Genomic DNA, 57,671 nt, shown 5'->3' on the forward strand with positions numbered 1-57,671 from the left:
GGCCTGGATCGCGGAGAGGGTCTCGTTGAGGGTGGCGAGTTCCTTGTTGAGGTCGCCCTCGTTCTGCTCCTTGCGCAACTGGAGCTGGTACTCGTAGGTGTAGGCCTCCTTGGCCACCCGCACCATCTCGGGGGCGGCCAGGTCCATGCGGTACTCCTGGCTGGACGGCTCCGCGTGGGTGATGTTGGCGTTGGTCAGCCGCACCGCGGGGAGGAACTGCTGGTTGAGCTGGTCCAGCAGGCGGGCGGTGTTCTCGCCGACCAGGTCGTAGATCTCCGAGGCCTGCTGGTCGTAGATGAGGCTGCGGGTGGTCTCGCTGATGGCGTTGTTGAGCTTGTCCTGGAAGCCCTGCACCGCGCCGAGGGTGAAGACGAACTCCGTGGGGTCCTCGATGCGGAACTGGAGGAACAGGTCGACCGACGCCTTGACGCCGCTCTTGGTGGGGGCCTCGCGGATCGGGGCGTTGAAGGGGTACTCCCGTGTCGTGTTGACGATGTAGGAGACCCGCTTCCAGGGGTTGAGCAGGGTGATCCGGCCGGGGCCGACGATCTGCTCCAGTTTGCCGAACTTGCTGATCAGCGCGTGGCAGCCGTCGGGCACCATGACCATGCCCTGGCGCCACCACCCGAACACGCCGATGGCGAGGACCAGCAGCCAGTAGTGCGGCCCGAAGAAGATCATGGTGGCGCCGGGCAGCGCCCAGGTGACCGCCGTTCCCACCAGGCCGAGCAGGACGAGGAGGATCACGGGGATCATCGCGCGGGCGGTTCGTCCGCGCGGGATCACCATCGGACAGATGACGTGGACCGGCCCCTCAGGACCGGATTCGAACCTGCTCCGGTTGAGGGCCTCACCCGCGTTGGCCAGCGAGGTGCTCTGCTGTTCGATCAGGGTTCCCACGGAGGCCCCCTGGTCGCGTGCTGCCAGGAAGTCGCCCGGGTCGAGCCCGAACTGGTCCGCCGCCTGTCCGACGGCGTCACCGACCGCCTGGCGCGGATCACCTCCCTGGGCTATCGCGCTCGCGGCCCCGCGCACGGTCTGCGCAAAGGACATAGGCGAGGACTCCTTTCGCTCTCACTGAGGGTTGTGCATTCGGACGCGGTCCGCTCCCCCTCGGTTCCGTCGTCCCTGCCGGTGGTTCTGGCATCTTTCCACACGGTTGCGGACCTTCGGGTCGCGTGGAAACGGCCGTCCGGTATCGGAGGCCCCGCCTCGGCCCCGACCTGACGAAGCGGGTGGACGACCGCACCTCGGTCGTCCACCCGCTCTGTTCCTCCGTGAGGTCACGCCACCGAGGACTCTGTCCTCCGCGATGCGACCGCTGGCTTCACTCTCCTTCGATCCAGTACCTCTGGAGCCTGGCGACCGCCTCTTCCCCGCCCATTTCCGCGCTCTCGGCCTCGCCGGGTCCGACCTTGGTGACCAGCAGGTGGACGAGCTCGACGGGCAGCGTCTGGGACCGGGGTACCGGCTGGCCCCGGTCAGGAACAACGCCGCCTCGGACGCAGGCCCAGAACACCGGTTCGTCCACCTGCAACTGATCGCGGAGAACGTGAACCATATGCTTCTGCCGTAGTCGGTGCGGTCCACCGGGTGGCAGATCCGAGTTCTCAGAACCCGTCCATCTGCCAGGTTCAGTTCACAAGTGCCATGATGAGTGCCCGTCCGCCCACGGGCATCACGCACCCGCTGCCGTCCTTGCGTGCGACAGAAGCGGGCACGGTCCTCACGCGTGGGCCGAGGACGGGTCACCGGGGGTCTCCCACCAGCCAGCCGCGCAGTCGCCCGTCGTCGCTGAGGCTGATCAACCGCACCAGCCCCAGTTGCCGCGATGGTTCGGGGCGTCCAGCAGACGGTCCTGCCGGTCCTCGGCGTAAACCACCTGGGCACGAGTCGGAGTCGCAGCCGCGAGATAGCGCCGCAGACGCTCTCCGTCGACAACGGGAACGGGGGCGACCCGTGGTCGCCCCCGTGGGGTCCGGAGCGCGCGGGGCGCTCCGGGCCTAGCTGCAGCCGCTGGTGGAGCCGCAGCCCTCGCAGACGTAGCAACTGCCCGACGGCCGCATCTTGGTTCCGCAGCTCACACAGAGCGGGGCGTCGGTGCTGAAGCCCCGCCCGGCCTCGGCCGCCCCCGCCGCGCCTTGGGACTCGGGCTCCCTCCGGGCGGCCCGGGCCTCGGCCTCGGTCACCGGAGCGGACTGGGCGTAGGTGACCACCTCCGCCGCGACCTGGGCGGGGTCCTCACCGGCGGCCTGGGCGGCGCGCTCCTCGGCGGAGAGCACGCCCAGCGCCGCGCGCTCCTCGTAGGGCAGGTAGTCCAGGGCCAGGCGGCGGAAGATGTAGTCCACCACCGACTGGGCCATCCGGATGTCGGGGTCGTCGGTCATCCCGGCCGGCTCGAAGCGCATGTTGGTGAACTTCTCCACGTAGGTCTCCAGCGGCACCCCGTGCTGCAGGGCGATGGAGATCGCGATGGAGAAGGCGTCCATGATCCCGGCCAGGGTGGACCCCTGCTTGCCGAGCTTGAGGAACACCTCGCCCAGGCCGTCGTCGGGGTAGGAGCCCGCGGTGATGTAGCCCTCGGCGCCGCCGACGGTGAAGGACACCGTCTGGCTCGGGCGCCGCTTGGGCAGCCTGCGCCGCACCGGACGCCTGACCTCGACGGTCCTGGGCGCCTGCTCGGTCTTCTCCTCGGCCTCGTCCTTCTTCCCGGCGGTGGACAGCGGCTGGCCGACCTTGCAGTTGTCCCGGTAGACCGCCAGCGCCTTGAGGCCCTTCTTCCAGCCCTCGAAGTAGAGGCGCTCGAAGTCCTCGACCGTGGCCTCCTCGGGGACGTTGACGGTCTTGGACACCGCGCCCGACAGGAACGGCTGGACCGCCGCCATCATGTCCACGTGCCCCATGGGCCGGATGTAGCGCCTGCCCGTGGCGCAGTCGAAGACCTCGTAGTGTTCGGGCCTGAGGCCGGGGGCGTCGACCACGTGTCCGTGCTCGGCCACGTAGCCGACGATGGCCTCGATCTGCTCCTCGTGGTAGCCGAGGGTGCGCAGCGCCCGGGGGATGCCCTGGTTGACGATCTGCATGGACCCGCCGCCCACCAGCTTCTTGAGCTTCACCAGGGAGAAGTCCGGTTCGATGCCGGTGGTGTCGCAGTCGAGCATGAAGGAGATGGTGCCCGTCGGGGCGAGCAGGCTCGCCTGGGCGTTGCGCCAGCCGTTCTGCTCGCCGGTGCGGAGGCACTCCTGCCAGGCGCGGGTGGCGGCGGTGTGGATCGGCTGCTCCATCTCGCCGACGGTGCGCAGGTCGTCGTTGGCCGCGGCGTGCTTGCGCATGACGCGCTTGTGGGCCTCGGCGTTCTTGGCGTAGCCGTCGTAGGGGCCCACCACCCCGGCCAGTTCGGCGCTGCGCCGGTAGGCGACGCCGGTCATGAGGGAGGTGATGGCGGCGGCCACCGCGCGTCCGCCGTCGGAGTCGTAGGCGTGCCCGGTGGCCATGAGCAGCGCGCCCAGGTTGGTGTAGCCGATGCCGAGCTGGCGGAAGGCGCGGGTGGTCTCGCCGATCTTCTCGGTGGGGAAGTCGGCGAAGGTGATGGAGATGTCCATCGCCGTGATGACCAGCTCGGTGAGCCGCTCGAAGTCCTCGACCCGGAAGGAGCCGTCCTCGTCGAGGAACTTCATCAGGTTGATGGAGGCCAGGTTGCAGGAGGAGTTGTCCAGGTGGACGTACTCGGAGCAGGGGTTGCTGGCGCTGATGCGGCCGCTTTCGGGGGTGGTGTGCCAGTCGTTGATGGTGTCGTCGTACTGGACGCCCGGGTCGGCGCACTCCCAGGCGGCCCTGGCCATCTTGTGGAACAGCTCCTTGGCCCTGACCGTGGCGACGGTCTCTCCGGTGGTGCGGGCGACCAGGCCGAAGTCGGAGTCGCTCTCGACCGCGCGCATGAAGGAGTCGGAGACCCGCACGGAGTTGTTGGCGTTCTGGTACTGGACGCTGACGATGTCGGCGCCGCCCAGGTCCACGTCGAACCCGGCGTCGCGCAGGGCGCGGATCTTGCGCTCCTCACGCGCCTTGCACTCGATGAACTCCTCGATGTCGGGGTGGTCGACGTCGAGGACGACCATCTTGGCCGCGCGCCGGGTGGCGCCGCCGGACTTGATCGTTCCGGCGGAGGCGTCGGCGCCGCGCATGAAGGAGACCGGACCGGAGGCGGTTCCGCCGGAGGAGAGCAGCTCCTTGCTGGAGCGGATGTGGGAGAGGTTCACGCCCGCGCCGGAGCCGCCCTTGAAGATGATCCCCTCTTCCTTGTACCAGTCGAGGATCGACTCCATGGTGTCGTCCACGGAGAGGATGAAGCAGGCGGAGACCTGGGCCTTCGACGAGGTGCCGACGTTGAACCAGACCGGGGAGTTGAAGCTGAACATCTGGTGGACGAGGGCGTGCTTGAGCTCGTGGTCGAAGATCTCGGCGTCCTCGTCGGTGGCGAAGTAGCCGTGCTCGCGGCCGGTCGCGGTGTAGGTGTTGACGACGCGGTCGACGAGCTGCTTGAGGCTCCACTCGCGCTGCGGGGTGCCCAGCGCGCCGCGGAAGTACTTGCTGGCCACGATCTGGGTGGCGTTCATCGACCAGCTCTTGGGGAACTCGACCCCGTTCTGCTGGAAGTTGACCGAGCCGTCGCGCCAGTTCGTCATGACGACGTCGCGGCGTTCCCACTCGACGGTGTCGTAGGGGTGGACTCCGGGCGTGGTGAAGACGCGCCGGATCTTCAGTCCCCTGCGTGGTTTCCTGCCTTTGCGCGTGGCAGAGCCGCTCACCGTCTCGGTCATCTCGCTCTGTTCCCCCTCTGTGAAAGGTGTACCCGAATGGCGGTCGCCGTCCGGTCCGCCGTTGGCCGCGGCGGCGCCGCTCTGTGGTTCTGGGCCGGTGGGACGCCGTGACGGCGTCGGTGGGTCATCCCTGCGAGGTGGTGCGCTCGGCGCGCAACTCCGCGATCTCGTGTTCGAAGTCCTCCAGGGACTCGAAGCTGCGGTAGACGCTCGCGAAGCGCAGGTAGGCGACCTCGTCGAGTTCACGCAGCGGCCCCAGGATGGCCAGTCCGATCTCGTGGGAGGGGACTTCGGCGGCTCCGCGGCCGCGGATGGCCTCCTCGACGCGCTGCCCGAGAACCGCGAGGGCGTCCTCGCTGACGGGGCGCCCCTGGCAGGCGCGTCGGACTCCGGCGATGATCTTGCCGCGGGAGAACGGTTCGGTGACTCCCGACCGCTTGGCGACCATGAGCAGCACGGTCTCCTGGGTGGTGAACCGCTTCTCGCAGGCCGGGCAGGAGCGACGGCGCCGGATCGCCGCGCCTTCCTCGGCGGCGCGGCTGTCGATCACCCGGGTGTCCTGGTTCTGGCAGAAGGGGCAGCGCACCGTCGCTCATCCTTCCCAGGTCATCACCGGAAAAACACAAATTGTGGATGCTCTCACCCACACAGGCACCAGATGTAGTGGTGGTTAACCTACGGCTTCGGCGATCCCGCACGCAACTCGGGCGGGGGCCGCTCGGCGTGTCGCAGACAGGGAGCGGACGGGCCTCCGGCGGGTCGTGGTGGTGGTTCCGCCGGGCTGCTCCGCGGTGAGCTGCGGGAACGCTCAGGGGGAGGGAAGTACGAGTTCCTGGCCGGGTTCGAGCACCGGTCCGGAGAGTCCGTTGATCTCGACGATCTCGTCCACGGTCTTGCGCGGGTCCTCCGAGGGCCGCGCCCGCTCGGCGATCTCCCAGAGCGTGTCCCCCTCGTCGACGACGACGGTGGGGGGCTGCTCGGGCAGGTGGAAGAAGTTCTCGGTGGAGGCGTCGGCGCTGGAGGCGCCCAGGGTCACGGCGATCAGGGAGAGGAGGCCGACCCCCGCCACGGCGGCCGCTCCGAGGAGGGAGAACAGGACCACCCTGCCGCGTCTGGTCAGCCGGGGCGGGCCGCCGGGGGCGGGACGGGCGGCCCTGTCGCGGCCGGGGGAGCCCAGTTCGGGAAGGTCGTCCAGCGCCCGGGGCGCCGACGCGGGGGCGTCCCATTCGGGGATCTCGCGGGACCAGTCGTAGAGGTTCGCCCCGGAACCGGCACGGGTGCGCGCAGCGCCTCCCGTGGAGCGGCGGGAGGAACGGCCGACTGCGGGTGGCGTGGAGGTGGGCGGCAGAGCGGATTCGGACATGGTCTTCCCCTTCGGGCCTCCGTCCGCTAGAACTGGCGTTCGATTACTACCGCATTCCGGGAAATTTTTCAGCACCATCTCGAACGTTTGTTTGATATTGCTTTGTGCAGGGACTAACGTGGAGTGTGTTTCGCTCCGGTAGAGCGCCGGTGTCGGTCATGTCACACCGCCGCACTCGACACTCGGAACGAGCACCGATGTCACAGCCAGCCGACAGTCCACGACCGAGGACACCGACCGCCGAGGAGGCCGGACGTGCCGGAGGAGAACCACGGAGCGCAGAAACCTCGCGCGGAGGAGAAGTCTTCCGTCTCCGCACTCCGCCCAGTCCGCACGGAGCCCGATTCCGCTCAGACCTCCGCAAAGGAGGCGGACGCCGCTCCGACACTCACCGACCGCCAGCGAAGTGTCCTGAACGTCATCCACCGCTACGTGCGTGAGCGCGGATACCCGCCGTCCATCCGGGAGATCGGTGACGCGGTGGGACTGTCCAGCCCCTCAAGTGTCGCGCACCAGTTGAAGGTGTTGCAACGCAAGGGCTACCTCCACCGCGACCAGAATCGCCCAAGGGCCGTGGAAATTCGCATTCCGGGCCAATCCCCCGTGCGTTCCCAGAACGAACTCGGCGACGTGCCGGGCGCGGACTCCCCCGGCACGGTCGACATCCCGCTTCTGGGGCGCATCGCAGCAGGTGGTCCGATCCTGGCCGAGGAGTACGTCGAGGACGTCCTCAACCTGCCCCGCCAGCTTGTCGGCGAGGGAGCGCTGTTCATGCTCACCGTCGTGGGCGACTCGATGGTCGACGCCGCCATCACCGATGGTGACCTGGTGGTTGTCCGGCAGCAGCCCGACGCCAACAACGGTGACATCGTGGCCGCGCTGCTGGGCGACGAGGCCACGGTCAAGGTCTTCAAGCGTGACGGAGAACACGTCTGGCTGCTGCCCCGTAACAGCGCCTACGAGCCGATCAACGGCGATTCCGCGACCATCCTGGGCAAGGTCGTCACCGTGCTCCGCAAGGTATAACGACTTCGCTTCGGTTCGGTACGGTCCCGTGATCCGCACCGGAAACGGCGGCCTGAACCCCCGTCTCGTGGCGTCGCCGCCGGGAAGCCAGGAGCACGGCGAGGCCTTCCGGGAGTCCGGGGCGGGCCGCCACCGGTCGGCGGAACAGTGACCGGCGCGCGCAGCGCCCCGCCGCCGCGGACAGTCCGACAAAGAGCAATCCCGCACCACGGGTCCCGAGCCCGTGGTGCGGGATTGCTCTCACTGCGCGGGAGGAGACGCGGCCGGATCGGTCGCCTCGCGCGTCGGCCCGCTCCGCCGCCGACTTCCCTCGGGTGCGGCTCCCCGCAGCGGTGTCCCAACTCCGGTCCGGAACGCGGCCCCGGACCGGAGGAGGACTACCGGTAGTCGCCCTGCGCGATCACGTCCAGGGTGGCGCGGGCCAGGTTCTCGGCCTCCTCGATCGCCTTGGTCTCGGGCAGCGGCCTCCCTCCGCTCATCTCGTCGTAGCAGGAGGCGAGGGAGAGGTTCTCCAGGTAGGTGGCCACACATCCGACCTCGTTCTCGGTGTCGTACCAGGACACGGCGCCGTCCCCGAGCCCGGTGACCGTCTCCGTGGAGTAGTCGCCGGAGTACAGTTCCAGATCCCGGTCGGTGTCGTACCGAAGCGGGTCGTTGACCACGATCGTGAGGAGGTAGTAGTTGCCGTCACCGGAGGAGTTGGCGTTGGTCCAGGTGCAGTGGTAGCCCTCCCACCAGTCGTCGCCCTCGGTGTCGACGTCCTCGACCTTCAGGCTGTGTCCGGGGACGAGGCGGTCCAGTTCGTCGTGCTCGGCGACGGCGCACTCCGGGAGGGTGGTGAAGTCTCCCTGCGGGGCCGGTGTGGCCGACTCCTCCGGCTCCCGGCTCCCCTCGTCCTCGGGTTCCCGGGTCTGTCCGGCCACGGGGGACTGCCCGTCGCTGTTCTGCTCGTCGCCTCCCCGGAGGGCGAACACCACGATGAGCCCCGCCACCGCCAGGACCGCGGCGGCGCCCCCGATGACGCCGGCGATCAGGCAGCCGTTGGTCTTCCTCGGCGGGGGCGGATAGCCTCCCGCCCCGTACTGGGGGGTGAACTGCTGCTGACCGTAGGGGGGTTGCGGAGAACCGTACGGCTGACCGTACGGGGGCTGCGGGCCACCGGGGGGAGGCTGTTGGGTCATTGGGTTGTCCTCGCTGGATGAATCGGCGGATGATCCGCGTGGTTGACGGTGCGGGGCGGTCCGGTGTCCTCGCGGGGCGTCGGCCGCGCAGGGGCGGACTCAGTCCTGTTCGAGGGAGGCCACGATCTCGCGCGCCACGGTCAGGGCTCCCTCCACGGCCTCGTTCTCGGCGACCTCCCGGCTCGCGGCGAAGTCGGTGCTGGCCTCGTAGCAGGTGGAGACCATGAGGTTGGACAGCCGCACCGCCACGCACCCGTGCAGCGTCGTGGTGTCGTACCACTGGACGGCCTCGTCTCCCAGGTCCTCGACGGTGCGCACCGAGTTCCCCTCGGGTTCGCGCCCCAGGTCCGCCTGGGCCGAGGTCTCCCCGCTGAAGCCCGGACGGTTGCCGCTGCGGACGAACGCCACACTCACACTGGAGGGGAGTCCGGCGGACTCCTGCGTGGTGGTCCACCGGCACTGGTTGCCGTCCCACCAGTCGGCTCCTCCGGTGTCGATCGGGGCGTCGAGATCGACCTGGTATCCCTTGACGAGTCCGTCGAGGACCCCGCTGTCCTCGACCAGAGCACACTCGGGAGCGGCCGAGTACTCGCCCCCGGGGCCCCGCAGCCAGAGGAGGAATCCGATCCCGCCGCCTCCCAGAAGCAGCAGGACGAGCACCGCGCTGACCAGAACGGCCACGGCGCAACCGCGTCCGCTCCTGGGCGGTGCGTCCTGGGGGGCTGCGAACCCGCCGTAGGGCGGCTGGACCATGGGGTTCCCTTCGTCTGTCACCTGTCGGCGCGGTCACCGACGGCATCGAGCCAACGGCATCGAGCCAACGGTACTAGCCGGTTCGGACACCTTGTCCGGACAGGCGGACCGGCCACCGGACTGACACGGTCCAACAGATAAGAAGCCGCTCGCCGCCGCAAAGTTCGCACCAACCGCAAAGGCTCGTCCGCCACCGGCAGCCTTCCGGAGCCGGGAGCCGGGAGCCGGGTCAGAGGGTCGCGGCCAACTCCTCGGCGACCGCGACCGCTCCGGCGCGGGCCTCGTCCGCGGGCACGCCGCCGTAGCAGACCCGGACCGTGAGGTTGCCGTCCCGGAAGACCACCTCGACCGCGTCGCCGACGGATGCCGCCGGGCGTGTCAGGGCGTCCTCCCCCAGGGAGGCGACGGGAAGTACTCCTCGGCCCTCGCCGCCCGGTCCCAGGGCCTCCACCTCCGCCCGGGCCCGCTCCGCTCCGCTCACCCGGCCGTCGGCGTCGCCGAAGTGGGCGCGGAAGGAGACGGTGAGCGTCCGCGGTTCGGCATCGGGCACATCCACCGAGGACCAGACACACGACCGCGTGGCGGACAGGGGCAGCGGCCCGGCCGTGTCGGACTCCAGCACCGCACCCGGCACCGCCGTCCCGACCGCTTCGGCCGGTACCGACGCGCAGGCGGGGGGAACCGGGTGCGCGTCGGTGGACGCGGCTTCGACGGCGGGGCCGCGCGCGTCCCACAGCAGGCCGCCGACGACGGCCGCGGTGCTCACCACGGCGACTCCGCCCAGCGCGGCTGTCCCGCGCAGCAGTGCCCGCCGCCTCGTCTCGCCCATGTACGCCCAGTTCCTCTTCTGCCGTGTCGCGTGGGGTCCTGACGATACGTGTACGGGGCCGCCGCCGCGGCCCCGCCGACGCCGCGGTCGCCGACTAGGCGACCACGATGTTGACCAGTTTGGGTTCGCGCACGACGACCTTGCGGATCTCACGCCCCGCGGTGAAGTTCTGGACCTTCTCCGAGGCCAGGGCCAGCCGCTCCAGTTCCTCGGCGGAGATGTCGGGCGACACCTGCAGCTTGTCGCGGACCTTGCTGGCCACCTGGACCACGCAGGTGACGCTCTCCTGCACCAGCAGCGCGGGGTCGGGCGTGCGCCAGGTGCCCACGGTCACCGAACCGGAGTGGCCGAGCAGTTCCCAGCCCTCCTCGGCGACGTAGGGCGCGAACAGGCCCAGGGTGATCGCGATGACCTCGGCCGCCTCACGCACCGCCGGGTCCCCGGCGCCGGGTCCGGAGTCGATCGCCCGACGGGTGGCGGTGACCAGTTCCATGATGCGGGCGATGGCGACGTTGAACCGCTGGGCCTCGATCGCGTCGGTGACCTTCGCCAGGGTCTGGTGGGTCGTCCGGCGCAGTTCCAGGTCGCCGGCGGCCGGGTCGGTACCCGGTTCGGAGGCCGCCCCGGCCTGGGCCATCACCCGATAGGCGCGGTTGAGGAACTTCAGCGACGCTCCCGGGGAGACGTCGGCCCAGTCGATGTCCTCCTCGGGCGGACCGGCGAAGACCACGGTCAGCCGGACCGCGTCGACACCGTACCGGTCGATCTCCCTGCCCAGGTCCACCCCGTTGCCCAGCGACTTGGACATCGCCTTGCCCTGGTTGATGACCTGGCCCTGGTTGAGCAGCCGGACGAAGGGCTCCGTGAAGGAGAGCATGCCCATGTCGTGGAGCACCTTGGTGAAGAACCGGCTGTACAGCAGGTGCAGGATCGCGTGTTCGACACCGCCGACGTACTGGTCGATCGGCCCCCACTTCTCGACCCTCTCGACGTCGAAGGGGGCGGTGTCCAGGTTGGGCGAGCAGTAGCGCAGGTAGTACCAGGAGGAGTCGACGAAGGTGTCCATGGTGTCGGTGTCCCGCTTGGCGGGGCCGCCGCAGCGGGGGCAGGACACGTTGACCCAGTCGGTGGCCGCGGCCAGCGGGGAGATCCCCTTGGGGGCCAGGTCGGCGCCGCGCATGTTGTCGGGCAGCCGCACCGGCAGGTCCTCGTCGGGAACCGGAACCTCACCGCAGTCGGGGCAGTGGATGATCGGGATCGGGGTGCCCCAGAAGCGCTGCCGGGACAGCAGCCAGTCGCGCAGTCGGTAGTTGACGGCGGCCTTGCCGGTGCCGCGTTCGGCGAGGACCTCGATGATGCGCGGGATGGCCTCGCTCTTGCTCAGGCCGTCGAGCGGGCCGGAGTTGACGAGGACGCCCTCGCCCGGGGTGGCGACGCCGGTCTCGGCGGGGTCGGGCTCGCCGGTGTCGACCACGACCCGCACCGGCAGGTCGAAGGCGCGGGCGAAGTCCAGGTCGCGCTGGTCGTGCGCGGGTACCGCCATGATCGCGCCGTGCCCGTAGTCGGCCAGCACGTAGTCGGCGGCCCACACCGGGATGCGTTCGCCGTTGACCGGGTTGACCGCGTGGCGCCCCAGGAAGACGCCGGTCTTCTCGCGCTCGGTGGACTGGCGCTCGATGTCGCTCAGCTTGCTGACCTGGGCGCGGTAGGCCTCGAACGCCTCACGCCGCTCGGGCGCGCACAGCTCCTCCGCCAGCGGCGCGTCGGCGGCCACCACGAAGAAGGTCGCTCCGTACAGGGTGTCGGGGCGGGTGGTGAAGACGGTGACCGGCTCGTCGCGACCCTCGATCGCGAAGTCGACGTCGGCGCCCTCGGAACGGCCGATCCAGTTGCGCTGCATGGTCAGCACGCGCTCCGGCCAGCCGCCCTCGAGCTGCTTCATGTCGTCCAGCAGCCGCTGGGCGTAGTCGGTGATCTTGAAGTACCACTGGTTGAGCGCGCGGCGCTCGACCTCGGTGCCGCAGCGCTCGCACCTGCCCTGCACGACCTGTTCGTTGGCCAGCACGGTCTGGTCCTGGGGGCACCAGTTGACCAGGCCGTCCTTGCGGTAGGCCAGGCCGCGCTCGAAGAACCGGACGAAGAACCACTGGTTCCACCGGTAGTACTCGGGGTCGCTGGTGTGCAGCCTGCGGGACCAGTCCAGGGAGATGCCGTAGCGCCGGAAGGACTCGGCCTGGGTGTCGATGTTGGCGTAGGTCCACTCGGCGGGGTGGGAGTCGCGTTTGATGGCGGCGTTCTCGGCGGGCAGTCCGAAGGAGTCCCAGCCGATCGGGTGCAGGACGTTCTCGCCGCGCGCGAAGTGGTAGCGCGCGATGACGTCTCCGATCGCGAACGCCTCGGCGTGCCCCATGTGGAGGTCACCCGACGGGTAGGGGAACATGTCGAGCACATAGCGCCGCGGACGGGTGTCGGCCGGGTCCTCGCTGGCCGTGAAGGGGTTCTCCTTCGCCCACCGGGCCTGCCACTTCTCCTGCAGTGCCCGGGCGTCGTAGGAGTCGCTTGTCGTCTGCTCTCCGCTAACCGCTGTCATCGTTGGGTGGTTCCTCTACCGGTCATCGCCCTGGGAAGCAGGTTCCGATCTGGCGACCTGCTGTCGGTGGACCGGCCGCCCCCGAGATGTGGACGCACTTTCGGGCCCGCCGGTCCGGATGTCTGTCTCCCAAGGTTAGCGCGCGACGACGGGCCCGCGGCGCCACCCGTTTCCCGACGGGAGGGGCGAGGCGCCCCGGCAGGCGGGGCCGTCCCACGTAGCGGGGCGTCCGCGACGTCCGGATCCGGCACTTGACCCGCGCGGCCGCGCGGAAACCGACTACCGTGGGACCCATCCAGCGGAAACGCTCCGGCCTCGTGGACGCGCCGTTGTCGACCGTCACGGAAGTGATCCCCTCGGACGGTGTCGGTGCCGGGAGCACTTCGACGGGCGCAGCGGTCCGCGGAGGCTCGGCGCGCAGTCCGAAGGCGCGCACCGGTGGCTTCGCACCGGTGCGCGGCCGTCCCGTCCCTGTGGAGAGACCAAGCGAAATGACCCTGTCCCACCGCTTCCGCACCGCGCTCCGGACGCTTCTCGTCACCGTGACGGTCGTCGTCGCGGGCACGGCACTGGCCGCCTGTTCGGCCGAGAACGAGGAGTCCGGCGCCGAGACCGCCGCGGAGCAGAGCCACGCCCCCGTGCTGGGCGACTACGACGACCGCATCCAGTTGGTCGAGGGAACCCCCTACACCCTGACCGGCGAGGACGGCTCCTCCACCGTCCTGGAGGTCACCGGGCACAACGAGGAGGAGCCGAGCGTGGTCCTCGCCGTGACGCCGGAGGGCGGGGAGAGCGAGGAGAAGGTCCTGGCCCACGGTGACGTCGTCGAACTGGACGGAGACTCCTGGCGGGTCTCCGAGATGGGCTTCGGTGACTCGGTGCCCGGTTCGGTGACCCTGACCCGGGAGGAGTAACCGCTCCCGGGCTGGGAAGAGTGTTTCTGGTCCTGCCTCCGACGCATAAGTTACTGTTCAGTACAACAGTGGTGGACGACACTTTCTCGGAGGAGGCAGGATGCTCAACCTGTCGGTTCTGCTTGAGGACGGCGCGCGTAACCGGCCCGAACGCGACGCGATCGTCTTCGGTGACATGCGCCTGAACTACGCCGTGGTGGACATGATCGCCAACCAGGTGGCCAACCTGCTGGTGTCCCGCGGCGTCCGTCCCGGGGACAGGGTCGCGGTCGCCTGCCCCAACGTCCCCTACTTCCCGTTCGTCTACTTCGGCGCGCTCAAGGCGGGCGCCGTCGTCGTTCCGCTGAACGTCCTGCTGACCCCGCGGGAGATCGAGTACCACCTGCGCGACTCCGGGGCCAAGGCGCTGTTCGCCTTCACCGGCACCCCGGAGCTGCCGCTGGGCGAGCGCGCGTGGAAGGCGTTCCACGAGGTCGCCGAGTGCGAGGTCTACATCGACCTGCCCGCGACGGCGGGGGCCACCGAATCCGCGATCGAGGGCGCCGAGACCTTCTGGGCCGCCCTCAACGGCCAACCCGGCGAGTTCGAGTCGGTACGCACCGAGGCCGACGACACCGCGGTGATCATCTACACCAGCGGAACCACCGGCCGCCCCAAGGGCGCCCAGCTCACGCACAACAACCTGCTGCTCAACGCGGTCGTCTCCAGCGACCTGTTCGACCACTCGCCCGACGACCACGACGTGTTCCTGACGGTGCTGCCGCTGTTCCACATCTTCGGGCAGACCACGATGATGAACGCCGCCCTGTACCGGAACGCCACGATGGTGCTGATGCCCCGCTTCGACGGCGACGAGGCGCTCTCCCTGATGGAACAGGAGGGCGTGACGGTCTTCGCCGGGGTGCCCACCATGTACTGGGGGCTGCTCAACACCAGGAACGAGCACGACATCCCGGCGATCGCGGCGAAGCTGCACACCGCCGTCTCCGGCGGCGCGTCCCTGCCCTCCGAGGTCGCCCGGCAGGTCAAGGAGAGGTTCGGCATCGGGATCCTGGAGGGCTACGGCCTGTCCGAGACCTCCCCGGTGGTGTCCTTCAACAACCCCAAGCGCAAGGCCAAGCCGGGGTCGATCGGCCTGCCGGTCTGGGGCGTGGAGATGAAGCTCGTCGACGAGAACTTCACCACCGTCGGGGGCGAGGGCCCCGGGGAGATCGCGGTGCGCGGCCACTGCGTGATGAAGGGCTACCACAACCGTCCCGAGGTCAACGCCCAGGTGATCCGCGACGGCTGGTTCCGCACCGGCGACATCGCGCGGCGCGACGAGGAGGGCTTCTACTTCATCATCGACCGCTCCAAGGACATGATCATCCGCGGCGGCTACAACGTCTACCCGCGGGAGATCGAGGAGGTGCTGATGACGCACCCGCAGGTGAGCCTGGCCGCCGTCGTGGGCGTCCCGCACGACAGGCACGGCGAGGAGGTCAAGGCGTTCGTGATCCGCGCCCCGGAGGCCACGGTCACCGAGGAGGAGCTGATCGCCTGGTCCAGGGAGCGTCTGGCCGCCTACAAGTACCCGCGCCTGGTGGAGTTCCGCGACGAGCTGCCGATGACCGCCACCGGCAAGATCCTCAAGCGCGAACTGCGCTAGCGGTCCGGGGCGCACCCGGACCGGAGTGGAGCCCCGCCGGTCCGGGTGCGTTTGGCCGCGCACGGACCGGGCAGTGGCCGCCTCCGGTGACGACCGACCGTCTGGGGGCCCTGCCATGTCCGTGACCACACGGTCCACTCCGTACCGGGCACTCGCGGCGGGAGCCGCCTTCGCGGCCGCCGTGCTGGCCACCGCCGTGGTGGGCGGACTGGCCTCGGCGGGCTCCGCCTCGGTCTACACCGAACTGGACCTGCCCGTCTGGGCTCCGCCGAGCTGGCTGTTCACTCCCGTCTGGACGGTGCTGTACGTGCTCATCGCCGTGTCGGGGTGGCTGGTGTGGCGCGCCTCCGGGTGGCGCGGGGCCGCGGCGGCCCTGACGGTCTACGCCGTCCAACTGGTGCTGAACGCCCTGTGGCCCGTGCTGTTCTTCGGCGCCGGGCAGTACGGTCCGGCCTTCGCCGAGATCGTGCTGCTGTGGGTCTCGATCGTGGCGGTGGTCGCGCTGTTTCGCAGGCACAGCGTGACCGCGTCCCTCCTGCTGCTGCCCTATCTGGCCTGGGTGACCTACGCGGGCGCGCTGAACCTGGCGATCTGGACGGCCAACTGAGACCGCCGCCCGCTCAGGGCACCGGCCGCCACTGCTCGTCGCAGACCGTGCAGCGGAACTCGATCCGCTTCCCGCAGTTGCGGCAGTGCGGTCCGGGGCCGTACTCGTCGAGGTGCAGTGCGTGCCGGTCCTCGAAGGAGCGCACCTCCAGGCACACGTTGCAGCGGATCGGCACGTTCGTCGGACTCCTGGGCCAGGGATCGTCCGGTTCGATGGGGTGGTCGTCCGCCTGGATGTCCATAGCCAGCTCCCCCCGCTGCTGTCGCCCCGCTCCCACTCTAGGCCCCGGACGGGCGGCGCGGCGGTCCTCCCGGAAGACAGCCGGGAGGACCGCCGGACGCGGCCCGTCCGGGCCGGTGCCGGAAGTCCGCTAGTCGGGCAGCTCCGCGGCCAACCGCAGGGTGGGCAGCAGTTCGTCGGTCCCGTAGACGGCCGTTCCGATGGCCGCGGAGAACGCGGCGAACATGTGCATGAAGACCAGCGGGTCGCCCTGCGCCCTGACGCGGGCGGCCTCGTACTCGCCCACCGAGTAGGCCTCCCACGCGGAGACGACCGCGAACTCCATCTCGGGTTCCAGCAGGTCCGCGACCGTGCGGGCCACCGCCTCACGGGAGTCGGCGGGGCGCCACGGCACTCCCGTCTCCTGCACTCTGCGGGAGAGGAAGGCCGCGAACACCTTCAGCTCGGAGGCGATCCGCTCGCCCTCCTCGCCGGTGATCCCTTCGGCACGCTCCCGCACCAGCCGGCGGTCGGTGTGCGCGTACGCCTTGATGAGGTCAAGGGCGACGAGTTTGCTGTGCCGGGCGTCGTCTGTCGCAGCCATGTCCCCATCATGCCCGCTCCGGCGGGAGACATCCCGCCTCCGCCAACCGGATCAGGGCAGCGGCGGCTCGAAGTCGGGACGCAGCGGCATGCGCGCGTCGGTCCCGTCGAGCTTCACCCCCAGGATCTGGTGCAGTTGGACGACGTTGCGCTCGAAGCCCAGCACGCAGCCGGCCATGTACAGCCGCCACACCCGGGCGGTGCCCGCTCCCACCTCCCGGACCGCCGCGTCCCAGTTGCGGTCCAGATTGGCCGACCAGTCCCGCAGGGTCCGCGCGTAGTGCTCCCGCAGGTTCTCCTGGTGGCGGATCTCGAACCCGGCGTCGTTCATCGCCGACTGCAGCCAGCCGGGCCCCTCCAGTTCCCCGTCGGGGAAGACGTAGCGGTTGATGACCCCGCCCCGTGTGAACGGCGGCAGGTCGTTGCGGGGGCGGGTGATGCAGTGGTTGAGCAGCCTGCCCCCCGGGGTGAGCTTGGCGTACAGCGACGCGAAGTAGGCGGGGACGTTCTTCTTGCCGACGTGCTCGGTCAGGCCGATCGAGCTGATCGCGTCGTAGTGGCCGTCGGGGACGTCCCGGTAGTCCATGTGGCGCACCTCGGCCAGGTCGCCGAGTCCCTCCTGGGCGATCCGCTTCTGCGCCCACTCGGCCTGCTCCTTGGACAGGGTCACGCCCAGCGCCCTGACGCCGTGCTCGCGGGCGGCGTGCATGACCATGCCGCCCCACCCGCATCCCACGTCGAGCAGCCGCATGCCCGCGGTGAGGCCGAGCTTGCGCGAGACCAGCTCGTACTTGTGGAACTGGGCCTGCTCCAGGGCGGCGTCGGGGGTCGGGTAGACCGCGCAGGTGTAGGTCATCGACTCGCCCAGCACCAGTTCGTAGAAGGCGTTGGAGACATCGTAGTGGTGGTGGATGGCTTCGGCGTCGCGGCTCCTGGAGTGGCGGGTTCCCAGACCGGACAGCAGGGAGCGGCGCACCTCCTGCGGCGGCGGGGGCAGCCGGTTGACGAACTTGACCCAGCCGATGCTGCGGGCGATCCGCAGCATCTCCCCGGGGGACAGCGCGATCCGCTCGCTGAGCACCAGGTCGGCCATGGCCCTCAGGGCGGTGTACATGTCGCCCTCGACGTCGATGTGTCCCGCCACGTAGGCCCTGGTCAGTCCGAGCGCGCCGGGCGACTGGGCGAGATAGTTCAGCGCCGCGGGGGTGCGGACGACGAGGGCGACCTCACTGTCGGGGTCACCTGCGGTACTGCCGTCGTAGGCACGGAAACGGATGGGCGCGTCGGCCCCCACGACCCGTTCGAATATCTCCGCCAGCCGCATGCCTTTTCTCCTCTCACCTGTTGTCCACGCATTTGGCGTACAGATCGAGCAGTCGGTCGCCGGGGTCGTAGGCGGCCTTGAGCTTGCGGTAGGCCTCGCCGTTGTAGAGCCGCCAGAACTCGTCCTCGTCGTAGAAGGCATCGGAATAGAGCGACTTGTGTCCGCCCAACCGGGTCACCTCCTTTTCGATCGCCCGATTGTGGTACTTCTTCCCCCGGCCGGGCCGAACGGGAACCATTCCCCAGAAACCGAAGTTGACGTAGAGCCGGTCCGGTTCGAGGGGGTACAGCGGCCAGACCGGCGCCGCGGGATCGTCGGAGGCCGGCTCCTCCCGGAGCCGCAGCGGGCACATCCACACCGGTGACATGCCGATCTCGGTGTGGAAGAAGTCGAGGAACTCCGCTCCCCGCTCGACGTCGACCTCGACGTCCTGGATGACCGGCTCGCTGGGGAGCTGTCCCCGGTAGTAGGCCAGCAGCCGGCTGAAGTCGGTGCGCCGGTCCAGGGCGACGAGTCTGCGGTAGACGTCGGAGCGTTTGAGGGAGCGGGGCCACAGTCGGCGCACGAGGGGGTGCTGCACCCCGAACGCGCGTGAGCACCAGAACCAGTCGGTGTCCCACCTCCACAGGTAGTCGTGCACGGTCAGGTAGTCACCCGGCCCGGGGCCCGCGTAGCGGGGGATCGACCGGTAGTAGATGTCGGATCCGCCGTAGTCGCTGGTCCAGGGGGCGCGGTAGGTGAAGCTCGCCAGGGTGAGGTACAGCTCGTCGCGCGCGAAGGCGACCCCGTCGACGAAGTCGACCGCCTCGCCCTCGTGGGCGCGGTCCGCGCAGATCCGCGCCAGCGCCGCCATGGTCTGCTCCGCGTCGGTGAAGCGCAGGTGGCGGAGGTGGACGTAGGGGCGGACCGGTTCGAGCCGGATGCGCAGCCGCAGGGCGTAGCCGAGGGTGCCGTAGGAGTTGGGGAAGCCGTGGAACAGGTCGCGGTGCTCGTTGTCGCGCCGGGCCACCACGACGTCGCCCGCCCCGGTGAGGATCTCCATCTCCTCCACCGACTCGTGCGGCAGCCCGTTGCGGAAGGACGAGGACTCGATGCCCAGCCCGGTGACCGCGCCCCCCAGCGTGATGGTGCGCAGTTGCGGCACCACCAGCGGCATGAGTCCGTGCTCCAGAGTGACGGCGACCAGGTCCTCGTAGGTGGTCATTCCGCCGACCTCGGCGGTCCGGGTGTCGGGGTCGACGCTGATCACCGAGGTGAAGGCGCTGACGTCGAGTCGGGGGGCGTCACCGTGGTCGCGGAAGCGGAAGAGGTTGGAGGTCGGTTTGCCCAGACGCACCGGCGCGTCCGTCGGCAGGCGCGCGTAGTCGCGGCGCAGTTCGTACACCGCGTTCACGTGGTCGGCGAGGTTGGACACGGAAGGCTGACGAATCACTGTTCACCCACTTCTCACCCGCTTGCCGTCGCGGGAAACCGCGCGGTCTTCGCGTAACGGCCCGGCCCGGAGCGGCCGAGGCGCCGGCCTGGAGTCACCCTAGCCCCGCGTCACGCCGATCTCCGGGACCTTACGCGGAGTTTCCCGGTTTTGCGCATATCATCGGCTGGCGTGCGCATCGCATTAGTCGACTCGGGGATCGGTCTGCTCTCCACCGCCGCCGCGCTGCGGAGGGTCCGCCCCGACGCGGACCTGATCCTTTCCATGGACCCCGACCACATGCCGTGGGGGCCGCGCAGCGTGCCGGAGATCGTCGCCCGGGCGCTGGCGGGGGCGCGGGCGGCGCTCGGTGACCGCCCCGACGCCGTCGTGGTGGCCTGCAACACCGCCTCGGTACACGCGCTGGAGCCGCTGCGCGCCGAACTGGAGCCGCGCGTTCCGGTGATCGGCACGGTTCCCGCGGTCAAACCGGCGGCGGACCGGGGCGCCCCCTTCGCGATCTGGGCGACTCCGGCCACCACCGGAAGCCCCTACCAGCGCGGTCTGATCGACCGGTTCGCGCGCGGGGTCGCGGTGACCCCGGTGCCCTGCCCGGGGCTGGCCGACGCGGTGGAGCGCGCCGATCCGGTCGCGGTGCGCGAGGCGGTGACCCGCGCCGCCGCGCACACCCCGGCCGACGTGTCGGCGGTCGTGCTCGGCTGCACCCACTACGACCTGGTGGGCGAGTCCATCACGGACGCGCTGGGCGCGGAGGTGGCCCTGTTCACCGCCGCGGACGCGGTCGCCGCACAGGCTCTGCGGCGGCTGGGGGCGCAGCCCTGTCCCGACGCGCCCCGGACCGGAGAGCTGCGGGTCTACGCCAGCGGCCGTCCCGCGCGGCTGCCCGAGGCCGCGCTGGCCTACCGGGCCGGAGCGCTGCTGACCACGGAGGCCGTGGCGTGACCGCGCTGAATCTCGTGGTGATCTACACCGAGCGCCTGGAGGAGTGCCGCGCGTTCTACGCGGGGCTCGGGTTGGACCTGGTCGCCGAGCGGCACGGCTCCGGTCCCGCGCACTACGCCGCGGTCCTCGCCGACGGCGCCGTCGTCGAGCTCTACCCGTGCGGCGACCGCGCGGCGACCGGACGGCTCCGACTCGGCCTCACCGTCTCCGGCGCGCCGCCCGAACCGCGGACCCTCCGCGACCCCGACGGGCGCACCGTGGAGGTCAGGGGCGTCTAGCCCGGCGTCAGGCGCGCGCCGCCGCGTCGGACAGCGTCCGGACCAGTTCCCGCACTCCTTCGGTGTCTCCGTCGTGCAGCAGTGACTCCAGCAGTCCCAGAACCGCGTCGCGGTCGGTGGGCAGCGCGCGGACCCTGGCCCACTGGTCGCGGGCCGCGGCCCGGGCGAGGCCGAGGACGCGTCCGACCCGTCCCAGGTCGTTGAGCAGCACGGTGTCGCCGGGGTGCGCGTCCAGGGCCGCGACCAGCAGGTCCGCCCGCTGTTCGGGGTCGACGGCCGTTCCCCGGTCGCCCCACAGCCAGGCGGCCAGCCGCTGCGCCGGGACGGGCAGGGGCGGGCCGGGGAAGGCGCGGACACCGGTACGGACCTCGGCCAGGTCGGCCGTCAGTTCGTCGTCGCGGCGAAGGCGCACCGCGGCGCGCTGGGCCGCCTCCACCATGCCCGCCGCGGTCCAGCGGGCGCCGCGCCGCAGCGCGAGACGGGCCGCGCGCAGGGCCATCTCCAGGCAGGGGCGGTGGGAGCCGACCCGTTCCAGGTGGCGCGTCCACTCGGCGAGCGCCACACCGAGCCGCCAGTCGTTGGTCACCGCGCCCACCGCGTCGAGGTCCTCGACCGCCTCCACCCAGAGCGGACGCAGGAACGGGTGGGTCCCGGCCTCCTCGACCGGCGGCAGGGCGGCGGCCGCGCCGTCCGCCGGGCGCTGTCCGGTGCGCGCCAGCCAGGCGAGCAGTCGGGCGCGCTCGAAGGCGACGCGGCGCCGCACGTCCTCGCCGGCCGCTTCGGGACCGTACGGCGCCGTCTCCTCGCCGTCCAACCGGTCCAGCACGGCCAGTGCCTCGCCGTGGCGGTCCAGGCAGCGCAGTGCCCGCGCGTACGCGAGGGCGTGCCCGGGGTCGGACCGCACCGCCCAGTCCTGGGCGTCCAGGTACTCGACCGCCTCGTGGGGCCGTCCGGAGTCGGTGAGCAGGTCGGCGAAGGCCAGGACCGCCGAGGTGTGGGCGGGGGTCCCGGGGGCGGTGTGGTCCAGTGCCCCGGTCAGCAGCAGTTCGCGCTCCACGGCGTGCCCGGGGCCGTCGACGTTGGCGTGGCAGACGGCCGCGTTGACCGCGGGGCAGGCCCCGGGCGAGCAGCGTGTGTCGTCGGCGTGCGCGGTGTGCGCCAGCGTCTCGGCCTCGGGCAGTGCCGCCGTCCCCATCGCACCGTGGGTGACCCGGGCTGCGGTCCACCAGTGCCGCAGGTAGTCCGCGGCCCAGGGCGGCGCTCCGGGGGCGGTCGCGGCGCGCAGCGCGGCGGGCAGTTCGGCGGCGATGCGGTCGGCGTCTCCCCGCACGGCCAACTCCGGCATGCGCACCAGCGCCGCGGCCAGTCCCCCGTGTCCGTCGGCCCGTGTCTTCTCGGCGGTCTCCTCCGCCCACAGCCACAGCGTCATGCCGTGCTCCCCTCCCCCGGTCCAGCACAGAAAGTATCAGCGCGATCACGGATGCGCCCGACCGACACGGGAGGTCGTCCGGGGCGGGCCGGGACAGCGGCCTTGGGAACCGGGGAGTCCCGGAAACCTCTCTCTCCTCAACTTCTCGACATCGCCTTATAGACTCGACGGCACCGGAAGGCGGGGGGTTCGGGGGTCGCGCAGTGGCAGACACCGACGGGAGAAGTACGGTATGGGATGGCGGGACCGGTTCGGACTACGCAGGGCCCAACGCCGGGGCAGGAAGGCACGCTATGACCGCCCGGCCGAGGACTCCGACGTCAAGGCGCTGATCGAGTTCGCCAAGAGTCGAACGGGCGTCGAGTTCTACGTGGAACCCGAGACCTTCGCCACCGGAACCACCGCGGTGGCGGTGGCCCACGACGGGGAGTGGATCCGCCGTCGGGTCGGTTCGCCGGAGGTGCTGCGCAAGGTCGCGCACGACCTCGCCGCCCCCGCCTACGACGTGAACATCGTCGGGTACCCCAGGCGTATGCGGGAGTGGACCGCCCGCAACAAACGTCGGCTCTCCCTCGACGAATAATCCTCCACCTGTGTGAAACGGAGAGTGGCGCTGTCATGAGTGCCTCCGATCCCGGGCGTTTACGGCGCCGCCCGCTCCCCGAGGACACCACTCCCCTCGCCGCCCCCGCGAAGTCCCAGATGCCGCCGTGGCTGATGCGCGCGCTGCTGCTGGTGGTGTGGGTGGTGACGCTCGCGGCCCTGGCATGGTGGCTGTTCGTGCAGCTTCAGGGACTGTTGCTGCTGCTGTTGATCTCGCTGTTCCTGGCGCTGGCGCTGGAGCCCGCGGTGAACTGGCTGCACCGGCACCGCTGGCCGCGCGGGTTGGCCACCGGGGCGGTGATGCTGGTGGCCTTCGGGGTGCTGGTGCTGTTCCTGACGGTGCTGGGATCGATGCTCGTCGGCCAGGTCGTCGCCTTCGTCTCGGAACTGCCCCGGATGACGCGGTCGCTGCTGGGCTGGATCAACAGCACCTTCAACACCAACTTCTCCCCCACGACGCTGCTCAGCGAGTTGACGAGCGTCAGCGGACTGGCCGAGGAGTACGCCTCCGAGTTGGCGGGCAACGTGGTGGGAGCCGGGTCCACGGTGCTGACGCTGCTGTTCAACGGGCTGACGGTGGCGCTGTTCACCTTCTACCTGTGCGCCGACGGCCCCCGGTTCCGACGCACGATCTGCTCGGTGCTGCCGCCTCGCACGCAGCGGGAGGTGCTGCGCGCCTGGGAGATCGCCGTCGACAAGACGGGCGGCTACATCTACTCCCGCGCGCTGCTCGCACTGATCTGCGCCGTCGCCCACTACGTGCTGCTGGTCGCCCTGGACATCCCGTTCGCGTTCGCGCTGGCCCTGTGGATGGGGGTGCTGTCGCAGTTCATCCCCACGGTGGGCACCTACATCGGCGGGGCGCTGCCGGTGCTGGTGGCGCTCCTCAGCGGGCTGTGGCCCGCGGTGTGGGTCCTGGTGTTCATCACCGTCTACCAGCAGTTCGAGAACTACGTCCTCCAGCCGAGGATCACCGCGCGGACGCTGGACATGCACCCGGCCGTGGCCTTCGGCTCGGTGCTCGCGGGCGCCGCCATCCTGGGCGCGCCCGGGGCGCTGCTGGCGCTGCCCGCCGGAGCCAGTCTCCAGACCTTCCTCAGCTTCTACATCAGGCGCTACGAGGTGGCCGAGCACCCGTTACTGGACGGCGGGGAGCACGAGGTGGACGAGGTGGCCGACGACGGGCCCTCGCCCGCCGACCTGTCCGGCGCCACCCCGCAGGCCCCGGCGTCCGTTCCCGACAGTGAGCGGGCCGAGCAGGAATGACCACATCCCACCGGCGGCGAAACGGGCGGCAATCTACTCCGCCGCTGCGCCGCGTTTCAAGCCCAACAAACCGGCAATGGGGGCGAGAGGGAATTTTTGGACACCCCTGGAGACAGTTTGTAGCAACGTCCTCGTGGAATCGGTTCCCCCACGGGGGAGGCTCGTCGCATACTCACTCGTGGGAGGGGGATCGTGAGGATGAAACAGGAGTTGACCGCTCTGTGCTGTGACTGCGGGGCGATCCGCCGGGTCAGCGCGCACCGGGGGATCGGCGAGGCGCAGTCGGCCTACGGGGCGGCCAGGTGCGTGGTGTGGCGGCTGTGCCGCCCCTGCGGCCGCCGGACCTACCACGCCTACATGCGCAACGACGCGGACCGCGACGAGCTGGAGGACGCCCTGCGACTGGACGACGCGCTCGCCGCCGAGGCGCTGGACGAGGAGGTCGAGCAGCTGCGTCTGTGCGGTGTCGACGTCGGCCACGCCCCGGTCCCCGCCATCTGGGACAGTCAACCCGTCGGCATGATCACCCAGCGACTGAGCGATCGGGCGTACTCGCTCGTGCTGGACCCCAACTCCTCCGTCGTGGCCCGCCTCAAGCTCATCGACCTGATGTGGTGCGAACTGACCACCGGGGAGCACGACGGCCGCTGGCACATCGAGCCCCCCGACGGCGACAGTCCGGGCTACGCGGTCCGCCTGTTCGGCTTCGGGTCGACACACTGACCCGCGCCCCCGGGACGACCGCGGACGCCGGCTAGGCCGCCTGCGACGCCGCCCGGTCGAGTCTGCGCAGGGCCGCGCGGGCCACCTCGGGATCGGTGGTCCCCCAGTACGGCGGCAGCGAGGAACGCAGGAACGCCCCGTAGCGCGCGGTGGCCAGTCTCGGGTCCAGCACCGCCACCACCCCCCTGTCGTGGACGGAACGCAGCAGTCTTCCGGTTCCCTGGGCCAGCAGCAGCGCGGCGTGGGTGGCCGCGACCGCGAGGAACCCGTTTCCGCCTCCCGAGCCGATCGCGCGCTGGCGCGCCGAGGCGAGCGGATCGTCGGGGCGGGGGAAGGGGATGCGGTCGACGATGACCAGTTGCAGCGACGGCCCCGGAACGTCGACCCCCTGCCACAGCGAGAGGGTGCCGAACAGGCAGGTGGCCTCGTTCTCGGCGAACTCCCTGACCAGTTGGCCGGTGGAGTCGTCCCCCTGGCACAGGATCGGGTGCTTCAGGCGCTCCCTCAGCTCCTCGGCGGCCTGGACGGCCGCGCGCGTCGAGGAGAACAGTCCCAGGGCGCGTCCTCCCGCGGCGTCGATGAGTTCGGCGATCTCGTCGAGGTAGCTCGGGTGGAGGCCGTCTCTCCCCGGCGGGGGGAGGTGCCTGGCGACGTACAGGATTCCGCTGCGCGCGTGGTCGAACGGCGATCCCACGTCGATGGCGCGCCAGCGCGGCCGCTCCCCCTCCGTCCCGGAGCTGTCGGAGCCGTCCGTCGTCTCCCGCTCCCCGCGGTCGGCGTCCGGTCCGGCGGCGAGGTCCAGCCCCCACTGCTCCGCCATGAGCTGGAAGGAGCCGCCGAGCGCGAGGGTCGCCGAGGTGAGCACGGTGGTGCGTTCGGTGAACAGCGAGTCGCGCAGCAACTGGTCGACGCCCAGGGGAGCGACGCGCAGTCCGGGGGTCTGCCGCGCGCCCTTGGCGAGCCACACGACGTCTCCCCGTTCGCGCATCGGCTGCTGGTCGGAGGCCAGGATGCGCTCGGCGGTGCGGTGCACCTCCTCCAGCGCGGCCAGCGCCAGCCTGCGGACACTGGCCGACTCGGGGTCGTCCCTGGTGCGGTCGGGGAGGTCGGACACGCAGGCGTGCGCGGCGTCGCGGACGCTGGCCACGGCCGTGGCCAGCGCGTCGGGGAGGTGGTCGAGGCGGCCGGGCGGGGTTTCGGCGACCATCAGCGCCAGGCCGTCGGCGGTCTCCGCGAGCCGCTCGGTGAGTTCGACGTCGCAGATCTGCGCGGCCCGCTTGGCGGCGACGCTGACCGCCCTGTCGCTGAGGACTCCGGTGGCCACCGAGGTCACCCGGTCGACGAGCTCGTGGGCCTCGTCGATGAGGAGCAGGTCGTGTTCGGGGAGCAGGCGGTAGCCCTGGACGGCGTCGATCGCCAGCAGGGCGTGGTTGGTGACGACGATGTCGGCCCCGACGGTCTCGGCGCGGGCCTGTTCGGCGAAGCACTCGTCGCCGAAGGGGCACATCTGCGCCCCCATGCACTCGTTGGCTCCCACGGAGACCTGCCGCCAGGCCAGGTCGCTCACTCCGGGCACCAGGTCGTCGCGGTCGCCGGTGACGGTCTCCTCGGCCCACTCGTGCAGCCGGCGCACCTGGCGGCCGAGTGAGGACAGCATGTGCGGGTCGAACAGTTCGGCTTCGTCGGGGGCCGCCGCGGCGCCTTCGAGGCGGTGGCGGCACAGGTAGTTGCGTCGCCCCTTGAGGATGGCGAAGGCGGGGCGGCGGCCCAGCAGTGGTTCCAGCGCCTCGGTCAGGCGCGGCAGGTCGCGCCCGATGAGCTGGTTCTGCAGCGCGATGGTGGCGGTGGAGACCACGACGGTGCTGTTCTCGGCGACGGCGTGGCGCAGCGCCGGAACCAGGTACCCCAGGGACTTTCCGGTCCCGGTACCGGCCTGCACGACGAGGTGCTCGCCGGTCGCGGCGGCCTCCGCCACGGCCTTGGCCATCGCCACCTGGCCGTCGCGCCGGGTGCCGTGGAGCGCGCGCACGGCGGCGTCGAGGAGTGTTTCGACGTCGGGAAGATCAGACACGCACCAGACAGTACCGGCCCGGGGCGACACGCGCCGCCGGTTGTCCACAGGCGTTCCCGGCCTTCCGGCCGGTTCCGTGTCCTCGCCGAGAGCCTTCGGCACCCTCCGGGGCGGGAGCGGTCGGCGGCGCCGCCTCTTTGGCGACGGTCCGAACGACGGCCGCCAGGACCGCCCCGCCCCTGCCTGTGCCCTCTCCACGGCCGGCCGCTCCCCGGTTCCGTCCCACCGCTGCGGCGGCGCGGAAGGGCCCCCGACCGGTCCGCGGCCTCGCGCCGCGATGCGGCGGCCGGCCGCGGACCGGTCGCCGTGCTCCGGAGTCCGCCCCCGGAGCGGGGCCGTGTGGACCGCGTCGGGCCGGGGACGCCCGCTCCGCGTTCGTCTCCGGCCCGACGTGCCGGTTCTTGGAGGAGTACCGCTCCGGCGCCCGAGGCCGCGCGGACGCGCGGCCATTGCCGTTTCCCGCCCGCCGCGCGCCCCGGAGGAGGCAGTCCGTCCGACGGGCGGACCCGCATGCCCCGCCCGTGGCACGGCTCAGCGGGGCGCGGGCCGCTCCCCTCACACCTGCTCGAGCATGGCCAGCGCCGCCGCCGCGGACCAGGCCTGCGGACGGCAGGCAGCGGGGTAGGGAGACGGAGCGGAGAACGACGAGCGCGGGTCCCCCGAGTGGAGTTCCGGGAGGCGGAAGTCGAACGACTCGGCCGCCGCCAGCAGCCCCTCGGTCAGAATCCCCGCCTCCTCGTGCAGTCCCGCGCGACGCATTCCCCGGATGGTGATCGCGGTGTCGTGGGTCCAGACGCTGCCGCCGTGGTAGGAGAGGGGCCAGTACCCGGCCGCCCCCGTCGACATGGTGCGCAGCCCGAATCCCGACGACATCGTGGAATCGACCAGCAGGGCGGCGATGTCCTTCTCCTCGGAGGGGGAGAGAACGCCGGTGCCGATGAGGTGGCCGATGTTGCTCGTGAGCGTGTCGACCGGACGCTTCCGGGCGTCGAGTGCGACCGCCGGGTAGCGGCCCTCCGGTGTCGACACCCAGTACGACGACGCGAACCGCGACTTCAGGGCGGCCGCCCACGCCCCGAGTCCCGCGGCTCCCGGCTCGCCGAAGTGCGACAGCAGCCGTGCCCCCGCGACCGCCGCCTCGTACGCGTACCCCTGCACCTCGCACAGCGCGATCGGGCCTTCCGCCAGGGTCCCCGAACGCCACTGGATGGAGTCCCCGGAGTCCTTCCACCCCTGGTTCGCCAGGCCGCGCCCCGAGCGGTCGATGTAGTCGATGAATCCGTCGCCGTCGCTGTCGGCGGGTCCGGTGAGCCAGTCGAGGCAGCCGCGCAGGGTCGGCAGCAGCTCCCGCACCTCCTCCTCGGGCATCCCCGCCTCCCACGCGTCGGCGAGCAGACACACCCACAGCGCGGTCGCGTCCACCGTGCCGTAGTAGACCGGCGGCAGCGTCATCCCCTCGCCCGGGACCTCGAACGGCGTCGACCTCAGCTCGTGCATGATCTTGCCCGGCTGCTCCGCCGTCACCGGATCGTCGACCCGTCCCTGCAGGCGCGCGAGCACCCGCAGGGTGGACGCCGCCAGCCGTGTCCCCAGTGGGAGCAGGAACCGCGCCGCCCAGATCGAGTCCCGCCCGAACAGGGTGAAGAACCACGGTGCGCCCGCCGCGAGGAATGCGTCGTCCGGCTGGTCGGGCCGGGCCAGGCGCAGCGCGGCGAGATCCTCGAGGGCGGTCGACACCCAGCGGTCGAGCCGGGGGTCCCCGCTGCTCGCCTCGAATCCGGCCCACTCCGGCTCGCCCCGCGCCGCCACCACGACGAGCGACGGGTCCTCGACCGCGACGCTCCAGGTCATCGTCTGCGATCTGTGCGGCGGGACCTCGATCTCCCAGCGCACCCGTATCACGGAGCCGTCGACCGCGATCGAGCCGTCGCTCGCCACCGTGGCCACCGTCTCACCCGAGCGCACCCGCGCCCCGCCCGCCACCGGCTCCGCCGACCACTCCGCACCGGCGTCGGCGATGCCCGCCTTCACCGCGTGCATCGTGCTGAAGTCCGGTTCGAGTTCGAGCGTCACCACGGTCCGGACGGTGTGCCCCACCCGCGACCGCAGCGTCAGGGACTCCGTGAGCGACCCGTCCGCCACGGCTCGCTCGCGTTCGAACCTCACCCGCGGATCCGCGCCCGGACCGTCGAGGTGCCGCGGCAAAGACACAAACGTCGCACGGGACGCCCCCGCCGTCGACAGCGAGATCGCCTCCGGCGTCCGTCCGTCGACTCGCACCCGTGCCGCTCGCAGCACCCGTGTGTCGCCGTGGTACAGCCCGTGGACCGCAGCGTCGCCCATGTCGCCGTCACGCCCCGACCACGCCTGCGTCGGGGCCCGGAACACGATGACCGAGTCGTGCAGCAGCGGCTGCAACGGGCGCCCGTCGTCCGTCGACGGCACGGCCCGAGCCGCGGATACGGCCTCTGTCATTCCTTGACCGCTCCTTCACTTGCGTTCATGATGTGCCGCTGGAAGACAAAGAACACCACCGCGACCGGCACCGTCATGATGAGTGCGGCCGCGAGCTTCAGCGGATACTGCGTCCCCTGGCTCAACTGTCCCGAGGCGAGGGACGCCACGCCCTTGGTCAGCGTCGTCAGCTCCGGCGACTGGGTGGACACGATGAAGTGCGCCAGCTCGTTCCACGACCCCTGGAACGACAGGATCACGATCGTGATGAGCGCCGGCCTGGCCATCGGCAGCACAACCGACCAGAACGTCCGGAAGACACCCGCGCCGTCGACGCGCGCCTGCTCCTCGACGCTTCTGGGGATCGACTCGAAGAAGTTCTTCATGATGAACACCCCCGCCGCGTCGACGAGCAGCGGCAGGATCATGCCGGCGTACGAGTCGTAGATGCTCAGCTGGTTGATCACCAGGAACTTCGGGATGAGCAGCACCACCATCGGCACCGCCATCACCGCGACGAGCATGGCGTAGATCGCCGTGCGACCGCGGAACTCCAGCCGCGCGAGCGCGTATCCGGCGAGCGAGTCGAAGAACACCCGTCCGAGGGTCACGAAGACGGTGACCACCGCCGAGTTGGTGAACCACACCGGGAAGTCGGAGTTCAGGAACAGCCGTTCGTAGGCGGCGGTCGACCAGGTCTGCGGAATCAGGGAGACCGGATCGGCCGCGGCATCCGCGTCGGTCTTGAAGCCTGTCGCCACCTGCACCAGGAACGGGAAGACGTAGACGACCGCGAGCACCACGAGCACCGCGTAGAGGACCGACTGCGTCACGAGCGTGCGTGTCGGCTTCCGCCGCCGACGGCGGGCCGGTTCGGTCCGTGCCCGCTTCCCGGCCGTGGCGGCCGCCGTATGGGACGGGACCGTCGCGGTCATCACGTTCTCCTTTCCGAACCGTCGCCGGTCGCGGCGCGACCGGGCCTGGACGCGCCGGACGTGTCCGCGGACCCCCTTCTCCCCGCTCCGACGACTGCGGCCGGGTAGTCCCGGAGGCGCCGCTTCTCCGCCGGGCGTTCGCGGAGCACCCAGCGCTGCACCAGCGTGAACGCGACGATGATGACAAACAGGATGAACGCGATCGCGGCGCCTTCGCCCCAGTCCTGCGAGGTGAACGCCGACTGGTAGGACAGGTAGGCGGGTGTCAGGGTCGTCTTGCCCGGCCCGCCCTGCGTGCCGGTGTAGATCTGGTCGAAGACCTGCCAGCACCCGATCAGGCCGAGGGTCAGCACGGTGAACAGCGTGGGTTTCAGTTGCGGCAGGGTCACCCGCCAGAACCGCTGCCAGGCGTCCGCGCCGTCGATCATCGCGGCCTCCGCGGTCTCGCGTCCGATGTTCTGCAGCGCGGCGAGGAAGAGCAGCATGAACGTGCCGGACGTCGTGAAGACCGCCATGAGGATGAACGCCGTCATCGCGACCGAGGGGCCGGCCAGCCACTCCCACCACGAGATGCCGAGGAGCTCGTTGCCGGTCAGGAACGCGGGGCCGTGGGTGATGCCGAAGAGGGCGAAGAGGTTGTGCAGCACTCCGCTGGGGTCGTTGAACCAGTTCGGCCCCCCGATTCCGAAGCCCGCGAGCACCTTGTTCACCACTCCGGTCGAGGAGAAGAGGAACAGCCACAGCACGGTGATCGCCACCGAGCTCGTGACGGACGGAAAGTAGAACGCGGTGCGGAAGAAGCCGCGTCCGCGCAGCAGCGCTCCGTTCACCAGCACGGCGAGGAACAGCGACAGCGCGGTCTGGAGCGGTACGACGAGCAGCACGTACCAGGCGTTGTTGCGCAGTGCCGTGCCGAAGTCGCGCTCGGCGAGCCCGCCTCCGGTGAGGACCGCCGCGTAGTTGTCGAATCCGACGAAGTTCACGCCCGGAGCGAGGGGACTGCCGCGTCCGCTCCAGTCGGAGAAGCTCACCCACAGGGCCATGAGCACCGGCACCGCGAGGAACACTCCGAGAATCACGACGGCGGGGGCGATGAAGAACCAGCCGGCGAGGGCCTCGCCGCGGCGGCCGGCCCGGTGCGGGAAGCGGGATCCGCCGCGGCGAGGTGTGGGGGTCGAGGGGGAGCTCATACGGCTATCCGACGATCGCCTCGAGGTTCGACTGCACCTGGTCGAGCAGCGCCGGGATGTCGGCCGAGCCGAGCTGCTCGACCTGTGCGTTGAAGTCGCTGATCACCTCGGCCGCACCGTCGACGGTCGGGACGCCGCTCGCGTAGTCGGCACCGGCGAGGAACGCCGCGAGCTCGGGGTTCGCGGTGTTCCAGTCGGCGGCGGCCGCCTCGATCGACGGCATGGCGCCGAACGCCTCGGAGAAGCCGAGCTGTGCGTCCGCGCTGGTCAGGTACTCGACGAGGTCGAGTGCGCCCTGTTGGTTGGGGCTGTCCGCCGCGATCCCCCAGCAGTTCGTGAACTGGAGGGTGCCCTGGCCGGCCGGGCCCGCCGGGAGCTCCACCACCCGGTAGTCGACCTCCGGGTGGTCGGCGGTCATGGCGCCGACGATCCAGTTGCCCTCGATCGTCATCGCCGCCAACTCCTTGCCGAACGCCTCGCCGCCCCACCCGGCGCCCAACTCCGGAGCGAAGGCGAGCGAGCCGTCGTTGATCATCTGCTGCACGAACTCGAGGGCTTCGACGTTCTCCTCGCTGTCCGCGATCGCCTCGGTTCCGCCCTCGTTCACGAGTCCTCCGCCGGCCTGCGCCATGAAGACGCCGATCCGCTGGTACTCGGCGCTGAAGGTCAGGCCGACACGGCCGTCGGTGGTCAGTCGGTTCGCGACGTCCGCCAGTTCGTCCCAGGTGGCGGGGACGTCGTTGTCGGTCAGCCCCGCTTCCTCCCAGAGCCGGTTGTTGATGACGAGAGCGAGAGTGGAGAAGTCCTTGGGGGCGCAGTAGAACTCGTCCTTGTAGGTGAAGTTCTGCACCAGGGTCGGATAGAAGGCGTCGGGGTCCTCAAGCATGTCACCGTAGGCGAGGAGCGAGCCGTTGTCGGCGTAGCCGGCGAGGTGGTCACTCGAGAGGTAGAAGACGTCGGCCGGCTCGCCCGACGCGAAACCCTGGGACAACTGCTGGGTGAGGTCGTTTGCGGCGATGACCTCGGCCTCGGTCCCGGACTCCTCCGACCAGGCCGCGACGGCGTCTCGCACCGCCTGCGTCTCGCTGTCACCGCTCGAACCGATGAGCACGGTGAGCGCGGTGTCCTCCGAGGTGAGCTCGCCGCCTCCGCCCGAGCCGTCGTCGAAGCCCGAGCCGCAGGCCGTGAGTAGGAGAGCGCCGGCCGTGAGGGCCGCCGCTGTCACGATCCGCCTCGTCCGTCGTGGTTGCACCCCTGTCTCCTTCGATACACGCAGCTCCCGCTACGATTTGATCGATCAAATAAGAATTCCTTTACGCTAGATCGGCTCCAGTCAGCGTGTCAACCCTCTCTCTCAGTCGGTTGTCAACCCCTGGAGAAGGGAGAAAGACCACTACGGAAGGCATGGTCTCCGAAAGTTCACTCCCCTGCGGCCGATCCCGCCTCCTCCCGCGCTTCCCGGACTCAGGCTAGGATGGTGACCTCATTTGGAACGTTCAGATTGCGAGGAGACGAGGATGCCGCGGCTGCCCACCGTGACCGACGTCGCGCGTGCCGCCGGGGTGTCGCGTCAGACCGTCTCGAACGTGCTGAACTCCCCCGAGGTCGTCAGGCCGGACACGCGCGAGCGCGTGGAACGGGCGATCGAGGCGCTCGGGTACCGCCCCCACGCCTCCGCGCGGCGTCTGCGGACGCGTCGCAGCTCGACCATCGGCATCCGCCTCGACCCCTTCGCCAACGGCATCTCGGGCGCGGTGCTCGACCGCTACGTGCACGCCCTCACCGAGCGGGCGGCGGAGCGGGGGCTGCGCGTCCTGCTCTACACGGCGCGCAGCCCGGAGGAGGAGATCGAGCAGCTCCGCAGCCTGATCGAAGGGGCCGACGTCGACGCCTTCGTGCTCACCTCCACCTTCCGCGGCGACCCCCGTACCGGGTGGCTCCTTGAGCACGACGTGCCGTTCGCGACCTTCGGACGCCCGTGGGACGAAGACGACGTCGGCACCCCGCGGTATCCGTGGGTGGACGTCGACGGCGCGGCCGGAACCGCCGCAGCGACCGAGTACGCGCTCGAACAGGGGGCCCGGCGTGTCGGCTTCCTCGGGTGGCCCGCGTCGTCCGGTACCGGCGACGACCGGGAACGCGGCTGGCGCGAGACGCTCCAGGCGCACGGCGTCCCCGCCGACGGCCTGCGCTACACGGTCGAAGAGGACGTGCCGCAGGCTCGCCGGGCGATGACGCGGGTGCTCTCGCGGGACGACCCGCCGGACGCCGTCGTGTGCGCGAGCGACTCCCTCGCCCTCGGCGCGCACCTCGCAGCGTCCGACCTGGGCAGGTCCAACCTGCTTGTCGTCGGGTTCGACAACACGCCCGTCGCCGACGCCCTCGGCTTCGCCAGCGTCGAGCAGCTTCCCGACCAGATCGCGGCCGGCACCCTCGACCTGCTGATGGGCTCCCGGAGCCGGGCGGTCGACCGCGCACGAGCGGCCCCCCGTCCGGCCCACCTCCTGGTGACCCCGCGCCTGGTCCGGCGCTGACGGCACCGCCGCACGCCGGAAGCGGCCGCCGGACCTCCCGCCGGGCACGCACGAGGCGGCGGGACAGCGCCGCCGCCCTCGACAGGGGGTTTTCGGAAGCTCCGCACGGCGGCCACACGGTCACCACGGGCGGAGCGGGGAGTCCTCGGCGCCCGCGGCGGAGAGGCGGTGTGTGCTCCCGGCGGCGCGGCAGCGGGAAGGACCGCGACGGACAGCCGCATCCCCGGGCGGGAACGGGCGGCCGGTCTGTTCCTCCGGGCCCGCGTCCGGGGTCGGAAGCGCCCGACACGGTCCGGGCGAAGCCGGACGTCGGAGTCTGGAACGTGCCAGAAGACGACGGAGGCGGCCCTGCTCGGTGACCTTCGGTCGCCTCGCCGGACCGTCCGGAGACGAGTGGAGCTACGGGAATCCGAACCCCCAGACCTCTTCCCTGCCATGGAAGCGCGCTGCCAACGGCGCCACAGCCCCGTGTGCCTTGCGGCAACGGTGAGGTCCTACCGGACGTGGAGGGGCGGGATGGCCGGGTCGCGGCGTAGGGCATCCCACACTGCCGTTCCGCGGGCCCCGGACCGGGGCGCAGGAAGGGCATGAGTGGCAGACCGCAGCAGGCTCTCATCCAGGTCCTGGTCTGCTGGGAGGACCACGTCCGGTGTGATCCGGTGGTCGACGGCCTCCCCGTCGCTGACGAACCATCCCGGCCGACTCACCGGGTCCCAGACCCGCTGCGCGGACGCGGCGCTGTCCACCTGCCGCTCGATCCGGTCGGGGGTCTCGTCCACGGCCCTCCCCGTTCTCCCCGACGTGCGGACCAAGGGTCGTGCGAAGGGCGGACGCGGCGCACGATACAGGGAGCGGACCGTGGCCCGGCGCCGGAGAGGTGCGGCGAGGCGAACCGGTCGAGGACCGCGCGGCAGACCGCGGCCAAGGCCGTGCGGCTCTGTGAGACCAGCGGTTTCCTCGCCCGCATCGGCGAGCGGTTCGGCGTCGCCTACGCCGCCCCTCCCCATTCCCGTCAACCGGATGATCAAGAACCGGTAGCCGGTCGCGCGCACGGCCCTGAGCAAGGATCCGCGTCTCCCCTGGAGGTCGGCAAAAGCCAGCACCGGCGGCCATCGACGCGGTCTGCGCATAGCCCCGGGCCAGGCTGCCGCCCGCAGGAGTCCTGGCGCGGGCGCAAAGCCCTCATCGGGCCGCCGCCGTCTGGGACCGTGCATGGGAAAGCCCTGGCGGCTCGGCCCGCCAGGGCTGTTCCTATCGGGGATTCCGGTCCCGGTCTCGGCCGGTCAGGCCGTGCCGGTGTCGCCGTCGTCCGGCGACTAACCGGCGTAGGTCTCGAACTCGGCGATGCGCGGTGTGCCGTTCGAGCTGGTGATCTCGAAGTTGATCTTTCGCAGCGTCGTCGGGTCGAAGGTGATGACACCCGCTCCGCTGCCGGTGGCCAGGACGGTTCCGTTGTCGTGGTCGACGACCCGCCAGGAGCCGATGTTGCCTTCGGCTCCGGCCGCCTCGCGGATGTTGATCGTGGACACCGTGACGTTGGAGCCCCACTTGACCGAAATGCGACCGGTCGAGCCGCTCGGCGACCAGTAGGTGCTCATGTCGCCGTCGACGACGTTCCCGTAGCTGGTCCCGCTGGCCTTGCTGGAGCCGTCGGCACCGGCCCCGATGCTGAGGTTGGTCCCGTTGGGAGGGTCGGTCGGGTCCGGATCGGTCGGGTCCGGGTCGGTCGGGTCCGGGTCGGTCGGGTCCGGGTCGGTCGGGTCCGGATCGGTCGGGTCCGGGTCGGTCGGCTCCTCCGCTTCGCAGTTGCCGTCCGAGATCCGATTGCCCTTGCCCGCGCCCGCGGTCTGCTCCAGCACCTCCGGCACGCAGCCGGCGTCGTCGAGCTCGTAGGAGTACGGAATGCTCACCGACGTGTTGGACTGCGGGTCGGGACCGGCGGGGTAGTTCTCGTCGCCCTGGCTGGACCAGGTCACGTTGTCGAAGATGTTGCCGCTGACCTCCCAGAAGCCCCTCTCATCGGTGTAGAAGGTGCCCAGGACGTCCTTGGAGTCCTCGAAGTAGTTGTTCTCCACCTTCGCGCTGGCCCCGGCCCGGGAGTTGATGCCGGACTTGTGGAGCTCCACGTAGTGGTTGTTGTACATGTGCCCTATGCCGCCGCGCAGCAGGGGCGCACGCGAGTCGATGTTCTCGTACCGGTTGTGGTGGTACGTGACGTAGCCGTTCGAGCGGTCGCTCTCGCTGGACCCGACCAGGCCGCCGCGGCCGGAGTTGCGCAGGATGCTGTAGGAGAGGGTGACGTACTGGGTGTTGTTCTTCAGGTCGAAGAGGCCGTCGTAGCCCTCCGACTCCCCGCCCGACGCCTCCAGGGTGACGTGGTCGACCCAGACGTTGCGGACGCCGCTCTCCATCCCGATGGCGTCACCGCCGTTGGACGTGGGCGAGCCGGACTTCTTGACGTTCCGGACGGTCACGTTCTGGATGATGATGTTGCGGGACTCCCGGATGTGGATGCCCAACTGGTCGAACACGGCTCCGCTGCCGACGCCGACGATCGTGACGTTGCTGATCTTCTTGAGCTCGATCACGTCGTCGGCGGTCTCGCAACCGTCACCCGACACCTTGGAGGTGTTGCCGTGGTTGATGGTCCCTTCCACCTCGATGATGATCGGGGTGCTGGTGCTGGGCCGCTCGCACAGGGCCTCGTGGATCTGGGTTCCGGTCGTGGCCCGTACCGTCTGTCCGCCCGCGCCGCCGGTGGTTCCACCGTTCTGGGTCGCGTAACCCGTGGCGCTGCCGGTCTGCGCCGATGCCGGGGACATCGGCAGGGCCAGACCAGCCGTCACCACGGCCGCAGTGGCCAGCGTCGACACGAGTCGACGCGCGATTGATCGTCCCACTGATTACCTTTCGTAGCAGGGCATGAGCACTGAGGTGCTTTCCCTGAGAATAGAGAAAGCGCTTTCCATGTCAAGGGGGGCAGTGCAACCGTTTGCAAGGAAGTTGAGACATCCCGGCTGCCCCTCACCCCTGTGTCCTGCGGCTTCACCGGCATCCGGCGTCGACTTCGGGATTGGGCACCTCGAATCATGCAACCGCTTGTACTGCCTCTCGACGGCGCAGCGGGCCGGACACAGGCGCCCGGTCGCGGCCAGGGGAGCGTCACGGTGGGAGCGAGAGGGCCTTCCCGGTCACCGGTGTCCCGTGCCATACTTGCCGTTCCACGCCCCGGCCGACCTCGGCCGCACCGGTGCCGGCGCCGGTGTGCACCCACTCTTCCGGCGAGCCCGGAAACGACGAGATCCCACCCGATCGGAAATCGGACGGGATCTCGTGAACCGCCTACGAACTGACTCGTGCCCCCAGGCCTGGGTCCTGGGCAAGCCAGGTCCAACCCGCAGGGCGAAGCCCCGCATCGGGGGCCCGGGGTCGCCCCCGGAGAAACGACGAAACGACCCCGCGAGGAGGACGAAGTCCCGAACAGCAGACCGCGACCAAGGGCGCGCCGCGAGGTACGACGGCCGAAGCCGAGCGGCGCACCGGGGCCCGGGGGTCATCCCCCGAAAGAAACAGGCCCGCGAGGAAGGTGGACGGAATCCACCGGTCACGCGGGCCTCAACGTGGAGCTATGGGGATTCGAACCCCAGACCTCTTCCATGCCATGGAAGCGCGCTACCAACTGCGCCATAGCCCCTTGCGACAGGAACAACTCTACCGGATCTTGGGAGGTGGTCCGTACATCTCGCCTCGTGTACGGCGGACGGACCGTGGTCCTCACGACCGCGCCTCCCGCTGGGACCGGTGGGTCCAGCGGGAGGGGGAACTCCCCCGGCCCGTTCCGCTGACGTTCGCCGCCCCCTGGGAAACCGCTTCCCGCTTCCCGGCAGCGGCTCTCCCGAGTCCGAAGCGGGTGGCCGTCACAGAGGAGCGGCACCGGCCCGGGGCGGCGTTGCAGGAGACCGCCGCCGGGTCGGAGACCAGCCGTCAGCGTTCGCTCGCCGTGCTGCGCGGTCGGCGGGTCATCGGAGAAGGCCGGCTCTCGGCTCGGCTCCTCCGCCGGCGCCTTCCGACACCCGGCTACTCGCGGGGGCGTGGCGATGCGCGACTGCCCCGGTCGCCAACGATGCCCCTGCCGTGCCCGCTGGGAACGGCGTTGCGCGAGACGTGCTCGGACGGGATGCCTCCCGGTTCACACGGTGACCCGCTGCTTCGGCTTTCGCCACAGGAGCAGGACCGCGGCGAGTCCCGCCAGGCAGGGCAGGACTCCGGCCCAGCCGAGCAGCGGGGGCAGGCCGGTGTCGCCGGAGGTGTCTCTGACGAGCAGGTTGAACAGGGCGATGCTCGTGGCGGTGACGAAGAGCGCGGACGCGGCCCAGCGGACCCACCGCTTCCCCGTGCCGGCCGCCCAGATGGTGACCAGCCAGCCGAGGACGCCGAGGACGCCGAGGACCGTCAGGTAGACGATGTACGTCGTGGCAGCGGTGTCGATGGCGGCCTGACTGTAGGAGGGATACCCGCTCCGGATGTGGGCGGCCAGGATGTTCGCGGTGGCCTGGTCGATGTAGAGGGCGGCGACGGCGGCAACGGTGAGCGTGAGCCCCAGGTACATCGCGGCGAGGGCCTGTCGCGGGTATCGGGTCTGTGTCACGGGGGTGTGGTTCCTTTCGGACTGGTCGGCTGAGATCACCGGTTCCGGTGCTGCCGTACGGACGGGTGGCAGGAGGAAGAGGGCGATGAGCACGGCGGCTGCGAACAGCGCCGCGCAGAGGGACAGTCCGAGCGCGTACCCGTCGGCGAGGGTCTCCGGGGTGACGGTGCTGCCGGTGCGCGCCGAGGCGGCGGTGCCCAGGACGGCCAGTCCGAGCGCGGCTCCGATCTGCCGTGAGCTGTTGAGCAGGCCGGAGGCCACACCGCTCTCCTGCGGGTCGACGCCGGCAGTGGCGGTGGAGACGACCGGGCCGAGGCAGAGCCCGAAGCCGAGACCGACGATGACGGAGGGGCCGAGGACGTCGGTGAGGAACGACCCGTCCGGGCTGATCCGCCCGAACCAGGCGAACCCTGCCGCGGTCGCCAGCCCGCCGGTGATCATGAGCGTGCGCGGGGCCAGGTGCGCACCGAGCCGGACCGCGGCGACGGACCCGGCGATCACGCCGAGGGCGAAGGGCAGGAACATCACACCGGTGAGCGCCGGCCCGTGCCCGAGCACCTGCTGGAGATGGAGCGAGACGAAGTAGAAGGCCGAGGCCATGGCGGCGCCGAGGAGCAGGTTGTAGGCGTTCGCCCCGGCAACGGACCGGTTGGCGAACAGCCCCAGCCGCACGAGCGGATCACGGCTGGTGGTGCGCTCCACGGCGACGAACGCGATCAGCAGCACGACGGCGAGGGCCAGCGTGGTGACGGTGACCGGCGCCGTCCAGGAGGCGTGCTCGGTGTTCACGATCCCGAACACCAGCAACGTCATCCCGGCGGTGGCCAGCACAGCCCCGAGGACGTCAGGCCGGGTGTCCCGGTGGACCGGTCCGCCTGCGGCAACGCCCCACCGGGCCATGGCCAGTGCGCCCAGTGCCATGGGGACGTTGACGAACATCACCCACCGCCAGCCGGCGTACTCGGTGAGCGCTCCGCCGATGAGGATGCCGAGGGCTCCGCCCGCGGCGTTCATCGCGCTCCACACGCCGAAGGCGCGCAGCCGGGCAGGGCCGGAGGGGAAGGTCTCGGTCAGCAGGGCCAGCGCGGCGGGGGCCAGGGCCGCGGCTCCGACTCCCTGTGCGGCGCGGGCGGCCACGAGCTGGCCGGCGTCCTGGGCGAAGCCTCCGGCCAGCGAGGCCACCGCGAAGAGCGCCAGCCCCGAGAGCAGGACCTGCTTGCGGCCGTACCGGTCCGCGGCCTTGCCTCCCAACAGCAGCAGCCCGCCGAAGGTCAGGGCGTAGGCGTGGACCACCCAGGTCACCTCGGCGCCGGTGAAGCCGAGCCCGGCGGCGATCTCGGGCAGCCCGACGTTGACCACCGAGAGGTCCAGCGACACCATGAACTGCACCACCGACACCGCGATGAGCGCCAGCCCCGGCCGACTCCCGGTCACGGCCGTCGGTTCAGACCTCCCGGGCGCGGCCTGCCCGCCGACCTTTGCCGAGCGGCGCGATGTGGCGCTCCGAGGGTGTCCCACCGTTCCCCTCCCCTCTTGCGACATCATGTCTCAAATAGGAATGCTACGCTGTTGAGACACAATGTCGCAAGAAGATGGTCCGAGGACGTGACGATGAGCCGACGGCCGCGCCGCAGCGAGCAGGAGACCCGGAGCCTGGTGATGCGGGCAGCGGTCGAGCATGTCTCCCGCCAGGGGCTGCGCGCTGTGCTTGAGCTGCCGATGGAGGAGGTCATCGCGGCTGCGGACGTGCCGCGCGCGGCCGCGTACCGGCTGTGGCCGTCCCGTGAGAAGTTCACTGCCGATGTGCTGGACCGGCTCGCTGAGGGCCAGACGATCCCGACACTGGGACTCACCGAGATCGCATCAGTCGTCCAGGAGGTCGAGGCGAAGACGGCGGGCGGGGCCGGTGCCCTCGACGTGGCCTGCACCCTGATGGCTCTCGCTGTCGAGAGCGAGTTCGACCTCCTCACCACCTCGGATGCCTGGCGAGCGTTCCTCGCTTTCGAGGCCGCGGTGGCATCGATCCCCGATGCGGAGCGGCGCCGGCACCTGCTGCGCCGTCTGTCGGAGGCGGAGGCGCAGAACGGGACCCGGCTCGCGGGCCTCTACCGGGGGGTCGCAGAAGCCCTCGGGCTGCGGCCGTCCTCCGACGAGGCGCTCCTGGACGCCGCCCATGCCGCACGCGTGCTGGCCCGGGGGCTTGTCAGCGAAGCGGTGCGGGAGGGATCGACGGAATCGGAACAGGCGGCCAGCCGCCGGTGCCTCGGCACCGCGACAGCGGCACTGATCCGTGATGTGTTCGTGCCCGTCGGGGACGGCTCCCTTCCCCGCGACTGGCCGCAAGCCGTTCTCACCGCGATCCAGAGCCGGACCGCCGCGCCCCGGCCCCCGGCGGAGAGCTCCGGCTGAGCGGGCGACCGGCGTCGCGCGGCCTACGATCCGCGTGTGGCCGGTTCCGCCGACACGGACGCGGTGCCGGTGGTGACGCCTCGGACGCGCCCTCCCGGCCGTCCCCGGGCGGGAGAGGGCACCGCCCTCCTCGAATCCCCGGCCACGGCTTCCGTCCGGGGCCGGACACAGAACCGCCCCGCCTGCAGGCGGGGCGGTTGTCGATCTTCACTACGTGGACATCCTCCGTGCTTACTCGAAACGCGCTGGCCTGCTGGAAGACCTGGAGCGGGCTGTGCGCGGGCTGGTGCGGGCGGCCAAGGCGGGGCAGCAGGAGCGCCGTAACGTCAGCTCGGCGGGCGCGGTCAATCGGGTGTGGGCGCTCAGTGACCGGCTGAGCGAGGACGACATACGCGGCCTGGTCGATGGGTACCGGCAGGGCAGGTCCATACTTAGCCTGTCGAAGCAGTACCGCATCAGCGCAGCAGCGTGAAGCGGGTTATCAGACGGCAACGGGCTGCTGGGTGGATCATCGAGCGTGAGGTTCGCAAACACGGATGAACGCTTGAGAATCGCGCTCCACTCGGTAGGAGCGCGGCTCTCACGTTTCGTGTTCTTAGATGCTATCGGGCGACCGTCACATAGCCTTACCACCATTGTGGACCATATATGAACGACAGAATCGAACTGGTTAGCATCTAGATAAGAACTAGCTTGATACACAAACCCCTGTCACTCGCTTTGCCTGGTGCCGGTTCGGCGACCGAGTCACTTAGATGAGATAATACCTCTTTCGCCGTCGAGGCAGAGGCCGCGACGCTCATGGGCCAGCTCGTCTGGGATGCCTCGCAGCGCCGCGACCACGCAACCGCACGCACGTACTTCGACCAAGCGATACAAGCCGCCCGGCAGCTCCGTGACTCCAGCACCGAGGGGTTGGCGCTCCTACGGATGAGCTTCGTCGCGCTCTACGGCGAGAAAGACCCTCGGGCAGGACTTGAACTGGCGATTCGGACAGCGGAGACAGCCAACCACAACAGCCGCGTCTTGACCGGCCTGGCCACGCTCCATGCTGCTGAGGCGTACGCCATGCTCGGCCAGCGGTAGGAGTGCGAGCAGGCACTGAAGGATGCCGAACGGCACTTCGAGCGGATCAGCATGGCCGACGCCGCGATGGACTTGTTCTCGCCCACCCAACACGGACGGCTGGCTGGCTCGTGCTACCTCTTCCTGAACGACACGAAGCGTGCCCAACCCATACTGGAGCGGACGACTGCGGAGCTTCGCGACCGCCCGAAGTCGCAGGCTATCGTGCTCGGCAACCTGGCACTGGCCTGCATCCGGCAGCAGAAGCTCGATGAAGCGGCAGGCGCGTTGCACAGCGCCATCGACGTAGTAGAACAGACCTGGGGTGGCAGCGGGCTGAACATCGTGTTCAGCGCAGGACAAGAACTGCGGCCCTGGCGGCACGTGGCCGATGTCCAAGACGTGTACGACCGGCTACTTGCCCTCATCGCGGCAGCGTAAGGAGCACCAGTGACCAGCGTGGACATTAACGAGGCCAAGAACGCCATCCGCGAGCGCGTGTGGACACTGCTAGAGCAGGAGCGAGTCGTGCCGCCCGGTGTGCACGGCCGCATCCCGGCCTTCTACGGTGCCGAGGCCGCTGCCGAACGGCTTGCCGAACTGCCCGTGTGGAAGGCCGCGCGGGTCGTCAAGGCGGTACCGGACAAAGCACAGCTTCCGGCGCGGGCACGGGCGCTCACCGAGGGCAAGCTCGTCTACATGGCCGTCCCCAAGCTGGCCGAGGAGAAGCCCTTCTACCTCCTCGATCCGGCAACGCTCACCGTGCCGCCGAACGAAGCCGCGTCGAGCAAGGTCGCCGCGACCGTGGCGCGCGAGATCGGCGTCGATGAGATGCAGCCGGTCGATCTCATCGTCTGCGGCAGCGTGGCCGTCAACCGGCGCGGTGTGCGGCTCGGCAAGGGCGCGGGGTACTCCGACATCGAGGTTGCACTGCTGCAAGAAGCAGGCTTGATCGGGCCACAAACCACCATCGTGACCACCGTGCACTCCTTGCAAGTCATTGACGACGACCTTTCCGAGACCGAGCACGACTTCAGTGTGGACTTGATCGTCACCCCCGATGAGGTCATCGAGTGCAACCCGCCACGCCGCCCAGCAGGGCTGATCTGGGAACACCTGGGGCAAGAGAAGATCGCGGCGATTCCGGTACTGGCGGCTCGCGCCTCAAAATCCGTACGTCCAGATCGAAAAGATGGAAGAAGCCATCGTTCGGTACTACGAGGTAAAGATTCATCTTCCCGAAGCGCTGCGGGCCGAAGTCCGCGCGATAGTCGATGAAGCCGTGCAAGACGACACCGGCCTGAGCGACGACATTCGCGACCAGTTCAACCGACGCCTCGAAGCGCTCGACAAGAAAGGGAGCTAACTGCCGACCTGGCAGCCGAGGAAGGCTTGCTAGGACAAGCTCAGGGGGAAGATCGCAGCCGTCCGCACCGAGCGGCGCGACATCGAGCGCAGCCTGACCGCTACCAGCAACCCGCTCGACACGGGCGCAAACACGTTCCGCAAGGCACTCGACCTGCTGGACAACCCTGCCCAGATGTACGCAGCGGGTAACGAGACGGTACGCAGCATCCTCAACAAGGCTCTCGTCAGCAAATTCATGATCGACGGCTTAAGGTGGTCGAGGGTGAGCTGAAGGAACCCTTCGACGCTCTGACGGACATCTCAGGACGCGATGCAGTCAAGGTCTACTCCGGCAGGCTGGCAGGCTCCCTGAGCGCTCCAGCGGCACAAGGGGAGGTCGAGGCCGGGCTACGTCACGCCAGATAGCAACGTGCCCCACCCTCGTAAACGAGAGCGGGGCACCCGCTGATGATCTCTGTCTGACCGACCTGCTAGAGCCGGCCTTGGCCCAGCGGACCAGGGGTTCTAGTAAGCCGGTTGTGGTGGAGCTATGGGGATTCGAACCCCAGACCTCTTCCATGCCATGGAAGCGCGCTACCAACTGCGCCATAGCCCCCTGTGGAGCCTGCGGGCGCTGCCCGCCGACTCCCAGAACGATAGCGGAATTCCGCGCGTTAGTCGAAACGGTCAACGGTCGTCGCCCAGCACCTTGTCCTCGGGGAGGGTTCCCGCGTTGTGCTCCAGCAGGCGCCAGCCGCCGAGGCGGCGGGGGCCGAGCACGGACCAGGAGCAGTTGCTCAGCGACCCCAGGGCCTCCAACTGGTCCTGGGGCAGGCCGAGCATGGTGTGGATGCCGGCGCGCAGGGCCGCGCCGTGGCTGGCGACGACCAGTGTGCCGCCCTCGGGCACCTTCTCCAGGCCGCGCTGGACGGCCTCGGCCACCCGCGCCCCGACGGTGGGCATGTCCTCGCCGCCGGGGATGTCCATGGTGGGCAGCTGCTCGGGCCAGCCCGCGGCGATCTCGGCGCGGGACAGCCCCTCCCACGGACCGCCGAAGCGCTCGCGCAGCGCCGGGTCGTGGGTCACGGTCAGTCCGGTGAGCCGGGCCAGGGCGTGCGCGGTGTCGGAGGCTCGTTGCAGGTCGGAGGCGATGATCGCGTCGGGGCGCAGCAGGGCGAGGAGTTGGGCGGCCCGCTCGGCCTGGGCGATACCCGTCTTGTTCAGGGGGATGTCAAGCTGTCCCTGGAAGCGGTTCTCGACGTTCCAGTCGGTCTGTCCGTGGCGCCAGCAGATCACACGACGGGTCTCGGTCACAGGGTCACTCCTGTCCGGGGAAGGGCGGCGGATGGGGTAGCGGCTCAGGAACCGGCGTCGTCGTTCGCCTCGCGACCGACTCCCCGGGCCCCCTCCGGCAGGGCGATCTCCGGACAGTCCTTCCACAGCCGCTCCAGGCCGTAGAAGCCGCGCTCCTCCTCGTGCTGGACGTGCACGACGAGATCGACGTAGTCCAGCAGCACCCAGCGGCCGTCACGTTCGCCCTCGCGGCGCACCGGTTTGGCGCCCACCTGGCGCATGCGCTCCTCGACCTCGTCGACGATCGACCTGACCTGGCGGTCGTTGGGCGCGGAGCACAGGACGAAGGCGTCGGTGATGACGAGTTGGTCGCTGACGTCGTAGGCGACGATGTCCCTCGCGAGTTTGTCGGCCGCCGCGGCGGCGGCGATGTTGACGAGTTCAACGGTCCGGTCCGTGGCGGTCACAGGTGCCAGCTGCCTCTCGTGGGCTGCTACCCCGCCTCCTGATCATCGAGGTAGAGCCCGGTCTTGTTGATGTAGCGGACAATGCCATCGGGTACCAGGTACCAGATGGGCTCGCCCTTGCGGACACGCTCCCGACACTCGGTCGAGGAGATGGCCAGGGCGGGGATCTCCACGAGGGAGACCCTGCCCTCGGGCAGACCGGGGTCGGCGAGCTGGTGCCCCGGCCGGTTACAGCCTACGAAATGCGCGAGCTCGAAGAGCTCGTCGGCGTTGTGCCAGCTCAGAATAGCGCCCAGAGCGTCCGCTCCGGTGATGAAGAACAGCTCCACGTCGGGACCGTACTGTTGGCGCATCTGGCGCAGCGTGTCGATGGTGTAGGTGGGTCCGTCCCGGTCGATCTCGATCCGGCTCACCCGGAACTGGGGGTTCTCCGCGGTGGCGATCACGGTCATCAGGTAGCGGTGTTCGGCCGGGGTGACCCGGCTTCCCGTCCGCTGCTTCTGCCAGGGGTGCCCCGCGGGCACGAAGATGACCTCGTCGAGGCCGAACAGGTGGGCGACCTCGCTGCCGGCCACCAGGTGTCCGTGGTGGATGGGATCGAAGGTGCCGCCCATGATGCCGATCCGGCGCGGCGGCGCGGGGCGCCGCGGCGCCCTCCCCTGCGTGGTCGTCGTCTCCTCTGGCACGGTCAACGCTCTCGTCTCGTCCCCGCGGTCGGGGCTGTCCGGTCGTCGTCGAGACTAGTCGGCCGCGCTCCGCCTCCTTCGGGCAGCCCCGCGCAAGGACACGTCATGTCGCGTCTGCCGGAAACGTGGATTTACGGAATGGTCACGCATAGCATGCAGACATGTCGACTACTCCTGACCGGGCCCGCATCCGACTCCGCGACATCTCCTCCCGCGCCTACGAGCACCCGGCGGACCGCGGCGCACTGGTCGCGTTGCGGTCGCTGCGCGGTTTCGACGACGTGTTCAAGCGCCTGTCCGGCCTGTTCAACGAGCGGGCGCTGCGGTTGATGTTCCTCGCGGGCGCCGTGCGGGTCAACGAGCGGCAGTTCCCCGAGGTCCACGACTACGTGCGCGACGCCGCCTACGTCCTCGACCTCGACACGGTGCCCGAGCTGTACCTCCAGATGAACCCGCAGCCCAACGCCATGGCGATCGGCAGCAGCCGGCCGTTCATCGTCATGACCACCGGGTTGTTCGACCTGCTCGACGCCCAGGAGCAGCGCTTCGTCGTGGGCCACGAGGTGGGGCACATCCTGTCCGGGCACGCGGTGTACCGCACGATGCTGCTGGCGCTGGTCCGGCTGGCCGCGCGGGTCGCCTGGATCCCGCTGGGCTATGTCGGTCTGCGCGCGATCGTCGCGGCCCTGGAGGAGTGGTACCGCAAGTCGGAGCTGTCCTGCGACCGCGCCGGGCTGCTCGCCGCCCAGGATCCCGACGCGGCCAAACGGGCGCTGATGAAGATGGCGGGGGGCTCCCGGCTGGCCGAGATGAACGTGGACGCGTTCCTCGAGCAGGCCAGGGAGTACGACGCGGCCGAGGACGTGCGCGACGGCTTCCTCAAACTCCTCATCACCCAGGGGCACACCCACCCGTTCGCGGTGATCCGGCTGGCCGAGCTGGACCGGTGGATCAAGGACGGCGACTACCAGCGCATCCTCAACGGGGACTACCCGCGCCGCGGCACCGACGCCGACGCCCGGATCGGCGAGGAGGCCCGCAACGCCGCCCGGTCCTACCGGGAGGCGTGGGAGCGCACCTCCGACCCCCTGGTGGGAACGCTGCGCGACGTCGTGGGCAGTGCGGCGAACACCGGGGGCAGGATCTTCGACACGGTGGCGGACCGGTGGAAGAACGGTCCGTCGGGCCGCCGCGACTCCACCTGATCCACCGGCCTCCCACCGCCGTCTCGGGCGCGCCCCGCCCGACCGTCAGGCCGTGGAGGTTTCCCAGACTCGAAGCCGGGTAGCGGAGCGCCGCAAACCCGGCTTTTTTATGTCATTCCTACAAATACTAGAAATGTAAAATCGAGGTAAGAAAATCTAGAGCAGCATTCTCTTCCCACTAGTATGTGAAAACCATCACAGAATGGGGCGCAAGTGGTTCTGGACAACCCGGAACACCGCTAGAGTTTCGGTCACTCCGCCGCTCACCTCGGGGCGCTCACCTGGGCATCCTCCCATCCCCCGCACTCCAGGACACCCGCCCCGGGCAGCCACAGTCCGAAGAAGTCCACGCGGCCGGTTTCTCCGGAATTCCGGAAATGTCCGTGATTCCGTCAACCGTTCGCCGCCTACACGAGTGATGTAAGTGCGCAGGAACCGATCCGCCCCTCGGCGTCCGTTCCGGAGTTCGTCCTCGGCCGACCGGTCCTGCTGGATCATCACCACGGGGGGAACATGCCCATAGACGTGACCGTCATCGTCCCGGTCCACAACACCGGCCGGGGAGTGCTGGAAGGCCTGGAGTCGCTGCGCTCCCAGACCCTGCCCCGCTCCCGGTTCGAGGTCGTCTACGTCGACGACGGCTCGACCGACGAGACCGGGGAACTGCTCGACGCCGAACTGGCCGACGAGGAGAACTTCTCGGTGGTGCACATCGAGAACTCCGGATGGCCGGGGCGTCCCCGCAACATCGGCATGGACCGCGCCCGGGGGGAGTTCGTCCTGTTCATGGACGACGACGACCACCTCGGTGTCGAGGCCCTGGAACGCATGGTCGCCAAGGCCCGCGAGGACTCCGCCGACATCGTCATCGGGCGGATGACCGGCATCGGACGCAAGGCGCCCCGCGAGATCTTCCAGAGGCCCATGTCGGGCGGGAGTCTGCGCAGGAACCGCATCCTGCTGACCACGCTCACGGTGCACAAGCTCTTCCGCGCCGAGTTCCTGCGGTCCAACGGGCTGCGCTTCGCCGAGGGCCGGGTCCGACTCGAGGACCACATGTTCATGCTCCACGCCTACCTGCGCACCGAAGCGGTCTCGGTCGTGCACGACTACACCTGCTACTACTGGGTGCGGCACAAGAACTTCGGCAACATCTCGTTCAAGCCGCCCGAGCCCGCCGACTACCTCGGCAGCGTCGAGAAGATCATCGACATCATCGAGGCCGAGGTCGAGCCGGGCGAGTTCCGGGACACCCTGATCGCGCACTGGTACCGGTCCAAGCTGCTGGGGCGGATGCAGGGCCCCAAGTACCTGAACCAGCCGGAGGAGTCCGCGCACAAGCTGCACACCGTCGCCCGGTCGCTGGTGGAGCGCCGCATCCCGGAGCGCCTGGACGCCAAGCTCAACGCCTTCACCCGACTGCGCGCCGCCGCGCTGCGGACCGGACGGCACGAACTCGTCCGCGGGGTCGCCGAGTTCGAGGTCGACCTGGCGCACCGGACCACGGTGACCGGCTTCCGCTGGGAGGGCACGACGCTGCACGTGGACGTCGAGAGCACCCTGGTGCGCAAGAGCGACCGGCGGCCGCTGGAGTTCGTGCGCGAGGGCGAGTCGGTCTACTGGGACCTGCCGTCCGAACTCGCCGAGGAGCCCTCGGTGCGGGCCGCAGCGGAGATCAGCTCCCCGATGAAGCGGCTCAAGCTGCGGACGTTCGCGCGCAACAGGGCGAGCGGCGCGGACGTGACGGTGCCGACGTCGTTCACCCGCGTCGAGGAGCCCACCGGAGCGGGGCGTTTCACGGTGCGCCTGACCGGAACCGCCGAGATCGACGTCGCACGCGGCAACCTGGGCTCGCCCCTGCTGGGCAGGTGGTGGTTCCTCACCCGTGTGGACCTGGGCGGCACCAGCAGCGACCACAAGGTCGGCCCGCTGCGCGCCCCGGACGCGGAGGCGAGCCGCGTGCCCGCGTTCGTGAAGCTGTCCGATGACCTGTCGGCCCTGGTGACTCCCTCCTACAACGGGAAGGGGCACCTGACCGTCACGGTCGACCCGGCCTGCCAGAAGCTGGCCGCACTGGTCCGGGGAAGCCAGCGGCCCGTGCTGGCGAACGACAACGGAAGTCTGCGGTTGCACATCCCCCTGGCCCTGCACACCAACGACGCGCGGATCACACTGCCGCTGCGGCTGCTGGGCACGGGGGAGAGCGTCGAGGCGACGGGAAGCGTGCTGACCGAGTCGGCCGCCGTCGACTCCCCGCGCGCGGTCCTGGCCGCCGAGATGCCCACCATCCCGAGCCAGGGCCGGTGGCAGGTCGCCATGGAGTCCGGACAGCAGCCCGTTCCCCTGGGCATCACGCTCTCCCGGAACCTGGGTCGCTGGTCCGTCACAGTGCAGCAGCCACCCCGCCTGCGCAGGTTCGCGGTCCGCGCCTACCGGGCGCTGCGCCGCCGCGCGGGCCGGGTGGCGCGCTCTGTCGGACTCCGGTAGGCCCCTTTCCCCGGAAGGCTCACTTCCCGCCGCGCAGGTCCTCGGGCGGCGTGGTGGTGTGGGTGATCTCCGAGAAGCGCACGGTCTGGCCCTCGCCCAGGGGTGACTGGGCGAGGAAGCCGGCCCTCGGGGAGCCGTCCAGGGCGAAGTAGCGGACCAGGTGCCAGAAGCCGTCGCCGGTGTCGGCGTGGAAGGCGTACGCGCCGCCGGTGCGGGTGATCCGCAGCCGGACGCCGCCGCCGTCGACGGTGAAGGAGTTGCAGTCGTCGGAGACACCACCGCGGGTCACCACCGACACGATCGTCGGTCGGCCCTGCGGCGACAGCTCCAGGCACAGCTTCGCGTGGTTGTCCTCGTCGACGTACAGGAACAGCACCCCGGCGTCGTAGGTGGCGCGGAAGTCCGGCTCCACCCGCGCGCCGAGGGTGAACTCCCCGTCGAGCGCGGCCAGCAGCGCGGGCGCGTTCGCCGTCCGGGTCGGACCGCCGGGGTCGCCGAACACGTCGGTGTTCGGCCCCGCGCCGACGACGAGACGGTCGGGTCCCTCGACCACGTGGTAAGCGGGGGTGTTCCACCAGGTCAACGGCGCGGGGACGGCGGGAAGTCGGACCGGTTCGCTCATGGGGTTCCTCAGTGGTGGTCTCGATGCGAGAGGGCCCAGACCACAGGCAATGGCCCCCTCCCGTCAAGACCATGGTCAGGTTCTACCCTCCGGCACCGACCTGCGGGCGCGCACCGCCGCCCCTGAAGAGTGCGCTCCTCTGCCGCCCGACTCGGCTGTCCTCGTCTCCCGCACGGTCTCCTACCAGCTCTCCTGCCCCGTCCCGACTGCCACCCGCACCCCCGTGTCCAGCCGTCCCCACTCCGCCGGGCTCACCCGGAACCCGGCGGTACCCCACCGGGGTTGTGCCATGACTCGCCACAGAACCCGAACGATCACGGTCGAGGGGTTCGCCTCGATCCGCTCGGCGACCGTCGGACTCGGAGACCTCAACGTCCCTGTCGGGGCCAGCGGTGCGGGCAGGAGCAACTCCATCACCGCCCTGGCGATGCTCGGCAGGACCGTGGACGGCGAACCCAACCTGTTCGTGGGACAGGCGGGCGGTGCCGGAGTGCTCATGCACGACAGTGCGAAGGGCGACGCGACCGTCAGACTCCGCCTGGACTTCACCCCGGACGGCCACGAGGCAGTACCCTCCCCCACCCACAGCGGCGAACTGTTCTTCGCCGAGGAGACCGTCTGGTTCCAGGCCGAGGGCTACGACCGTCCCCACACCGAGTCCCTGGGGGCGGGACACCGGGAAACCCGGCTCGACAAGAAGTCCTCGGAGCCCCGCGCCTCCATCGCGAGCCAGCTGATGGACCAGTTCGAACTGGGCGGCCTCATCGTGGTGGAACGCCACGGCGGCGCGTCGCCCTTCACCCGGCCCTCACCCGACACCCTCGCGCGGATCGGCGGCCGGCCGATGTCGAGGCACGATCGAGCGGCTGCTCCGACCCGCTGTCGGCCCAGAACGCTGCGGCCCCGCCCCCCTGAGCGGTTTCCGGAAGGGCGGGGTCGCCGTGTTGTCAAGGCGCCGGTCAGCGGAGGTGTCCGTCGCCGGTGACCACGTACTTGGTGGAGGTCATCTCCGGCAGGCCCATGGGGCCGCGGGCGTGCAGTTTCTGGGTGGAGATGCCGATCTCCGCGCCGAAACCGAACTCGCCGCCGTCGGTGAAGCGGGTGGAGGCGTTGACCATGACGGCAGCGGAGTCCACCAGGGACACGAAGCGGCGCGCCGCCGACTGGGAGTCGGTGACGATGGCCTCGGTGTGCGCCGAGGAGTAGGCGCGGATGTGCGCCACGGCCTCGTCCAGGGAGTCGACGACGCGGGCGGCCAGGTCGAGGGAGAGGTACTCGGTGGTCCAGTCCTCCTCGGTGGCGGGGACGACGCTGTCGTCGTGGGCGCGGACCCGCTCGTCGCCGTGCACGGTGACCCCGGCCTCGCGCAGCGCCGCCAGGGCCTTCGGCAGGAAGGCGTCGGCGATTCCCGCGTGGACCAGGAGGGTCTCGGCCGCGTTGCAGACCGAGCAGCGCTGGACCTTGCTGTTGAGCGCGATGGCCAGCGCGCGGTCGAGGTCGGCCGCCTCGTCGATGTAGACGTGGCAGTTGCCGGTGCCGGTCTCGATGACGGGGACGGTGGACTCGTTCACCACGGTCTGGATGAGCGAGGCGCCGCCGCGCGGGATCAGCACGTCCACCAGGCCGCGCGCCCGCATCAGGTGCTTGACCGAGTCGCGGCTCATCCCGGGCACCATCTGTACGGCGTCTGCCGGGACCTGCGTCGCGGCCAGCGCGTCCCGGATCACGTCGGTGAGGACCCTGTTGGAGGAGTAGGCCGAGGAGGAGCCGCGCAGCAGGGCGGCGTTGCCGCTCTTGAGGCACAGCGCGGCGGCGTCGACGGTGACGTTGGGGCGGCCCTCGTAGATGATGCCGACGACACCGAGCGGGACCCGGATCTGGCGCAGTTCCAGCCCGTTGGGCAGGGTCCTGCCGCGGACGACCTCACCGACCGGGTCGGGAAGCTCGACGACCTCGCGGACCGCGCCCGAGACCGCGGCGACGCGGGCGGGGGTGAGGGTGAGGCGGTCGATCATGGCCTCGCTGATGCCGTTCTCCCTGGCGCGGGAGACGTCCTCGGCGTTGGCGGCGACGATCTCCTCGGTCCGCTCGCTGAGTGCGTCGGCGACGGCGAGGAGCGCCTCGTCCTTGGCGGCCCGGCTGAGCGGGGCGAGGTCTGCGGCGGCATCCCGAGCGCGCTCGGCGACCTCGCGGATGTCCCGCTCGATGTCAGTCATGGTGTCTTCGCTTTCTGGAGTCAGTTGTCGAACACGCCGCTGCGGACGGCGTGGGTGAAGGCGGTCCATTCGGGTGAGGAGAAGTCCAGTTGCGCCAGATGGCGGTTCTGGGCGTCACGTACCGCCGCACCATGCATAACGGTATCGGCGACCTCGACGCAACTGCCGCCCCGGGAGCTGCTGTAGCTGCTCGTACGCCAGGTGTCGTCGATGGCGTCCACTGATCCTCTCCTCAAGACCGACGCGACGGGTGCGTGAACGGGGGCCACCGGAGTCCCCCTGTGCTCCGGGGTCACACACTTTTTTCTTTTCCACAATATTGCGCGGTCCCTTCTTCCGCCGTTGCGCCTCGCCTCCTCTTCCGGGGCTTTCCGTTTTCTTGGCCTCCGCCTCTGGGCCGCCCCCTCCCCGACCAGGAAGGCGGCAACTACTTGCGGTTGAACCATTGACGCGGAGGGTCACGGCGTCGCACCATTCTTGGGACGTCATTTCCGTGGAACCCCTGCCACAGGAAGTGGGAGCGCTCCCAACCAGCAGCAGTCCCCATCCCCCTTCCGGAGACCCCCATGCCAGCCTCTGATCCCCCGTCCCGTCCGCGCGGCCACCGGCGACCGGCCCGCCGTGTCCTCACCGCGCTGACCGCCACCGCGGCCCTGACCGCGGGCTTCCTGGCTGTTCCGCTGACCACCGGTACCGCCCGCGCCGAACCGGCCTTCAACTACGCCGAGGCCCTCCAGAAGTCGATGTTCTTCTACGAGGCCCAGCGTTCCGGCGCACTCCCCGACGACAACCGGGTCTCCTGGCGCGGCGACTCCGGACTCACCGACGGCGCGGACGTCGGACTGGACCTGACCGGGGGCTGGTACGACGCGGGCGACCACGTCAAGTTCGGCTTCCCCATGGCCTTCACCACGACCATGCTCGCCTGGGGCGCGATCGAGAGCCCCGAAGGCTACACCGCCTCCGGCCAGATGCCCCACCTCAAGGACAACCTGCGCTGGGTCAACGACTACTTCATCAAGGCCCATCCCTCCCCCGACGAGCTGTACGTCCAGGTCGGCGACGGCGACGCCGACCACAAGTGGTGGGGGCCGGCCGAGGTCATGCCGATGGAGCGCCCCAGCCACAAGGTCGACCCCTCGTGCCCGGGCAGCGACGTGGCCGCCGAGACCGCCGCGGCGATGGCGGCGTCGTCGATCGTCCTCGCCGACGACGACCCCGCCTACTCCGCCACCCTCGTCCAGCACGCCGAGCAGCTCTACGAGTTCGCCGACACCCACCGGGGCGTCTACTCCGACTGCGTCCCGGTCGGCTCCTTCTACAACTCCTGGTCCGGCTACCAGGACGAACTGGTGTGGGGCGCCTACTGGCTGTACAAGGCCACCGGTGACCCCTCCTACCTGGACAAGGCCGAGTACGAGTACGACTTCCTGTCCACCGAGCAGCAGACCGACGTCCGCAGCTACCGGTGGACCATCGCCTGGGACGACAAGTCCTACGGCGCCTACGTGCTGCTGGCCCGGGAGACCGGCGAGCAGAAGTACATCGACGACGCCAACCGGTGGCTCGACTACTGGACGGTCGGCGTGGACGGCGACCGGGTGCCCTACTCCCCGGGCGGCCAGGCCGTGCTCGACACCTGGGGGTCGCTGCGCTACGCCGCCAACACCGCCTTCGCCGCGCTGGTGCACGCCGAGACGGTCGACGACCCGGCGCTGAAGCAGCGCTACCACGACTTCGGCGTCCGGCAGATCAACTACGCCCTCGGCGACAACCCGCGCAACTCCAGCTACGTGGTGGGCTTCGGCGACAATCCGCCGCGCAACCCCCACCACCGCACCGCGCACGGGTCGTGGACCGACAGCATCGCCTCCCCCGCCGACAACCGGCACGTGCTCTACGGCGCGCTGGTGGGCGGCCCCGGCTCCGCCGACGACGCCTACACCGACGACCGGCAGGACTACGTCGCCAACGAGGTCGCCACCGACTACAACGCCGGATTCTCCAGCGCGCTGGCCGTGCTGGTCGCCGAGTACGGCGGCACCCCGCTGGCGGACTTCCCGCCCGAGGAGGAGCCCGACGGTCCCGAGATGTTCGTCGAGGCCGAGATCAACACCCCGGGCACCACGTTCACCGAGATCAAGGCGATGATCCGCAACCGGTCGGCCTGGCCCGCCCGGATGCTGGACGAGGGCACGCTCCGCTACTGGTTCACCCTGGACGAGGGGGTGAGCGCCGACGAGATCACGGTTACCTCCGCCTACAACCAGTGCGCCGCTCCCGAGGGCGTCCACCGGGTCGAGGGCGACCTCTACTACGTGGAGATCGACTGCACCGGCGAGGAGATCTTCCCCGGCGGCCAGTCCCAGCACCGGCGCGAGGTGCAGTTCCGGATCGCCGGCGGCGAGGGCTGGGACCCCTCCAACGACTGGTCCTTCCAGGGCGTCACCGACGAGCCCGCCCCCGCCGCGAACATCGTGCTCTACGACGCGGGCGAACCGGTGTGGGGCAGCGCTCCCGAAGGCGGGGAGGACCCCGGCGACCCCGACGAGGACCGGACCCCGCCGAGCGCTCCCGGATTCCCGACGGTCCGGGACGTCACCTCCACCAGCGCCGTGCTGACCTGGCCCGCCGCCACCGACACCGGCGGCAGCGGCCTGGCCGGATACGACGTCTACCTGCTGGACGACGGCGCCCGACTGGTCGGCTCGACCACGCAGACCAGCCACCCGCTGACCGGCCTGGAGCCCGGCACCACCTACACCGCCTACGTCGTGGCCCGGGACCACGCGGGCAACGTCTCCGAGCGGAGCTGCTACGCCGTCTTCGGCACCGACACCGCCCCCGACGCGCCGAGCGCCCCCGGCGACCTCGCGGCCCTCGACATCACCGCCACCGGCGCGGTCCTGTCGTGGAGCCCGTCCACCGACAACAGCGGCAGCGGCCTGGCCGGATACGACATCTACGAGGTGGGCGGCGACCGGGTGGTCCCGGTCGGCTCGACCACGCAGACCAGCTACCCGCTGACCGGCCTGCGGCCCAGCACCGCCTACACCTACTGGGTCGAGGCCCGCGACAACAACGGCAACAGCTCCGCCCACAGCGCCGTCTCCTTCACCACCCTGGCGGAGGACGGCGGCGGGGCCTCCTGCCTGGTGGAGTACCGCACCAACGACTGGAACGGCGGCTTCACCGGCTCGGTCCGGATCACCAACACCGGTGACACCGCGCTTTCCGACTGGCGGCTGTCCTTCGCCTTCCCCGCGGGGCAGCAACTCACCCACGGCTGGAACGCCACCTGGAGCCAGAGCGGGGCCGACGTCACCGTCACCCCGATGTCCTGGAACAGCGGCCTGGCGCCCGGAGCCACCGTCGAGGTGGGCTTCAACGGCTCCTGGACCGGTTCCAACTCCGCTCCCACCGAGTTCGTCCTCAACGGCGAGAGCTGCGACACCGCCTGACCCCCTCCCCCGTCGCGGCCGTCCGCTCCCCGGCGGACGGCCGCGGCGCCGTGTCCGGCCCCGTCATGCGGCGGACAGGCCCGCCCCGGGGGACGCCCGGCAGCCGGGTGTCCTCCCCCGGTCCGGCGGGGCGGGCGCGTGTACTACAGCACCACCAGGTCGTCGCGGTGCACGATCTCCCGGCTGTACTCGGAGCCGAGTTCGCGGGCCAGCCACCTCGTGGAGCGGCCCATGAGGTCGGGGATCTCGGCGGCGTCGTAGTTGACCAGGCCGCGGGCCACGATGCGCCCGTCCTCGTCGCGCAGGTCCACCGGGTCGCCCGCGCTGAAGTCGCCCTCCACCTTGACCACCCCGGCGGGCAGCAGGGACGCCTTCTCGGTGACCACCGCCCGCACCGCCCCGGGGTCCAGGACGACACTGCCGCGTCCGGCGGTGGCGTGGGCCAGCCAGAGCTGGCGGCTGGAGGGGCGTCTGCGTTCGGCGGGGACGAAGAAGGTGCCGACCGGTCCGCCGTCCAGTGCGGCACGCGCGTTGACCGCCGAGGTCAGCACGGTGGCCACGCCCGCCTCCGTGGCGATCCGCGCGGACTCGACCTTGGTGACCATGCCTCCGGTGCCGACCCCGCGCCTGCCCGCGCTGCCGATGTCCACCCCCACCAGGTCCTCGGGGCCGTTCACCTGGCCGATGCGGCTGCTCGTGGGCAGGGACGGGTTGCCGTCGTAGAGTGCGTCGACGTCGGTCAGCAGCACCAGCAGGTCCGCCCGGAGCAGGTGGGCGACCAGCGCGGCCAGCCGGTCGTTGTCGCCGAAGCGGATCTCGTGGGTGGCGACGGTGTCGTTCTCGTTCACGATCGGCACCGCGCCGATCTCCAGCAGGCGGCTCAGGGCGCGTTGCGCGTTGCGGTACTGCGCGCGGCGCATCAGGTCGTCGGCGGTCAGCAGGATCTGCGCGGCGGTCAACGAGTGGCGGGCGAACTCGGCGGTGTAGCGGGCCAGCAGCAGGCCCTGCCCGACACTGGCCGCGGCCTGCTGGGTCGCCAGGTCGCGGGGGCGCTGGACGAGGCCCAGTGGGGCCATCCCGGCGGCGACCGCCCCGGAGGACACCAGCACCACCTCGGCTCCGGCCCTGCGGCGCGCCGCCAGCACACCGGTCAGGTCGCGGATCCGGTCGTGGTCGATGTGCCCCTCGGGGGTCGTCAGGGAGGACGATCCCACCTTGACCACCACGCGCCGGGCCCGGGTGATCGCCGAACGCGCCTGACCGGCGCCTTCGCTACCCACGTCATCTGTCCTTTCAGCCTGCGGAGGGAGGGGATCAGTTCAGTCGGGAGTCGGTACCGCGCGGTCCGAGGACGGTCTCCTCCGCGCCGACGGTCGGGGCCCAGTCGAAGACCACCGCGTTGTCCTCGTCCCCGATGTGGACCTCGGCGCCCTCGGTGGCACCGGCCCTGGCGAGGGCCTCCTCGATGCCGAGCCGGTTGAGCCGGTCGGCGAGGTAGCCGACGGCCTCGTCGTTGCTGAAGTCGGTCTGGCGGACCCAGCGCGCGGGCTTGTCACCCAGCACGCGGAAGACGTTGTTGCCCAGCGGGACGACCTGGAACGGCGTCTCGCCGAGTTCGCGCGGGCGCAGCACCAGGCGGGTGGGCTCCTCGACGGGGCGGGCGGCGCGGGCCGCGGCCACCTGCTCGCCGAGGGCGAAGGACAGTTCCCGCAACCCCTCGCGGGTGGCCGCCGACACCTGCAGGACGCGGTAGCCGCGCTCCCGCAGCATGGGTTCGACGAGTTCGGCGAGTTCCCGGGCCTCGGGCACGTCGACCTTGTTCAGCGCCACGATGCGCGGGCGGTCGGACAGGTCCACCCCGGTCCGCTCGCCGTAGACGGCCAGTTCCCGCTCAAGGACGTCCAGGTCGGTGACGGGGTCGCGGCCCGGCTCGTAGGTGGCGCAGTCCAGCACGTGCAGCAGAGTGGAGCACCGCTCGATGTGGCGCAGGAACTCCAGACCCAGTCCTCTACCCTCGCTGGCGCCGGGGAT

At 70.3% G+C, this 57,671-nt stretch carries 49 protein-coding genes and 3 tRNA genes (2 of these 52 cut by a window edge); 19 read left to right on the forward strand and 33 right to left on the reverse strand.

All coding sequences use genetic code 11. The features are described 5' to 3' along the window. From NI17_RS13350 to NI17_RS13370, 5 genes are all read right to left on the reverse strand, one after another. Positions 1-1,053, reverse strand: partial view of an SPFH domain-containing protein gene (locus NI17_RS13350; protein WP_084012445.1) — the 5' portion only. Its footprint begins 603 nt before the window's first position; the window shows 1,053 of its 1,656 coding nt (coding positions 1-1,053); its start codon is at positions 1,051-1,053; its stop codon lies beyond the left edge, outside the window. Positions 1,054-1,327: 274 nt separating this feature from the next. Beyond that, positions 1,328-1,561, reverse strand: a complete 234-nt coding sequence (locus NI17_RS13355; protein WP_199859952.1) for a hypothetical protein — start codon at positions 1,559-1,561, stop codon at positions 1,328-1,330. A gap of 442 nt (positions 1,562-2,003) precedes the next feature. Further along, positions 2,004-4,820 (reverse strand): vitamin B12-dependent ribonucleotide reductase, encoded by a 2,817-nt coding sequence (locus tag NI17_RS13360; RefSeq protein WP_068688885.1) that lies wholly within the window; start codon positions 4,818-4,820, stop codon positions 2,004-2,006. A gap of 124 nt (positions 4,821-4,944) precedes the next feature. Further along, the gene (gene nrdR, locus NI17_RS13365) at positions 4,945-5,406 is read right to left on the reverse strand and encodes a transcriptional regulator NrdR (protein WP_068688884.1); all 462 of its coding nucleotides are present in this window, start codon (positions 5,404-5,406) and stop codon (positions 4,945-4,947) included. 222 nt (positions 5,407-5,628) lie between these two features. Continuing rightward, positions 5,629-6,183, reverse strand: coding sequence for a LysM peptidoglycan-binding domain-containing protein (locus NI17_RS13370; protein ID WP_068688883.1), 555 nt, complete (start codon positions 6,181-6,183; stop codon positions 5,629-5,631). A 255-nt stretch (positions 6,184-6,438) separates the two neighbouring features. Between NI17_RS13370 and lexA the strand changes: the two genes are divergently transcribed. Then, on the forward strand, positions 6,439-7,209 hold the full coding sequence (gene lexA / locus NI17_RS13375; protein WP_068688881.1) for a transcriptional repressor LexA: 771 nt from the start codon (positions 6,439-6,441) through the stop codon (positions 7,207-7,209). Positions 7,210-7,586: 377 nt separating this feature from the next. Here the strand turns inward: lexA and NI17_RS13380 are convergent, their stop codons facing one another. The 4 genes from NI17_RS13380 to leuS form a co-directional block, all read right to left on the reverse strand. After that, entirely contained in the window at positions 7,587-8,390 is an 804-nt protein-coding gene (locus NI17_RS13380) for a hypothetical protein (protein WP_243597512.1), read from the reverse strand. 99 nt (positions 8,391-8,489) lie between these two features. Next, positions 8,490-9,143 carry a hypothetical protein gene (locus NI17_RS13385; protein ID WP_068688880.1) on the reverse strand — a complete coding sequence of 218 codons (654 nt, stop codon included), beginning with the start codon at positions 9,141-9,143 and terminating at the stop codon, positions 8,490-8,492. Positions 9,144-9,372: 229 nt separating this feature from the next. After that, the gene (locus tag NI17_RS13390; RefSeq protein ID WP_068688879.1) at positions 9,373-9,972 is read right to left on the reverse strand and encodes a hypothetical protein; all 600 of its coding nucleotides are present in this window, start codon (positions 9,970-9,972) and stop codon (positions 9,373-9,375) included. A gap of 94 nt (positions 9,973-10,066) precedes the next feature. Further along, the gene (gene leuS, locus NI17_RS13395; RefSeq protein WP_068688878.1) at positions 10,067-12,562 is read right to left on the reverse strand and encodes a leucine--tRNA ligase; all 2,496 of its coding nucleotides are present in this window, start codon (positions 12,560-12,562) and stop codon (positions 10,067-10,069) included. A gap of 491 nt (positions 12,563-13,053) precedes the next feature. Between leuS and NI17_RS13400 the strand changes: the two genes are divergently transcribed. The 3 genes from NI17_RS13400 (at position 13,054) to NI17_RS13410 (ending at position 15,731) form a co-directional block, all read left to right on the forward strand. After that, positions 13,054-13,476, forward strand: a complete 423-nt coding sequence (locus NI17_RS13400; RefSeq protein ID WP_068688877.1) for a DUF6406 domain-containing protein — start codon at positions 13,054-13,056, stop codon at positions 13,474-13,476. Between the two features lie 100 nt (positions 13,477-13,576). Then, a complete protein-coding gene (locus NI17_RS13405; RefSeq protein ID WP_068688876.1) occupies positions 13,577-15,124 on the forward strand; it encodes a long-chain-fatty-acid--CoA ligase in 1,548 nt (515 codons plus the stop codon). Between the two features lie 115 nt (positions 15,125-15,239). Next, positions 15,240-15,731, forward strand: coding sequence for a TspO/MBR family protein (locus NI17_RS13410; RefSeq protein ID WP_068688873.1), 492 nt, complete (start codon positions 15,240-15,242; stop codon positions 15,729-15,731). Positions 15,732-15,744: 13 nt separating this feature from the next. Here the strand turns inward: NI17_RS13410 and NI17_RS13415 are convergent, their stop codons facing one another. The 4 genes from NI17_RS13415 to NI17_RS13430 form a co-directional block, all read right to left on the reverse strand. Continuing rightward, positions 15,745-15,972, reverse strand: coding sequence for a hypothetical protein (locus NI17_RS13415; protein WP_068688872.1), 228 nt, complete (start codon positions 15,970-15,972; stop codon positions 15,745-15,747). Positions 15,973-16,101: 129 nt separating this feature from the next. Beyond that, positions 16,102-16,554 (reverse strand): hypothetical protein, encoded by a 453-nt coding sequence (locus NI17_RS13420; protein WP_068688870.1) that lies wholly within the window; start codon positions 16,552-16,554, stop codon positions 16,102-16,104. A gap of 51 nt (positions 16,555-16,605) precedes the next feature. Further along, positions 16,606-17,877: an SAM-dependent methyltransferase gene (locus NI17_RS13425; RefSeq protein ID WP_068688869.1), complete on the reverse strand. Its 1,272-nt coding sequence runs from the start codon at positions 17,875-17,877 to the stop codon at positions 16,606-16,608. Between the two features lie 13 nt (positions 17,878-17,890). Continuing rightward, entirely contained in the window at positions 17,891-19,309 is a 1,419-nt protein-coding gene (locus tag NI17_RS13430) for an FAD-binding oxidoreductase (RefSeq protein WP_068688868.1), read from the reverse strand. Between the two features lie 171 nt (positions 19,310-19,480). On the opposite strand from NI17_RS13430, the gene NI17_RS13435 reads away from it, so the two are divergent. Both NI17_RS13435 and NI17_RS13440 read left to right on the forward strand, forming a co-directional pair. Continuing rightward, positions 19,481-20,251 carry a glutamate racemase gene (locus tag NI17_RS13435; protein WP_068688867.1) on the forward strand — a complete coding sequence of 257 codons (771 nt, stop codon included), beginning with the start codon at positions 19,481-19,483 and terminating at the stop codon, positions 20,249-20,251. Then, on the forward strand, positions 20,248-20,529 hold the full coding sequence (locus tag NI17_RS13440) for a VOC family protein (RefSeq protein ID WP_068688866.1): 282 nt from the start codon (positions 20,248-20,250) through the stop codon (positions 20,527-20,529). Before NI17_RS13435 ends, NI17_RS13440 begins: the two co-directional genes overlap by 4 nt. 7 nt (positions 20,530-20,536) lie before the next feature. Here the strand turns inward: NI17_RS13440 and NI17_RS13445 are convergent, their stop codons facing one another. Continuing rightward, positions 20,537-21,958, reverse strand: coding sequence for a hypothetical protein (locus tag NI17_RS13445; protein ID WP_243597513.1), 1,422 nt, complete (start codon positions 21,956-21,958; stop codon positions 20,537-20,539). Positions 21,959-22,190: 232 nt separating this feature from the next. On the opposite strand from NI17_RS13445, the gene NI17_RS13450 reads away from it, so the two are divergent. The 3 genes from NI17_RS13450 (at position 22,191) to NI17_RS13460 (ending at position 24,550) form a co-directional block, all read left to right on the forward strand. Next, positions 22,191-22,541, forward strand: a complete 351-nt coding sequence (locus NI17_RS13450; RefSeq protein WP_068688864.1) for a hypothetical protein — start codon at positions 22,191-22,193, stop codon at positions 22,539-22,541. Between the two features lie 119 nt (positions 22,542-22,660). Beyond that, positions 22,661-23,827, forward strand: a complete 1,167-nt coding sequence (locus NI17_RS13455; RefSeq protein WP_234401729.1) for an AI-2E family transporter — start codon at positions 22,661-22,663, stop codon at positions 23,825-23,827. Between the two features lie 198 nt (positions 23,828-24,025). After that, entirely contained in the window at positions 24,026-24,550 is a 525-nt protein-coding gene (locus NI17_RS13460) for a DUF6315 family protein (protein ID WP_068688862.1), read from the forward strand. A 31-nt stretch (positions 24,551-24,581) separates the two neighbouring features. Here the strand turns inward: NI17_RS13460 and NI17_RS13465 are convergent, their stop codons facing one another. From NI17_RS13465 to NI17_RS13485, 5 genes are all read right to left on the reverse strand, one after another. Then, on the reverse strand, positions 24,582-26,621 hold the full coding sequence (locus tag NI17_RS13465) for an ATP-dependent DNA helicase (RefSeq protein ID WP_119267943.1): 2,040 nt from the start codon (positions 26,619-26,621) through the stop codon (positions 24,582-24,584). A 555-nt stretch (positions 26,622-27,176) separates the two neighbouring features. Continuing rightward, positions 27,177-29,096, reverse strand: coding sequence for an amylo-alpha-1,6-glucosidase (locus NI17_RS13470; protein WP_068688861.1), 1,920 nt, complete (start codon positions 29,094-29,096; stop codon positions 27,177-27,179). After that, on the reverse strand, positions 29,093-30,010 hold the full coding sequence (locus tag NI17_RS13475; protein ID WP_119267932.1) for a carbohydrate ABC transporter permease: 918 nt from the start codon (positions 30,008-30,010) through the stop codon (positions 29,093-29,095). The genes NI17_RS13470 and NI17_RS13475 overlap by 4 nt, the downstream gene beginning before the upstream one ends. After that, positions 30,010-31,200 (reverse strand): carbohydrate ABC transporter permease, encoded by a 1,191-nt coding sequence (locus NI17_RS13480; RefSeq protein WP_068688860.1) that lies wholly within the window; start codon positions 31,198-31,200, stop codon positions 30,010-30,012. The genes NI17_RS13475 and NI17_RS13480 overlap by 1 nt, the downstream gene beginning before the upstream one ends. 4 nt (positions 31,201-31,204) lie before the next feature. Further along, the gene (locus tag NI17_RS13485) at positions 31,205-32,425 is read right to left on the reverse strand and encodes an extracellular solute-binding protein (protein ID WP_199859951.1); all 1,221 of its coding nucleotides are present in this window, start codon (positions 32,423-32,425) and stop codon (positions 31,205-31,207) included. A 292-nt stretch (positions 32,426-32,717) separates the two neighbouring features. On the opposite strand from NI17_RS13485, the gene NI17_RS13490 reads away from it, so the two are divergent. Continuing rightward, on the forward strand, positions 32,718-33,734 hold the full coding sequence (locus NI17_RS13490) for a LacI family DNA-binding transcriptional regulator (RefSeq protein ID WP_068688855.1): 1,017 nt from the start codon (positions 32,718-32,720) through the stop codon (positions 33,732-33,734). A gap of 394 nt (positions 33,735-34,128) precedes the next feature. Here NI17_RS13490 and NI17_RS13495 read toward each other — a convergent pair. The 5 genes from NI17_RS13495 to NI17_RS13515 form a co-directional block, all read right to left on the reverse strand. Next, positions 34,129-34,202, reverse strand: a tRNA-Ala gene (locus tag NI17_RS13495). Positions 34,203-34,228: 26 nt separating this feature from the next. After that, on the reverse strand, positions 34,229-34,513 hold the full coding sequence (locus tag NI17_RS13500) for a hypothetical protein (RefSeq protein WP_068688853.1): 285 nt from the start codon (positions 34,511-34,513) through the stop codon (positions 34,229-34,231). Between the two features lie 537 nt (positions 34,514-35,050). Continuing rightward, entirely contained in the window at positions 35,051-36,634 is a 1,584-nt protein-coding gene (locus NI17_RS13505; protein ID WP_119267933.1) for a pectate lyase family protein, read from the reverse strand. A 721-nt stretch (positions 36,635-37,355) separates the two neighbouring features. Further along, positions 37,356-37,428 (reverse strand) — tRNA-Ala (locus tag NI17_RS13510). Positions 37,429-37,923: 495 nt separating this feature from the next. After that, entirely contained in the window at positions 37,924-39,816 is a 1,893-nt protein-coding gene (locus NI17_RS13515; protein ID WP_170163059.1) for an MFS transporter, read from the reverse strand. Between the two features lie 177 nt (positions 39,817-39,993). On the opposite strand from NI17_RS13515, the gene NI17_RS13520 reads away from it, so the two are divergent. From NI17_RS13520 to NI17_RS13540, 5 genes are all read left to right on the forward strand, one after another. Further along, positions 39,994-40,791, forward strand: coding sequence for a hypothetical protein (locus NI17_RS13520; protein WP_068688852.1), 798 nt, complete (start codon positions 39,994-39,996; stop codon positions 40,789-40,791). A gap of 214 nt (positions 40,792-41,005) precedes the next feature. Next, positions 41,006-41,263 (forward strand): hypothetical protein, encoded by a 258-nt coding sequence (locus tag NI17_RS13525; protein ID WP_068688851.1) that lies wholly within the window; start codon positions 41,006-41,008, stop codon positions 41,261-41,263. A gap of 329 nt (positions 41,264-41,592) precedes the next feature. After that, positions 41,593-41,877, forward strand: coding sequence for a hypothetical protein (locus tag NI17_RS13530; protein ID WP_199859948.1), 285 nt, complete (start codon positions 41,593-41,595; stop codon positions 41,875-41,877). A gap of 51 nt (positions 41,878-41,928) precedes the next feature. Beyond that, positions 41,929-42,297, forward strand: a complete 369-nt coding sequence (locus NI17_RS13535; RefSeq protein ID WP_199859947.1) for a hypothetical protein — start codon at positions 41,929-41,931, stop codon at positions 42,295-42,297. Positions 42,298-42,306: 9 nt separating this feature from the next. Continuing rightward, positions 42,307-43,134, forward strand: a complete 828-nt coding sequence (locus tag NI17_RS13540) for a 5-formyltetrahydrofolate cyclo-ligase (RefSeq protein ID WP_234401709.1) — start codon at positions 42,307-42,309, stop codon at positions 43,132-43,134. Positions 43,135-43,743: 609 nt separating this feature from the next. Here NI17_RS13540 and NI17_RS13545 read toward each other — a convergent pair. From NI17_RS13545 to nadD, 4 genes are all read right to left on the reverse strand, one after another. Continuing rightward, positions 43,744-43,819 (reverse strand) — tRNA-Ala (locus tag NI17_RS13545). Between the two features lie 71 nt (positions 43,820-43,890). Next, a complete protein-coding gene (locus NI17_RS13550) occupies positions 43,891-44,517 on the reverse strand; it encodes a histidine phosphatase family protein (RefSeq protein WP_068688847.1) in 627 nt (208 codons plus the stop codon). Between the two features lie 44 nt (positions 44,518-44,561). After that, complete coding sequence (rsfS, locus tag NI17_RS13555) at positions 44,562-44,963, reverse strand: ribosome silencing factor (protein WP_068688845.1); 402 nt, start codon at positions 44,961-44,963, stop codon at positions 44,562-44,564. 26 nt (positions 44,964-44,989) lie between these two features. Further along, the gene (nadD, locus tag NI17_RS13560) at positions 44,990-45,649 is read right to left on the reverse strand and encodes a nicotinate-nucleotide adenylyltransferase (RefSeq protein WP_084012466.1); all 660 of its coding nucleotides are present in this window, start codon (positions 45,647-45,649) and stop codon (positions 44,990-44,992) included. Positions 45,650-45,810: 161 nt separating this feature from the next. Between nadD and NI17_RS13565 the strand changes: the two genes are divergently transcribed. Both NI17_RS13565 and NI17_RS13570 read left to right on the forward strand, forming a co-directional pair. After that, positions 45,811-46,854, forward strand: coding sequence for a M48 family metallopeptidase (locus NI17_RS13565; protein WP_068688841.1), 1,044 nt, complete (start codon positions 45,811-45,813; stop codon positions 46,852-46,854). Between the two features lie 513 nt (positions 46,855-47,367). Next, entirely contained in the window at positions 47,368-49,341 is a 1,974-nt protein-coding gene (locus NI17_RS13570) for a glycosyltransferase family 2 protein (RefSeq protein ID WP_068688840.1), read from the forward strand. 19 nt (positions 49,342-49,360) lie between these two features. On the opposite strand, the gene NI17_RS13575 is transcribed toward NI17_RS13570, so the two are convergent. After that, positions 49,361-49,963 carry a DUF1349 domain-containing protein gene (locus NI17_RS13575; RefSeq protein ID WP_068688838.1) on the reverse strand — a complete coding sequence of 201 codons (603 nt, stop codon included), beginning with the start codon at positions 49,961-49,963 and terminating at the stop codon, positions 49,361-49,363. A 289-nt stretch (positions 49,964-50,252) separates the two neighbouring features. Between NI17_RS13575 and NI17_RS13580 the strand changes: the two genes are divergently transcribed. Then, positions 50,253-50,948 carry an AAA family ATPase gene (locus NI17_RS13580; protein ID WP_068688831.1) on the forward strand — a complete coding sequence of 232 codons (696 nt, stop codon included), beginning with the start codon at positions 50,253-50,255 and terminating at the stop codon, positions 50,946-50,948. On the opposite strand, the gene NI17_RS13585 is transcribed toward NI17_RS13580, so the two are convergent. Then, entirely contained in the window at positions 50,923-52,179 is a 1,257-nt protein-coding gene (locus NI17_RS13585; RefSeq protein WP_068688827.1) for a glutamate-5-semialdehyde dehydrogenase, read from the reverse strand. The genes NI17_RS13580 and NI17_RS13585 overlap by 26 nt on opposite strands. A 20-nt stretch (positions 52,180-52,199) precedes the next feature. Beyond that, entirely contained in the window at positions 52,200-52,400 is a 201-nt protein-coding gene (locus tag NI17_RS13590; protein ID WP_068688826.1) for a DUF397 domain-containing protein, read from the reverse strand. Positions 52,401-52,745: 345 nt separating this feature from the next. On the opposite strand from NI17_RS13590, the gene NI17_RS13595 reads away from it, so the two are divergent. Beyond that, a complete protein-coding gene (locus NI17_RS13595) occupies positions 52,746-55,640 on the forward strand; it encodes a glycoside hydrolase family 9 protein (protein WP_068688825.1) in 2,895 nt (964 codons plus the stop codon). Positions 55,641-55,783: 143 nt separating this feature from the next. On the opposite strand, the gene proB is transcribed toward NI17_RS13595, so the two are convergent. Further along, positions 55,784-56,920 (reverse strand): glutamate 5-kinase, encoded by a 1,137-nt coding sequence (proB, locus tag NI17_RS13605; protein WP_068688824.1) that lies wholly within the window; start codon positions 56,918-56,920, stop codon positions 55,784-55,786. A 34-nt stretch (positions 56,921-56,954) separates the two neighbouring features. Then, positions 56,955-57,671: the 3' portion of a GTPase ObgE gene (gene obgE / locus NI17_RS13610; RefSeq protein WP_068688822.1), read on the reverse strand. 648 nt of this gene lie beyond the right edge of the window; only the last 717 of its 1,365 coding nucleotides appear in the window; its start codon lies beyond the right edge, outside the window — the gene reads right to left on this strand; it ends in the stop codon at positions 56,955-56,957.

The sequence above is a fragment of the Thermobifida halotolerans genome (genome assembly GCF_003574835.2).
Lineage (GTDB): Bacteria > Actinomycetota > Actinomycetes > Streptosporangiales > Streptosporangiaceae > Thermobifida > Thermobifida halotolerans.

Coding starts and splice junctions, on each gene's coding strand:
- NI17_RS13355 (WP_199859952.1), bottom strand. CDS start 1,561: ATGGTTCACGTTCTCCGCGATCAGTTGCAGGTGGACGAACCGGTGTTC.
- NI17_RS13360 (WP_068688885.1), bottom strand. CDS start 4,820: ATGACCGAGACGGTGAGCGGCTCTGCCACGCGCAAAGGCAGGAAACCA.
- NI17_RS13370 (WP_068688883.1), bottom strand. CDS start 6,183: ATGTCCGAATCCGCTCTGCCGCCCACCTCCACGCCACCCGCAGTCGGC.
- NI17_RS13380 (WP_243597512.1), bottom strand. CDS start 8,390: ATGACCCAACAGCCTCCCCCCGGTGGCCCGCAGCCCCCGTACGGTCAG.
- NI17_RS13385 (WP_068688880.1), bottom strand. CDS start 9,143: ATGGTCCAGCCGCCCTACGGCGGGTTCGCAGCCCCCCAGGACGCACCG.
- NI17_RS13390 (WP_068688879.1), bottom strand. CDS start 9,972: ATGGGCGAGACGAGGCGGCGGGCACTGCTGCGCGGGACAGCCGCGCTG.
- leuS (WP_068688878.1), bottom strand. CDS start 12,562: ATGACAGCGGTTAGCGGAGAGCAGACGACAAGCGACTCCTACGACGCC.
- NI17_RS13400 (WP_068688877.1), top strand. CDS start 13,054: ATGACCCTGTCCCACCGCTTCCGCACCGCGCTCCGGACGCTTCTCGTC.
- NI17_RS13405 (WP_068688876.1), top strand. CDS start 13,577: ATGCTCAACCTGTCGGTTCTGCTTGAGGACGGCGCGCGTAACCGGCCC.
- NI17_RS13410 (WP_068688873.1), top strand. CDS start 15,240: ATGTCCGTGACCACACGGTCCACTCCGTACCGGGCACTCGCGGCGGGA.
- NI17_RS13415 (WP_068688872.1), bottom strand. CDS start 15,972: ATGGACATCCAGGCGGACGACCACCCCATCGAACCGGACGATCCCTGG.
- NI17_RS13420 (WP_068688870.1), bottom strand. CDS start 16,554: ATGGCTGCGACAGACGACGCCCGGCACAGCAAACTCGTCGCCCTTGAC.
- NI17_RS13425 (WP_068688869.1), bottom strand. CDS start 17,877: ATGCGGCTGGCGGAGATATTCGAACGGGTCGTGGGGGCCGACGCGCCC.
- NI17_RS13445 (WP_243597513.1), bottom strand. CDS start 21,958: ATGACGCTGTGGCTGTGGGCGGAGGAGACCGCCGAGAAGACACGGGCC.
- NI17_RS13450 (WP_068688864.1), top strand. CDS start 22,191: ATGGGATGGCGGGACCGGTTCGGACTACGCAGGGCCCAACGCCGGGGC.
- NI17_RS13455 (WP_234401729.1), top strand. CDS start 22,661: ATGCCGCCGTGGCTGATGCGCGCGCTGCTGCTGGTGGTGTGGGTGGTG.
- NI17_RS13460 (WP_068688862.1), top strand. CDS start 24,026: ATGAAACAGGAGTTGACCGCTCTGTGCTGTGACTGCGGGGCGATCCGC.
- NI17_RS13470 (WP_068688861.1), bottom strand. CDS start 29,096: ATGACAGAGGCCGTATCCGCGGCTCGGGCCGTGCCGTCGACGGACGAC.
- NI17_RS13475 (WP_119267932.1), bottom strand. CDS start 30,010: ATGACCGCGACGGTCCCGTCCCATACGGCGGCCGCCACGGCCGGGAAG.
- NI17_RS13480 (WP_068688860.1), bottom strand. CDS start 31,200: ATGAGCTCCCCCTCGACCCCCACACCTCGCCGCGGCGGATCCCGCTTC.
- NI17_RS13490 (WP_068688855.1), top strand. CDS start 32,718: ATGCCGCGGCTGCCCACCGTGACCGACGTCGCGCGTGCCGCCGGGGTG.
- NI17_RS13520 (WP_068688852.1), top strand. CDS start 39,994: ATGAGCCGACGGCCGCGCCGCAGCGAGCAGGAGACCCGGAGCCTGGTG.
- NI17_RS13530 (WP_199859948.1), top strand. CDS start 41,593: ATGGGCCAGCTCGTCTGGGATGCCTCGCAGCGCCGCGACCACGCAACC.
- NI17_RS13535 (WP_199859947.1), top strand. CDS start 41,929: ATGGCCGACGCCGCGATGGACTTGTTCTCGCCCACCCAACACGGACGG.
- NI17_RS13565 (WP_068688841.1), top strand. CDS start 45,811: ATGTCGACTACTCCTGACCGGGCCCGCATCCGACTCCGCGACATCTCC.
- NI17_RS13570 (WP_068688840.1), top strand. CDS start 47,368: ATGCCCATAGACGTGACCGTCATCGTCCCGGTCCACAACACCGGCCGG.
- NI17_RS13575 (WP_068688838.1), bottom strand. CDS start 49,963: ATGAGCGAACCGGTCCGACTTCCCGCCGTCCCCGCGCCGTTGACCTGG.
- NI17_RS13580 (WP_068688831.1), top strand. CDS start 50,253: ATGACTCGCCACAGAACCCGAACGATCACGGTCGAGGGGTTCGCCTCG.
- NI17_RS13585 (WP_068688827.1), bottom strand. CDS start 52,179: ATGACTGACATCGAGCGGGACATCCGCGAGGTCGCCGAGCGCGCTCGG.
- NI17_RS13595 (WP_068688825.1), top strand. CDS start 52,746: ATGCCAGCCTCTGATCCCCCGTCCCGTCCGCGCGGCCACCGGCGACCG.